The organism is Pseudomonas sp. GW823-FHT02C02 (assembly GCF_058797635.1).
This window is the reverse complement of sequence record NZ_JBXAJV010000009.1, coordinates 115,343-173,013: the sequence shown is the minus strand read 5'-3', so window position 1 is coordinate 173,013 and position 57,671 is coordinate 115,343. Positions and strand designations below refer to the sequence as shown.

Below are 57,671 nucleotides of genomic sequence, written 5' to 3'. Positions count from 1 at the left end.
TTATCTTCGCTCCTTTACAAAGAAATTTAATTTCAGGGAGTGATTTAATTATTTTTCCCAGACACTCATAGATGTCTAAGCCTTTGAATTCTTCGCTCCAACCATTTTCAAGTGTCAAGCGGATCACAGGTACCCGCTCGTCATAATCCAAGGTCGCAGTTTCGGGTTTTCCACCCACCACTATAGGTATTTTCTTAATTGTCATTTTTCAGATTCCTTGATGGATTCGGAATGGAATACCCAACATAACTACCATCTTTTTTCAGGGGCGTGGCACCGAGAATATTTTTGCTTTCTATTCCGTTAGGTATTGCAATTTCAGACTCATAACTATAAGGAATGTCGTCAGGATGTAATTCTTTGTTCACGTCGTGGCCATAGATTTTTTTCAGGGTGTACAAGTAACCCTTGGTAGTTCTGTACCTTGTGCCGAAATCGATGCCTACTTCCCGATCAGTCGATGTACTTACGAAATTGCTTGGTGGATTTCGGTTGTCCCATATATGGAGCAATAGATCGGTACTTTTGCCTAAGCTTAAAAAACCAGTGTCAAAGATTTCATCGGGACGACGAAGATCACCACGGTAAAGATAATCGATTTCTGCTTTCGGAGTCGGAAGAGTAGCCTCCCCCTCATCAACCTTCACCTTCCCCGCCGGATCCTCATCCCCAAACGAAGGCCTCTTGCACCCGTCCCCTCCAGGGCAATCATTCAACCCCAACGGATCAACCCACCCCGTTGGATTGCGCGTGTACTGATATCCGTTTAACCCACCCGCCAACTTACTCGGATCCGGCGTCAGATACCGTCCCAGATCCGGGTTGTAGTACCGGTGCCGGTTGTAATGCAGTCCCGTCTCCGCATCGTAATACTGCCCCTGGAACCTCAATGGCTGATCCAGAACCTGATGGGTATCGCGGTTCAGGCGAGTCAGGCGGCCATAGGCTGTGTATTGGGCGGCCCAGATAATGTCGCCGCTGTAGTCAGTGAGTTCTTGTGGTGAGCCGAGGTGGTCGAGTTGGTAGTAGAACGGGCAGGCCTGGTGCGGGCCTTTGCCGTCGAGCATGGCCAACGGGCGGAAGGTGCCGGGTTCGTAGACGTAGCTGCGGTAATGCTCGCGGCCACTTTCGGCAACGAGGTTGTCGCCCTGCCAGAAGTACTCGGTGATGTGGTCGTCGACGGTTTTACAGATGCGGCGGCCGAAGGCATCGTAGCGGTAGCTGGCGGTGTTGCCGTTCGGCAGGGTGACGCCGGTCAAGCGGTGCTGGCAGTCGTAGCGGTACTCGGTGACGAGTTTTTGGGCGGCGCCGCGGCGCTCGCGGATCAGGTTGCCGAAGGCGTCGTAGTCGAAATGGCGATCGCCATGCATCAGCAGGCGATTGCCTTTGAGGGTGGCTGGGCCTGGCCGGTCCTGCATCAACAGGTTGCCGGCGGGGTCATGGGCGAAACTTTCGGGCTGCTGGTCGCGGGAGTGGCGGACGCGGATCAGGCGGTCAAGCGGATCGTATTGATAGCTGCGTTGGCCATGACGGGTGTCGGCGATGTGTTCGAGATTGCCGTTGACGCTGTAGGTATAGTCGCGCCGATACAGCGGATGCTGGGGTTGGCTGATAGCGTGAGCTTTCAGGCGACCCTGTTCATCGTAGTCGTACCGGCTCGACAACATGCCTTGCTGACGTTGCAGTTCGCGGTCGGCTTTATATGTGTGGCTTGTAAGTCGTGTGCCGTTAAGGTCGATGGCTGTCAGCGCACCGCCCTTGGCGTGGTGATAGTCGAGTTGGCTGTTGTCCGGCAGACGCAGATGGTTGAGCTTGCCGCAAGCGTCATAGCCGTAGCGCAGCGTGCCCCAACCTTGATGTTCAGTGATCAGCCGATTGTGCTTGTCGTACGCGAACTCCAGCGGATGGTCGTGGCCGTCATCGACGCTGACCAATCGGCCGAGGCTGTCATAGCGATATTCGACGTTGACGCCATCGGGCAGGTTTTTGACCAGCAGGCGTCCGGCCGTATCCCGTTGGTAACTCGTAAACAGCTGCGAGCCGTCATCACCGAATTCGGTTTTTTCCAGCAGATGGCCGTTGAGGTCGTAGGCATACGCTGTGCGACGGCCGTCAAAGCCGGATTCCTGTCGGATCAGTCCGCCAGGTGTGTAGTCCAGTCGATAGCGTTCGCCGGATTCGTTTTCAATTTCCGTCAGGAGCAGCCGTGCGTTGTCGTAGCGATAACGCAGCTGCGTGCCGTCGGGATTGATTCGGCGGCTGACCAGATGCAGGTCATCGTCGTATTCAAAACGGGTGACTCGCCCCAGTTCATCGCGTTCGGCGGTGATTTTGCCGTAGGCGTTGTAACTGAAGGCGCGGCTGGCGCCTGTAGGAAGAACCGTCTGGATCAGTCGGCCAACGGCGTCCCATTGGTATTGAGTGACGGCACCATGTTCGTCCTGACGGGCAATCTGACGACCCGATACATCGTAGGAAAACCGCCGCTGACTGCCGTCTGGCAACGTCTCTTCGACCAGTTGCCCGATGGCATCCCACACGAACACATGACGGCTGGTGTCCGGGTAACGGATAGACAGCAGCCGTCCTTGAGCATCGTAGTGGTAGTGAGTGATGTGGCCATCGGGATCAATGGCCTCGGTGACATCCCCCTGAGCATTGCGCCGGTATTTCCACACCGCTTTACCGCGATATCGCGCATGCAGGGAACCGTAGCGATATTCGTAGGACGTTGGCTCGTCTTCCGGAGGAATCAGCGCGATCAGCCGCCCGATCTCGTCGTAGCGATACTGGGTGATCGCCCCTGATGGACTGCGCTCGGTTGTCAATCGGCCGTGGTCGTCGTAGGTGTTGAGATGCTCTGCGCCATCCGGCTCAACCCGGCGCACCAATCGCGCCTTATCGTCATGGACGTAAACTTCTTCGCTGCCATCGGCGTTTTTAACCAGCACTGCGCCGTCGTCATCCCAGGCATATCGCGTATCCATCTGCGAAAAAGTCGCCCAATGCCTGACACATCTGGCCGCCTTGCCAGACCTTTCCCACTCCCAGAAGAAACTGGCCCCACCGGCCAGTTGCCGCTGGAGAATCACGTGTTGGTCGTCGTAGTCGTACCGCTCGCTTTCGCCGGCAGCATTGGTCGCTTCGATCAGGCGGTGACGGGCGTCGTAGCGGTAGGCAATCAGCGTTTGCTCTGTACGCCAGGCGTCCATCAATCCGTCGGTGGGGTGAAACGACTGATACTCGACCGTAACGATGTGCCGGCGCTCGTAACGCAACAGCAGTGAACGTCCCGCGCCGTTATCGATGCGTTGAATGCGATCCTGACGGTCGCGGGTGATATGCAGCCGGTTGTCGTAGGCATCACTGATGGACGTCAGGCGACCATTTTCAAAGTGATAGAACCGTGGAGACTCACCCGCCAGCGCAACAATCAGCTCCTCGGGTTTGTTTCCGAGATAAATGGCCGAGCGGGACAGGCTGTTTTGAATCGCCGGACGCAAAATGCTGGGCAGTGGAAACGTCGTGCGACGGTTTTCATGGTCGGTCCAGACGACCTGTTCTGCGTCCAGCTCCAGGCGATGCGCCAGCGAATGACTCCAGCCCCAACCCAGCCCGCAATCCATTTCCACGGCGCTGGTTCGGTACAACCGGGTAAACGCGAAAGGCAGCAAGCCGTTAAGCGATCCATCGTCCAGTGTCAGCAATTCTTCGCCGGTGACCATCGACACCGGGCAACCGTTGGTGCAGGTCAGCGGCCCGCAATCGGCACTATCGCCGTTGGGATTTTTCGCTTGATCGGGAACGTCGTCACGGTGCTCTTGCCGGCCCAATCGGGTCATGGCTGCGGATTTGTCGCGAGCGATGGCGACTGGATTCTGCACTGTCAAAACCGGTGCAGTGCCCAGGTTGATCTGCAACGGCACGGCGGGTGCGGGGTTTAGCGGAGCATTTCGGACATTGACCGCAAGGGGTTTGAGTACGCCCGCGTGGGTCGTCAGATCGGACTGGGTGCCGAGCTCGGCCAACCTCAGGCTCGCGGCAGCCAGCCATTTGCGCGCGCGCTCGGATTTGATCTTGTCCAGCACCTTGGCGCTGATGCCGAGCTTCAACCCGGCAGGGCCTGTGAAGCGCGCCAGCAGGAAGCCGATCAATATGCCTGTGCGAATCTCTGCCACGACTTCGGCGATGAACTGCGGCGGCAACATCCTCAGCCAACTGGTGATCGCCGCCAGATGAATGAACATCAGCGGCTCATCACTCAACACCAGCAACAGGTTGGCGATGGATTCCGCTGAAGCCTCCAGCAGCGTTTCAAGTTCGGTTTCGGCCAGGTACTCAAGGAGTTTTTCACTGTTGGCTTGCAGGTCCGCGATCAGCGCGTAGATCTGCTTCACGTCATCCCACAACCCGTTCAGCGAATTCTCGAAACCGCGCCAGTCGGCCTGTTGCAGCTGGCCGTAACGCTTGATGAAACCGGCCTCGGCGAACTCGGCCCATGAGGGTTCGAATTCGGTCGTCCACTCGTTACGCAGCCAGCCTTCCAGACCGCTGATGACGCCTTGATAAGAGGCATAAAGCGCTTTGACATGCTCAGCGGAAACATTCGGGAAGAAGGTGATGCGATAACGCAGGCTGCGTTCGCACTCGCGGATTTCGAGGATGCCGCTAGGGCCGATCTCGTCATAAACCGGCTTGCCGAACGTACCGTCAGCGTTCAAAGGCTCAAGCATCACCGGGGTGTTGCCGATCGGCACGAACCGCGCAGCATCGAACATGTGCACGAGGGTCAGGGGACCCGCTGCCGGGCATGCGGCGACGGTCGAGCTGACAGGGGTGGTGGAGTTTTTCGGCGCGACCAGGCGAACGTCGTGCCCCACCTTGAACACCTGCTCGATATCCAGCGCCTTGCCGGTCCAGAAACTTTCGGCCCAGGCGTCGTAGTCATTGAGGCAAAGCCGGAAGTCAGCGAACAGCGCTTCGACATCCGGCCGCTCGGGGTCCATGGCGGCAACCACCAGCAGGCCGATGGCGTTATTCAAGGCCAGTACCTTGTCAGGTACGAACATTCGCAGTCCCTCGCGCAGATCAAGTTTGAGCGCGGGACTTTGCTTGGGATCAACGGGTAAAGAAGTCGGGAAAGGAGGCGTTTTATGTAGGGAAAATCGCTAAATGACGACGAGCACTTTTTGTATCTGTCAGGGATTGCCCGTTGCTCGATGACCGCCGCGCTCGCTATGCTGCTGAATCCTTTAATCGATCACGGACCCGGCCGCACCTGAGCCGCCTCTGGGATGTCATTAGAAAACGGATCAGATGCGATGAATGCACCGCTGAATGAATACGGCCCGATCAAGGCCGTGATTTTTGATATGGACGGCTTGCTGCTGGACACCGAGGGCATTTATACCGAGGTCACGTCCATGATTGCCGAGCGCTACGGTCGGGTCTTCGACTGGAGCATCAAACAGAACATCATCGGCCGTGGCGCGGGTGATCTGGCGCGGTACGTGGTCGAGGCTCTCGACCTGCCGATCACCGCCGAAGAGTTTCTGGTGATCCGCGAACCGCTGATGCGCGAGCGTTTTCCGCAAGCGCTGGCGATGCCTGGCGCCGAGGAACTGGTCAGGCACTTGAAAGCCAACAACATTCCGATCGCGGTCGGCACCAGTTCTTCGCGTCAGTCGTTCGGCCAGAAAACCACCTTGCACCGCGATTGGTTTGCGCTGTTCGACTTTGTCGTGACGGCCGATGACCCTGAAGTGGGCGCGGCCAAACCGGCGCCGGACATCTTCCTCACGGCGGCGCGGCGCCTGGGCGTTGCGCCCGAGGACTGCCTGGTGTTCGAAGACTCGCCGTTCGGTGTCACGGCGGCGAAAGCGGCGGGGATGACGGCGATTGCGATTCCCGACGCGGCGATGGCTGACGAAAAGTATGCGCATGCCGATGGCATTCTTCGTTCGTTGAAGGCGTTCAAGCCGAGTGCTTGTGGTTTGCCAGCCCTCGAATGGGCTTGAAGTAAAAAGTGTGGGGGCGAGCCTGCTCGCGAAAGCGGAAGGTCAGACGACATCAATGTCGCCTGACGCACCGTCTTCGCGAGCAGGCTCGCCCTCACATTGTGATTGCGTCTAGCGCATCAGGCGCCAAAACCACCGTCGATGGTCAGGCTCGCCCCTGTGATGTAACCGGCTTCCGGCCCGACCAGATAGGCCACAAAGCTGGCGATTTCCTCGGAAGTGCCGTAACGGCCCACCGCCATCAGCGGGATCAGGCTGTCAGCGAAGTCACCGTCGGCCGGGTTCATGTCGGTGTCGACCGGGCCCGGTTGCACGTTGTTGATGGTGATGCCGCGCGGGCCGAGGTCGCGGGCCAGGCCTTTGGTCAGACCTACCAGCGCTGATTTGCTCATGGCGTAAGGGCCGCCACCGGCGAAGGGCATGCGGTCGGCGTTGGTGCTGCCGATGTTGATGATGCGACCGCCTTCAGTCATGTGTTTGGCGGCGGCCTGGGTGGCGATGAACACGCTGCGCACGTTGATGGCCAGGGTCTGGTCGAAATCTTCGAGTTTGAAATCCTCCAGTGGCGCAACGGCCAGCACGCCGGCGTTGTTGACGAGGATGTCGAGGCGACCAAAAGTTTCTACGGTGGTGGTCACGGCGCGGCGAATGGCCTCGGCGTCAGCGCTGTCGGCCTTGATGGCGAGGGCTTTGCCGCCATTGCCGGTGATGCTGTCTTGCAAGGCTTCGGCTTTGGCCGTGGAGCTGACATAGGTGAAGGCAACGGTTGCGCCTTCAGCGGCCAGGCGTTTGACGATGGCGGCGCCGATGCCGCGGGACCCGCCTTGAATCAAAGCCACTTTGCCGCTGAGGTTCTGAGTAGTCATAACGATCTCCGAAGTCCCGAGGCGAGATGCCTCGGTTGATGGAGCCTAGTATTGATTGCGGATTACACGCTGTGTAGACGGCAATTACGATAGTCTGTGTAAACCAGAAGTTTATAGTGGCGCCTATGGAAACCTTCAGCAGTATCGAATGCTTCGTGCGCAGCGCCGAGGTTGGCAGCTTCGCCGAAGCCGCGCGACGCTTGAGCCTGACCCCGGCGGCGGTCGGCAAAAGTGTTGCCAAGCTTGAGGCCCGGCTGGGTGTGCGGCTGTTCCAGCGCAGCACGCGAAGCCTGACGCTGACCGAGGCAGGTCACCTGTTTCTCGGCGAAGTCAGTTCCAGCCTTCACACGATCCAGAATGCGGTGGCCAACCTCGCCAGCGCTGAGGGTCGGCCAGCGGGAACACTGAAAGTCAGCATGGGCACGGTGTTCGGGCGTTTATATGTGGTGCCCTTACTGGGCGAGTTTCTGCGGCGATTTCCGGCGATCAACCCGGATTGGCATTTCGACAACCGGCAGGTCGATCTGATCGCTCAGGGCTTCGATGCGGCGATTGGTGGGGGATTTGAGCTGCCGCAAGGCGTGGTGGCGCGCAAGCTGACGCCGGCGCATCGGGTGCTGGTGGCGTCGGCGGAGTATCTGGCGGCGCGGCCTGTGATCGTCGAGCCTGATCAACTCAAGGACCACGACGGCATCCTGATCCGCTCCCCACAGACCGGTCGGGTGCGTTCCTGGCAATTGACCAGTCGTACTCAGCAACACAACCCGCTGGCGCTGAAGGCGCGCATGACCATGAGCGATTCGGAAGCGGCGTGTGCGACGGCGGCGCAGGGGTTGGGCATTGCGTTGGTAAGCATGCCGTTTGCTGTGGGGTATCTGGAAGCCGGGACGTTACAACGGGTGTTGCCGGACTGGTATGTCGACGACGGCAACATTTCTATCTATTACGCGGAACACAAACTGCTGCCGGGCAAGACCCGGGCGTTTGTGGATTTCATTATTGAGCAGTTTGCGGAGCGGGGGTGGGTGCAGCGGTTCAGTGCGGTTTGAGCCTGGCTTGAGACCGAGTCGCTGCTTTCGCGAGCAGGGGATTTGTGAATGACACAGATCCAATGCGAGCCTGCTCGCGATGAACGATAACGCGGTCTACCGCCCGAACCGCCCCGGCCAACCAATAATGTTCTTCGGCCGTGGCGTCGCATACGTCCGCACCTTGGAAGTGGACAACCCTAATCGCACCAGCGATTCGGCAATGGTCACCGCCGCCGTCACGCCATCCACCACTGGAACCCCGGTGCGCTGGCGAATCTGTTCATCCAGCCCGGCCATGCCGCCGCAGCCCAGGCAAATCACTTCGGCCTTGTCTTCCTGCACCGCCAGTTCCGCCTGACGGACAATCGCCTCCAGCGCCCGTTGCGGATCGGATTCCAGTTCCAGCACCGCCAGACCACTGGCCCGCACCGACGCGCAGCGGTCCCACAGCCCCGACAGTTTTAGCCGGTCCTCGATCAGGGGCACGGTGCGGTCCAGGGTGGTGACCACCGAATAGGCATGGCCGAGGAACATCGCCGTACTGGCCGCTGCATCGGTGATGTCCACCACCGGCACGTTGAGCAATTCCTGCAAGCCTTCGCGACCGTGTTCGCCGTAGCCGGCCTGGATCACCGCATCGAAGGGCTGGTCGTAGGCCATGACCCGGTCCATTACGGCGATGGCGGCCAGATAACTTTCGAAATTGCCTTCGATGGAGTCGGCGCCGAAGTAGGGCGTCAGGCCGACGATTTCCGTTCCCGGCGCGGCCACCGCCTGGGCGGATCGGGCGATGGCCTGGGTGATGGATTCGGTGGTGTTGACGTTGACCACGAGAATTCGCATGAGTAGTCCTTATTGCAGGGCGGTTCTGCGGCCCGTCGCTGGCGGGCCGCGAGTGGATTAGTGGCAGACGTTGTCGACTGCGATGCTTTCACCGCTGACGTCGGCGTAATGGGGCTGTCGCTTGGCGATGATCAGGTAGAGCATTGCGCCAATCCCGGCGCCGATCAGCCACGAGAACGGTGAAACGAGGTGGAAGCCCGGCACCAGCGCCAGGACGATGGCAATCAATGCGGCAGGAATGAACGCCGCTACGGCGCGTAAATTGACCCCGCGGCTGTAGTAATAAGCGCCGTTGGGGTCTTCGCTGTACAACTGCGGCACGTTGACCTGGCCTTTTCGTACAAGCCAGTAGTCGACCATGATCACGCCGTACAACGGGCCTAGCAGGGCGCCGAGGCCGGACAGGAAATACACGATCACCAGTGGGCTGTTGTAGAGGTTCCACGGCAGGATCAGCACCGCGATGGTTGCGCTGATCAGCCCGGCGCGGCGGAAGGTCAGGTATTTAGGCGCCAGGTTACTGAGCACGAACGCCGGGGCGACGAAGTTGGCCATGATGTTCACCGCTACGGTGACGATCAGGAACGCCAGGCAGCCGAGCACCAGGAAGAAGGTGTTGGGGATCGAGGCGATGATTTCAGTCGGGCTTTCGATGATCCGGCCATTGATCTGAAATTGCGCACCACAAAGCAGGACGGTGATGGCCGCGAACACCAGAATATTCACCGGCAAGCCCCAGAAATTTCCGACCTTGATGGTTTTGCGGCACGGCGATGAACGGGCGAAGTCGCAGAAGTTGAGGATCAACGTCCCGTAGATCGCCAGCCACAATGCGCCGCCGGCAAAAATATTGCGCCACATCTCGCCACCGGTCAGCGGCTCGCGGATCGACCACGCGATGGTTGCGTCGGCTTGGGTGTACATCCAGGCGGCGAGCGCGGCGACGGTCAGCAGAATCACCGGCCCGGCGAACGCTTCATAGCGCCGTACCATTTCCATGCCGTAGGCGAGGATGCCCAGTTGCACCAGCCAGATCGCCACGAAACATACCCAGCCCAGGCTCGACAGGCCAAGGATCGAGTTGTGGTCGTAGTCGGCGAAGCCGGGATGCACCGCCGTCAGCAGCACGCGAAACACTACGGACGCCAGGTACGTCTGAATGCCGAACCAGGCGATGGCGATAATGGCGCGGATCAACGCAGGAATTTGCGCCCCGTGGATACCGAAACTGATCCGGCTGATGACAGGAAACGGCACGCCGGTCTTTTGTCCCATGTAGCCGGAAAGGTTCATGAAGCCATACACCAGCGCCGCGCCGATCCCCAGGGACAACAGAATCTGCCAGCCACCCAGACCCAGCGCATACAGGCCAATGGCGAAGGAATAGTTGGCGATGTTGTGAACGTCGTTGGTCCACAGGGCGAAGATGCTGTAGCGGCCCCAGCGTCGGCCTTCGGCCTTGGTCGGCGCCAGGTCCTTGTTGTGCAGGCGCGGGCTGAGCACCACGGGTTCTTGAACAGTTTGATCTTGAGCGGTGGGTGGAAAGGAGGGCAGATCCAGCGCGATGTTGTTATTGGAGAGGCTAGTACGCATTCCGGCAGGCTCCGAGCTTGGCGTCGCGATGACTGTGCATGAGCGTGAGCTCGACAAATCTTCGTCGCGGGCAAAAGCATCATTGGTTACGGGGCATCTGCAGCCTGTACGGGATAGGGCGCTTCAGGCTTGCGGATCTAAGTGTGTGTATGTTTTGAGTTGATTGTATACAAAACATGTATGCACTTAAGCCAGATCCATGCCAGCTACCGATCTATAAAAATAGGTTCTCATTTCGTTTTGTTGATGAATCACGATAAGTGACTGAAAAAAAGGCGATATAAATTGACCGGTTGAACAGGTATTTATTTTTTGTCGGAGGAGGTGGGAAAACTCGACTGGGGAAGTCAGGAAAAGAGGGTGTAACTTTTTGGGGCGCAGAAAACAAAAGTGCACACATAAATGGCACCTATGGTGACATTCGTGTGTACACATTTATAAAACAGAACACTAAGCCTGTGGGAGTGAGACCGGCTTGCCGGGGCATTCAACAGTATCGTTGACTGTTACACCGCTATCGCGAGCAGGCTCGCTCCCACAGGGGAATTCACCCGGCTCGTGCTCAGGCCTTGGACTTGCTGATGATATTCCCCGCATGCAGCCCGCATTCTTTCTGCGTCGCCTCTTCCCACCACCAACGGCCTTCACGTTCATGCTGGTTCGGCAGGACCGGGCGAGTGCAGGGTTCGCAGCCAATGCTGATGAAGCCGCGTTCGTGCAGGCTGTTGTACGGCAGTTCGAGCATGCGGATGTAACCCCAGATCTCTTCGCTGGTCATCTGCGCCAGCGGGTTGAATTTGTAGAGGGTGCGTTCCGGGGTGGAAAACGCGGTGTCGATTTCCATCACCGCAACAGCGCTGCGGGTACCCGGGCTCTGGTCCCGACGCTGGCCGGTGGCCCAGGCGCTCACGCCCGACAGTTTGCGACGCAGCGGTTCGATCTTGCGGATGCCGCAGCACTCGCCATGGCCATCCTTGTAGAAACTGAACAGGCCTTTTTCCTTCACGAACGGCTCCAGTTTCGTGTAGTCCGGGGACACCAGCTCAATGTCGATCTTGTAGTGCTCGCGCACCTGATCGATGAAGCGGTAGGTCTCCGGGTGCAAGCGACCGGTGTCGAGGCTGAACACTTTGACGTTCTTGTTCAGCTTCCAGGCCATGTCCACGAGCACCACGTCTTCGGCGCCGCTGAAAGATATCCACAGGTCATCGCCAAACTCGGCAAACGCAAGTTTCAGGATGTCCTGGGCGGATTTGTTGGCATAGGTCGTGGCGAGTTCCACAACATCGAACGATGGGCTCATCAGGGCGGCTTCCTACAGGTCGGTGGCGCTGGGCGCTCTATATGGGGCTGATGGTAACAAAATCCTGCGGCGGCGGGCGCGCCCTGTGCGTTGCGCGGGGCAGCCTGAGTCGCTAGAGTTCGGCAGTCTTTTACTCGCTCGACTCAATAATCAATACAAATGGGAGTGTCTTGTGGAAATTGCCTGTCTGGATCTCGAAGGTGTGCTGGTCCCGGAAATCTGGATCGCGTTCGCTGAAAAAACCGGTATTGAATCCCTGAGGGCGACCACCCGGGACATTCCCGACTACGACGTGCTGATGAAGCAGCGCCTGCGGATTCTCGACGAGCACGGCTTGAAACTCACTGACATCCAGGAAGTGATCGCGACGCTGAAGCCGCTGGACGGCGCCATCGAGTTCGTCAACTGGCTGCGTGAGCGGTTCCAGGTGGTGATTCTGTCGGACACGTTCTACGAGTTTTCCCAGCCGCTGATGCGTCAACTGGGCTTCCCGACTTTGCTGTGCCATCGCCTGATTACCGACGATTCGGGACGGGTGACGAGCTATCAGTTGCGTCAGAAAGATCCGAAGCGGCAGTCGGTTCTGTCGTTCAAGAGTCTTTACTATCGGGTCATTGCGGCAGGGGATTCCTACAACGACACCACCATGCTCGGTGAGGCGGATGCGGGGATTCTGTTTCATGCGCCGGATAATGTGATTCGCGAGTTTCCGCAGTTCCCTGCGGTGCATACCTTTGAGGACTTGAAGCAGGAGTTCATCAAGGCTTCGAATCGGGCCCTAAGTCTGTAAACCCTGCCTGTGGCGAGGGAGCAAGCTCCCTTGCCACAAAAGCCCGGAATCAAAGGTTTTGCAGGGTGTCGAGCAGAACCTTCACCTTGGTAATCGATTCCTGATACTCCGCCTGCCATTCCGAGTCCGCGACAATCCCGCCACCGCCCCAGCAGCACACTTGCCCATCCTTGACCAGCAAGCTGCGAATGGCGATGGAGCTGTCCATCTCGCCGCGCACGTCCAGGTACAGCAACGAGCCGCAGTACAACCCACGTCGGGTCGGCTCCAGCTCGTCGATGATCTGCATGGCACGAATCTTCGGTGCACCGGTAATCGATCCGCCCGGAAAACTGCCAGCGATCAGATCCAGCGCATCCCGGTCATCCGCCAGTTCGCCGGTCACGCTGCTCACCAGGTGATGCACATTCGGATAGCTTTCCAGGCTGAACAACTCCGGCACCCGCACCGAGCCGATGCGGCAAGTGCGACCGAGGTCGTTGCGCAGCAGGTCGACGATCATCAGGTTCTCGGCACGGTCCTTGGGACTGGCCAGCAGTTCGGCAGCGTTCGCGGCGTCTTCGGCAGCCGTCAGGCCACGCGGACGGGTGCCTTTGATCGGGCGGGTTTCCACATGACGTTCACTGACTTTGACGAAGCGCTCAGGCGACAGACTCAACACTGCACCGCCGTCGGGCAGGCTCTGGAAACCGGAAAACGGTGTCGGGCACGCGGCCCGCAGCGCGACATACGCGGCCCACGGATCACCTGCACATTGCGCACGAAAGCGCTGGGCGAAGTTCACCTGATAACAATCGCCCGCCTGGATGTACTGCTGAATGCGCTCAAGTGCGTGGCGATACTCGTCAGCGCTCAGGTCGGCCTTCATCGGGGCTTTCAAACTGAACGGCTCGATCGGCTCAACCGCAGGCTGACTGAACAAGGCGATCAAGCGCTGGCGCTCGCTGTCGATCAGTGTCGGGTGGAACACCAGTTGACTGGTAGCCAAATGGTGATCGCTGATCAATGCCCAGTCGTACAGCCCGAAACGCGCATCCGGCAATTGCAGGTCGTCCTGCGCCTGGCTCGGCAGGTGTTCAAGATGCCGTCCGAAGTCATAACTCAGATAACCGATCAGCCCGCCGGCGAATGGCAGCTCATCGGAGACTGCCGCTTCACCCAGTCGTGCCAGATGGTCGCGAAGGCGTTGCAGGAAATCGCTGCCACTTTCGTCAGGCAACACCGCTATTTGCTGCAGCGGCCAGGCGCTGAGCAGGTCATAACGCCCGCGATCAGCGGTGGGCCGGCCGCTGTCGAGCAGCACGGCACCGGGGGCATGGCGAATCGCCGCGAAGTACTCGGCGGGGTTGGCGCGATAGGGCAGCGGGTGTACGGAACAGGTCAACATGGGCGGGGCAGATCAGCCATCGAGGCGGGGGTGCGATTGTAGTCCTCTGCAGGATTTGCTCCTAGAGGGGATGTCGGGGATTGGCAGATTGGGGACAGGGTTGCGAGGTTTGGTGACTGTTAGTCAGTCTTCGCGGGCAAGCCTCGCTCCTACGGGTTTGTGCCGTTCGCCGAGAATGTGAACGACGCTAGATCTGTAGGAGCGAGGCTTGCCCGCGAAGGCAGCGACTCGGTTTCGGATCAGCCTTCGACGGCAGGAATATGTCCAAACATCTCCTGAACAAACTCGACCCGCTCCTGAACCGACTCAACAACCCCGCGCGCTTTCAGCTCTTCCAGCCGCGCTTCAACCGCATGGGTGCGCAGCGTCAGGCCGCAATCGTTGGCAATCTGGATGTTTAGCCCGGGCCGGGCATTGAGCTCAAGAATCAGCGGGCCTTTTTCCTGGTCGAGCACCATGTCGACACCGATGTAGCCCAGCCCGCACAGCTCATAACAGCCGGCAGCGAGTTTCATGAAACCGTCCCAGTAGGGCAGTTGCACGCCGTCCACCGCGTTGGTGGTGTCCGGATGTTTGGTGATGATGTTGTTCAGCCAGGTGCCGCGCAGCGTCTGCCCGGTGGCGAGATCGACGCCGACGCCGATGGCGCCCTGGTGCAGGTTGGCCTTGCCGCCGGACTGGCGCGTCGGCAGGCGCAACATCGCCATCACCGGATAGCCCATCAACACGATGATGCGAATGTCCGGGACGCCTTCGTAGCTGATGCTTTTGAAGATCTGGTCCGGGATCACGCGGTATTCGATCAGTGCGCGGTCACGGTGACCGCCCAGGGAATACAGGCCGGTGAGGATGCTGGAGACATGGTGCTCGATCTCCTCATGACTGATGATCTTGCCGGACACCGTGCGATAGCGGCCCTCGAAACGGTCGGCAACCACAATGATGCCGTCGCCGCCCGCGCCCTGGGCCGGTTTGATCACGAAGTCGGTGCGCCCGCCGATGATCTTGTCGAGGTTATCGATTTCCTTCTCGGTGGAGATCACGCCGTACAGTTCCGGCACATGAATGCCGGCGGCGATCGCGCGTTCCTTGGTGATGATCTTGTCATCGACAATCGGGTACAGGCTGCGCTTGTTGTACTTGAGCACGTAGTCCGCGTTACGCCGATTGATCCCCATGATGCCCCGGGCTTCCAGGGCCTTCCAGGTCTTCCAGAAGCCGAACATCAAGAGTCAGCCTTCTTGAGGAAAGCCTTGAAGCGCACCAGTTCAGTCAGGCGGTAACCGCGATAACGCCCCATCGCCAGCATGAAACCCACCAGGATCAGCAGGATCGCCGGGAAGGTGAACACGAAGTACACCAGCTCCGGCACGCTCATGATCAGGTGCGCCAGGGAGGCGGCAAACAGCGTACCGATCGCCACTTTCATCGCATGCCCGGAACCGCGTTCTTCCCAGGTAATCGACAGGCGTTCGATGGTCATGGTCAGAATCACCATCGGGAACAGCGCCACCGACAGCCCGCGTTCCAGGCCGAGTTTATGGCTGAACAGGCTGATCGCCGCGATCAGCACCACCACGAAGGTCAGCACCACCGACAGCCTCGGCAGCATCTGCAACTTCAAGTGTTCAAGGTAGGAGCGCAGTGACAGCCCGAGCGCCGTGATGACCGTAAACAGCACGATGCCGAAGCCAAGCTGGGTTTCGCGGAAGGCGAGGGCGATCAGCACCGGGGTAAAGGTGCCGAGGGTCTGCAGGCCGATCAGGTTGCGCAGGATCAGGATCACCAGCACGCCGATCGGGATCATCACCATGATCATGAAGGTCTGCTGGGTTTGCAGGGGCAAACCGTACAGCGAGTATTCGAGGAAGTTGGCGTCGGTGTTTTCGTCGGTCAGCTTGGCCAGTCGAATCGCGTTCATTTCGCTGTTGTTCAGGCTGAACGTCACGTTGGCTTTCTTGCCGCCATCGACGGTGATCAGGCTTTCGTCGCCGGTCCACCACTGCAGGCGGTCGGACGGCAGGCCTTGTTCGCCGGTTTCCGGGTTGAAGTACAGCCAGTCGGTGCCGTTGAAGCTGCGCAGCCAGAGTTCCGGCGTTTGCGGCTGATCGGCCACCAGACGGATGGTGTGGACCTTTTCCACCGGCACGTGGGCGATGGACAGGACCAACTCGACGATTTTCGCCTTGTGCCCGGGGGAAGGATCGCCGCCCAGCAACAGCTTCACGTTGTCATCGTTGAGATTGTTGACACGCTTGATGGCTTCGCCGATGAAGGTTTCGACGTCGGCCGAGTGTTGTCGGATCGGCGCGAGCAGGGCTTCGGCGGCGATTTTTTCCGCACCTTCGACGGCGATGCTGTCGCGGAAGGTCGGGCCCTTGACCTTGGATTTTTCGCCGGTGTAGCGCTTGGTCAGCACCAGGCGGTAATAAAGGGTCTGATTGCCCTTGGCCCGGCGCGCCGACCAGGTCACCTTGCGGTTGCCGTCGACACGGTTTACGGCGACGCCGTAGTTATTGGAAATGAAACTCTCATTGAGGCTGACGTAGTCGCGGCTCAGCGGCGGCACGAACATCTGGATCTTGACCGGGTCTTTGGCACTGGCGACGAACTCGACCTTGGCGTCGATGTTCCACAAGTCGTCGGTGGCGTCCTCGGTCACGGGAATGCCGAGCACGAAAATCTGATAGGCCGTAACTGAAATGCCCAGCACCACCAGGATGGCGATCAGCAGTTTCAGATGGAGGGTAAGAGCGCGCATTGGAATTACTCTGCGGTATGTGCGTCGGTGGCGCAGGCGGGTTTGCCAGCAGCGTATTTAAGACTGGGGTCGACCAGCGCGTCGAAGCGTTTCAGCGCTTCGGAGCCGATCAAGAGCGGGTATTGGAAGGCGCTACGGTCGGTTAGGTTCACTTCGATACTGCGTAAAGCCGAACCCATGCAGATATCCAGCTCGATCACCGGACGGGCGGTGTACTTCTTGCCCTCTTCCGGGTCGTAGTCGCCGGCACGACGCTTGATCTTGCTGACGCGGGCCAGTGGCCGTTCGATGGGGTGCGAATGCGCTGCGTCGATGGCCAGATAGAAGCGCACCCAAGACTCGCCATTGCGTTTGAAACGTTTGATGTCGCGGGCACTCAGGGACGCTGTTTTCGCCCCGGTGTCGAGTTTGGCGGCGACTTCCAGGTTGATGCCGTCCAGGGAAGCATACTCGTTGAGGCCGTACACGGTCTTTTCCCCCGCCACGGCGAAACCGGGCAGGCAAAGAAGATAAAGGAATGTCGGGAGGGGCTTGAGTCTCATAAATCCTGGTGCGCAGCGGTCCGTACTTCAATTCAAGGCCCTGGCATCGCTGCGCAAGCTCCCTCGTATGCCTATCAACTATTTATGACAAGCCGTGCAGATGTCACAGACAAATGCGGGCGGCATTCTAGCACGGTGGGTTTATGGCGCCAGCGCTGGCGGGGGGCTATAAACAGAAGGGCTGCTTTGTTGTGGTGCAGTCGGTTATTAGACGATTGTCGACAATACCTATTTATCCTTTGACTGTTGCGGCTGTTTTCGCTAGTTTTTGCGGCATTGGCTTTCAAGGTGTCGACAATATGCTGGATCAACTCGATCCCCCGGTGGTTACGCAAGACGAGTCGGAGACGCTTTCCGAAAACGTCTTCCGCCGCATTCAGGCGGCCATCGTCAAAGGCGAGATCGCCCCGGGCAGCAAGATCTCCGAGCCGGAGCTGGCGCGCACCTACGGCATCAGCCGCGGGCCGTTGCGCGAGGCGATCCATCGACTGGAAGGCCAGCGCCTGCTGGTCCGCGTACCGCACGTCGGGGCGCGGGTGGTTTCGCTTAGCCATGCCGAGCTGCTGGAGCTCTACGAGATTCGCGAATCCCTCGAAGGCATGGCCTGTCGGCTGGCGGCCGAACGCATGACCGTCGAAGAAATCGACGAACTGCGCCGGGTCCTCGAAACCCACGAGCGCGATGAGGCGTTTCAGGCCGGCGTTGGCTATTACCAGCAGGAAGGCGACTTCGATTTCCACTACCGGATCATCCAGGGCAGCGGCAACCGCACCCTGACGCAGATGCTGTGCGGCGAGCTCTACCAACTGGTGCGCATGTACCGCATCCAGTTTTCCACCACGCCCAATCGCCCGCACCAGGCCTTTGCCGAGCACCACCGAATTCTCGACGCCATCGCCGACCGTGACGGTGAGCTCGCCGAGTTGTTGATGCGCCGTCACATCGGCGCCTCCAAACGCAATATCGCCCGTCACTACCAGGACGGCGCTAACCAGACAGCCACTGAACGAGGTGAGTCATGAGTTCCAACAAGAGCACTCCAGGCCAGCGTTTCCGCGATGCGGTCGCCAGCGAACATCCGCTGCAAGTGGTCGGCGCGATCAACGCCAACCACGCGCTGCTGGCCAAGCGCGCCGGTTTCAAGGCCATTTACCTGTCGGGTGGCGGGGTGGCTGCCGGCTCCCTCGGCGTGCCGGACCTGGGCATCACCGGCCTGGATGACGTGCTGACCGACGTGCGTCGCATTACCGACGTGTGCGACCTGCCGCTGCTGGTGGACGTGGACACCGGTTTCGGTTCCTCGGCGTTCAACGTCGCGCGCACCGTCAAGTCGATGATCAAGTTCGGCGCGGCGGCGATCCATATTGAAGACCAGGTCGGCGCCAAGCGCTGCGGTCACCGTCCGAATAAAGAGATCGTGTCGCTGCAGGAAATGGTCGACCGGATCAAGGCCGCCGTCGATGCGCGTACCGATGACAGCTTCGTGATCATGGCTCGCACCGACGCCCTGGCAGTGGAAGGTCTGGAATCCGCGCTGGATCGCGCCGCCGCCTGCATCGAAGCCGGCGCCGACATGATCTTCCCGGAAGCCATCACCGAACTGGACATGTACAAGCTGTTCGCCAACCGCGTGAAAGCGCCGATCCTGGCTAACATCACCGAATTCGGCGCGACGCCGCTGTACACCACCGAGCAACTTGCCGCTGCCGATGTGTCGCTGGTGCTGTACCCGCTGTCCGCTTTCCGCGCGATGAACAAGGCGGCGGAAAACGTCTACACCGCAATCCGTCGCGACGGCACGCAACAGAACGTGATCGACACCATGCAGACCCGCATGGAGCTTTACGATCGAATCGACTACCACACCTTCGAGCAGAAGCTCGATGCGTTGTTTGCCGCGAAGAAGTAACGAAAGCCCTGTAGGAGCGAAGCTTGCTCTGGGCGGCGATCCGACGAAGACGCACTGACATTCACATTAATGTCGTCTGATACAGCGCTTTCGCGAGCAAGCATCGCTCCTACAAGTTTCCCTGACAAATTCAAGAAAAACTGGAGACAGCAATGGCCGAAGCAAAAGTACTCAGTGGCGCCGGGCTCCGTGGCCAGGTTGCCGGGCAAACCGCTCTGTCCACCGTGGGCCAATCGGGCGCAGGCCTGACCTATCGCGGCTACGACGTTCGCGAACTGGCGGCCGACGCGCAATTCGAAGAAGTGGCTTATCTGCTGCTTTACGGTGAATTGCCGACCAAGGCACAACTCGCCGCTTACATCAGCAAACTGGGCAAGCTGCGCGACCTGCCGCAAGCACTCAAAGAAGTGCTGGAACGCATTCCTGCCGACGCCCACCCGATGGACGTGATGCGTACCGGTTGCTCGTTCCTGGGCAACATCGAGCCGGAGAAAGACTTCTCCGAACAACACGACGTGACCGACCGCCTGCTGGCCGCGTTCCCGGCGATCATGTGCTACTGGTATCGCTTCAGCCATGACGGCAAGCGCATCAGCTGCGTGAGCGACGAACAATCCATCGGCGGCCACTTCCTGCACTTGCTGCACGGCAAGAAACCGAGCGATTTGCACGTCAAAGTGATGAACGTTTCGCTGATCCTCTACGCGGAACACGAGTTCAACGCCTCGACGTTCACCGCACGGGTGTGCGCCTCGACGCTGTCGGACATGTATTCCTGCGTCACCGCGGCCATCGGTTCGTTGCGCGGCCCTCTGCACGGCGGCGCCAACGAAGCAGCGATGGAAATGATCGAGCGCTTCTCGTCGCCTGAAGAGGCCGTCGAGGGCACCCTCGGCATGCTGGCGCGCAAGGACAAGATCATGGGCTTCGGCCACGCGATCTATAAAGACAACGATCCGCGTAACGAAGTGATCAAGGGCTGGTCGAAAAAACTCGCTGAAGAAGTGGGCGACACCGTGCTGTTCCAAGTTTCCGAAGCCATCGACGCGACCATGTGGGAACAGAAGAAACTGTTCCCGAACGCCGACTTCTACCATGCGTCGACGTACCACTTCATGGGCATCCCGACCAAGTTGTTCACACCGATCTTCGTTTGCTCGCGCCTGACCGGCTGGGCGGCGCACGTGTTCGAACAACGCGCCAACAACCGCATCATCCGCCCGAGCGCCGAGTATGTCGGCGTCGAACAGCGCAAGTTCGTGCCAATCGAACAACGCTGAATGGTGAAGGCCGGCACCGGGATCTGAACTCTACGCAGATCCCTGTAGGAGCGAGCCTGCTCGCGATGACGGACTGACATTCAAAATGGATGTCGACTGATTGACCGCTATCGCGAGCAGGCTCACTCCTACAGTGGATGGTGTGCATTTCAGGTGCTGTGCCAGGCCCCACCTTTTGAAACTACCGTGACCGAGTCCTGACGATGAACACTGAATTCCGTAAACCGCTGCCTGGCAGCCATCTGGATTACTTCGACGTCCGCGCGGCTGTCGAGGCCATCCAGCCTGGCGCCTACGACACTCTGCCGTACACCTCACGCGTGCTGGCGGAAAACCTGGTACGTCGCTGCGACCCGGCCACGCTCACCGAATCCCTGAAGCAATTCATCGAGCGCAAACGCGACCTCGACTTCCCGTGGTTCCCGGCTCGCGTGGTGTGCCACGACATCCTCGGCCAGACCGCGCTGGTCGACCTCGCCGGCCTGCGTGACGCCATCGCCCTGCAAGGTGGTGACCCGGCGCAAGTGAACCCGGTGGTGCCGACGCAGTTGATCGTCGACCATTCCCTGGCCGTCGAGCGCGGAGGCTTCGACCCGGAGGCGTTCGAGAAGAATCGCGCCATCGAAGACCGTCGCAACGAAGACCGTTTCCACTTCATCAACTGGACCAAAAAGGCCTTCAAGAACGTTGATGTGATTCCACCGGGCAACGGCATCATGCACCAGATCAACCTGGAGAAAATGTCTCCGGTGATCCAGGTACGTGACGGCGTGGCGTTCCCCGACACTTGCGTCGGCACCGACAGCCACACCCCGCACGTCGATGCACTGGGCGTGATCGCCATCGGTGTCGGTGGTCTGGAAGCCGAGAGCGTGATGCTCGGCCGTGCGTCGTGGATGCGTCTGCCGGAAAGCGTCGGCGTTGAGCTGACCGGCAAGCTGCAACCGGGCATCACTGCCACTGACATGGTGCTGGCGTTGACCGAGTTCCTGCGCAAGCAAAAAGTGGTCGGCGCATGGCTGGAATTCTTCGGCGAAGGCGCCGCCGCGCTGACCCTCGGCGACCGCGCCACCATCTCCAACATGGCCCCGGAATACGGCGCAACGGCGGCGATGTTCTACATCGACCAGCAAACCATCGACTACCTCAAACTCACCGGCCGTGAAGACGAGCAGGTGCAATTGGTCGAGAATTACGCCAAGCAAACCGGCCTGTGGGCTGACAGCCTGAAAGGCGCGCAATACGAGCGCGGCCTGACGTTCGACTTGTCCACCGTCGTGCGCAACATGGCCGGCCCGAGCAACCCGCACGCCCGCGTCGCCACCTCGGATCTCGCCGCCCAAGGCATCTCCGGTCAGTGGGACGACGTTCCTGGCCAGATGCCGGATGGCGCGGTGATCATCGCCGCCATCACCAGCTGCACCAACACCAGTAACCCGCGCAACGTGATTGCCGCCGGCCTGCTGGCGCGCAACGCCAACAAGCTCGGCCTGACCCGCAAGCCGTGGGTCAAATCGTCCCTGGCGCCGGGTTCGAAAACCGTGGCGCTGTACCTGGACGAAGCCGGCCTGACGACTGAGCTGGAGCAACTTGGTTTCGGCGTCGTGGCGTTCGCTTGCACCACGTGTAACGGCATGTCCGGCGCGCTGGATCCGGTGATCCAGCAAGAGATCATCGACCGCGACCTGTACGCCACCGCCGTGCTCTCCGGTAACCGCAACTTCGACGGCCGGATTCACCCGTACGCCAAGAACGCGTTCCTTGCTTCGCCGCCGTTGGTGGTCGCTTACGCCATCGCCGGGACCATCCGTTTCGACATCGAAAAAGATGTGCTGGGCCTGGACGCCGAAGGCAAGGAAATCCGCCTGAAAGACATCTGGCCGAGCGACGAAGAAATCGACGCCGTGGTCAAGGCGTCGGTCAAACCGGAGCAGTTCCGTCAGGTCTACATTCCAATGTTCGCCATCCATGAAGACACCGGCCCGAAAGTCACGCCGCTGTACGACTGGCGCGAGATGAGCACTTACATCCGTCGTCCGCCGTACTGGGAAGGCGCGTTGGCCGGCGCACGTCCGCTCAAGGGCATGCGCCCATTGGCGGTGCTGCCGGATAACATCACCACCGATCACCTGTCGCCGTCGAACGCGATCATGCTGGACAGCGCGGCGGGTGAATACCTGGCGAAAATGGGCTTGCCGGAAGAGGACTTCAACTCTTACGCGACTCACCGTGGCGACCACCTGACCGCGCAGCGCGCCACCTTTGCCAACCCGAAACTGTTCAATGAAATGGTTCAGGAAAACGGCAAGGTCAAGCAGGGTTCTCTCGCTCGCGTCGAGCCGGAAGGCAAAGTGATGCGCATGTGGGAAGCCATCGAAACCTACATGGAACGCAAGCAGCCGCTGATCATCATTGCCGGTGCCGATTACGGTCAGGGTTCGTCCCGCGACTGGGCGGCCAAGGGCGTGCGTCTGGCGGGTGTCGAGGCGATTGCCGCTGAAGGTTTCGAGCGCATCCACCGCACCAACCTGGTGGGCATGGGCGTGTTGCCGCTGGAGTTCAAGCCGGGCACCGACCGTCACACACTGGCCATCGACGGCAGCGAAACCTACGACGTGATCGGTGAGCGCACGCCGCGTGCCGAACTGACGCTGGTGATCAACCGCAAGAACGGCGAACGCGTCGAAGTGCCGGTGACCTGCCGCCTCGACACCGCTGAAGAAGTGTCGATCTACGAGGCCGGCGGCGTGTTGCAGCGTTTCGCTCAGGACTTCCTCGAAGAATCGGCGGTTGCCGTTTAACACGATGAGTTCGGGCGGGACCCTGCGGTCCCGCTCGATCCTAAAAGGACCATCATGGCTCACGCACCTCAGATCAAAATCCCCGCCACCTACATGCGCGGCGGCACTAGCAAAGGCGTGTTTTTCAGCCTCAAAGACCTGCCCGAAGCGGCACAGATTCCCGGCCCGGCGCGCGATGCCTTGTTGCTGCGCGTGATCGGCAGCCCCGACCCCTACGACAAGCAAATCGACGGTATGGGCGGCGCGACGTCCAGCACCAGCAAAACCGTGATCCTGTCGAAAAGCACCAAGGCTGATCACGACGTCGATTACCTGTTCGGTCAGGTCTCGATCGACAAGCCTTTCGTCGACTGGAGCGGTAATTGCGGCAACCTGTCGGCAGCGGTCGGTTCGTTCGCCATCAGCAATGGTTTGGTGGACGCCAGCCGCATTCCGCAGAACGGCATCGCCGTGGTGCGCGTATGGCAGGCCAATATCGGCAAGACCATCATCGCCCACGTGCCGATCACTAACGGTGAAGTGCAGGAAACCGGCGATTTCGAACTCGACGGCGTGACCTTTCCCGCCGCTGAAGTGCAGGTCGAATTCATGGACCCTGCCGCGGAAGAAGAGGGTGGCGGCGGTTCGATGTTCCCCACCGGCAATCTGGTGGATGACCTGGAAGTGCCCGGCGTCGGGACCTTCAAGGCAACCATGATCAATGCCGGCATCCCGACGATTTTCGTCAATGCCGAAGACATTGGCTACACCGGCACCGAGTTGCAGGGGGCGATCAATGGCGATCCGAAAGCGCTGCTGATGTTCGAGACGATCCGTGCTTATGGCGCGTTGCGCATGGGCCTGATCAAGGACCTGGACGAAGCGGCCAAGCGTCAGCACACACCTAAGGTGGCCTTTGTGGCAAAGCCGGCGGACTACGTGTCGTCCAGCGGCAAAGCCATTGCGGCAGGGGATGTCGACCTGCTGGTACGTGCGTTGTCGATGGGTAAATTGCACCACGCGATGATGGGCACGGCGGCCGTTGCCATCGGCACGGCGGCGGCGATTACCGGCACCTTGGTCAACCTCGCGGCGGGTGGAATCGAACGCAATGCCGTGCGCTTCGGGCATCCTTCCGGCACCTTGCGGGTGGGCGCTGAAGCTAGCCTGGTGAACGGTGAATGGAAAGTGAACAAGGCCATCATGAGCCGCAGTGCGCGGGTGTTGATGGAAGGTTACGTCCGCGTGCCGGGTGATTCCTTCTAACAACATCTAACGCCTGTAGGAGCCAGGCTTGCCGGCGAAGGCGCCCTCAAGATCGCCTTCGCCGGCAAGCCTGGCTCCTACAGGTCCGATTTCAACAATAAGAATGTTGTAACCCATCGAGATTGATCCCTGAACCGAGGTCCCATCAACGAACCACTTCAAGAGTGAATCGAACATGAGCGCCAACGTCGACCTGAACAACCGCCCCGACTACGACACCGTCCTGCAGGACATTGCCGATTACATCCTCAACTTCAAAATCGAGTCCAAGGAAGCGCTCGACACTGCCCGCAACTGCCTGATCGACACCCTCGGCTGCGGCCTGCTGGCCCTGCGCTTCCCCGAATGCACCAAACACCTGGGCCCTATCGTGGAAGGCACCATCGTCCCGTTCGGTGCACGCGTGCCAGGCACCCCATTCCGGCTCGATCCCGTCAAGGCGGCCTGGGACATCGGCTGCATCGTGCGCTGGCTCGACTACAACGACACCTGGCTCGCCGCCGAATGGGGCCATCCGTCCGATAACCTCGGCGGTATTCTCGCAGTGGCCGATCACCTGTCGCAAAAGCGCCTGGCCAATGGCGATGCGCCGCTGACCGTTCGCGCAGTGCTCGAAGCCATGATCATGGCCCACGAGATTCAAGGCGTGATCGCACTGGAAAACTCCTTCAATCGGGTAGGGCTCGATCACGTCATCCTGGTGAAAGTCGCCTCGACCGCCGTCACCGCCAAACTCATGGGCGCCAATCGCGAGCAGTTGCTGTCAGCGTTGTCCCACGCCTTCGCCGACGGCCAGGCGCTGCGCACGTATCGGCATGCGCCGAATGCCGGGTCGCGCAAGTCCTGGGCGGCGGGCGATGCGTCCAGTCGCGGTGTGCGCCTGGCGGACATGGCGATGCGTGGCGAGATGGGCATTCCCGGCGTGCTGACGGCGAAGCAGTGGGGCTTTTACGATGTATTGTTCAGCCACACCAACAACGATCTGGCGCTCAAGCCCGAAGACAAACGCGCCTTCAGCTTCTCCCGCCCATACGGCACCTACGTGATGGAAAACGTGCTGTTCAAAATCAGTTTCCCCGCTGAATTCCACGCACAAACCGCCTGCGAAGCGGCAGTGACGCTTCATCCACAGGTTAGAAATCGTCTGCATGAGATCGACAAAATCGTCATCACCACCCACGAGTCGGCGATCCGGATCATTTCCAAGGTGGGCCCGCTGGCCAACGCTGCCGACCGCGACCACTGCATTCAGTACATGACGGCGGTGCCGCTGGCTTTCGGCAATTTGGTCGCCGAGCAGTACGAAGACAGTTTCCACGCGGCGCACCCGATCATTGATGTATTGCGCGAGAAAATGGTCATCGTCGAAGACCCGCAGTACACCCGCGAGTACCTGGAGGCGGACAAGCGTTCCATCGCCAACGCGATCCAGGTGTTTTTCAAGGACGGCTCCAGCACCGAGAAGGTCGTGGTGGAATATCCGATCGGGCATCGCCGTCGCCGCACCGATGGCATTCCGTTGCTGGAGGACAAGTTCAAGGCCAACCTGGCGACGCGCTTCACCGCCCAGCGCAGTGCAGAGATTTTTGCGTTGTGCAAGGATCAGGCTGCGCTGGAGGCAACCCCGGTCAATCGCTTCGTCGACCTGTTCGTGATCTGACACGAATTCCTGCAAAAGACAGCGGTGCGGCGATCCGACTTGCCGGCGAAGGCGTACTTGAAGACGCCTTCGCCGGCAGCCTTGGCTCCTGCAGGGGCGGCCGGCGTCAACCCTTGAGCCATTTTTCGACGGGTAATTTGGTGATGGCAAACCCGGTCAGCAACACCGCCGAATACCCCATCAATTCCCGGGTCAGACTGTGCCCCTCATACCACGCGCCAATCACCACCGCGAACACCGGAAAAATAATAAACACGAACGACAGAGTGATCGGACTCAAGCGTTTGAGCAGCAAAAAGTAAACGATAAACCCGCCCACCGAGGCCACAAGTCCCAGATACAGCAAGGCGCCCCACGAGCGCGCAGTGATGTCTTCGAACACCGGAGCCTCAACGCTCAATCCCGCCACAAACAGCATCAAACCGGCCAGGCCGATGGGCAGCGTGTTGTAAGTAATCACACTGATCGCACTGCCTTGCTTCTTGGTGATGACGTAACACAGCGCATGCATGACCGCCGCCGCCAGAATCGCCAGTACCCCGAACAATTCGGCATGGTCCAGGTGCAGCCCCTGGCTGCGGATAATCATGAACAGACTGCCAAAACCGATGGCGATGCCAATCACTTGCGAAGGGTAAATTTTCTGCCGCAGAAACACGGCGGAAAACAGCAGGATGAACACCGGCATGCAGCTGAACAGCAGCGCGGTCAGGCCGGACGACACGTGCATCTCGCCATAGTTGAGCAAGTAATACGGCAGGCTGAAATACGACAGGGTGACGAACACGAAAAACCAGCGGCTTTGCCGGGGAAACAGCAGCGGCTCGCGACGCAGCAGGGCGAAGCTCAAAAACAGCGGAAAGGCAATCAGAAAACGCAGCCCGGCGGCGGTCAGCGGGGGCACACTTTCGACGGCAATCTTGATGCCCAGCCACGTCGTGCCCCAACTCAGGCAAACGATCAGGAACAGCACGCTGGTGACCCCTCCGGCCAGCCACGGTTTTCGGATACTGGAAAAGGCGCTGAGGGCCGTGGACATGATCGTGCTCCTTCGTCGTCGAAATTGACCCGGTTACCAAATAGGTCTATCCCTGATTGAACCTGTTTTCAGCACGCTATTCGGGATGAAAATGACTGTCAAAGTAAGTATTGCCACCGTGTCAATCTTGCGCGAAGGCCTGGCTCAGGGGCGCGGCGTGAAGTACAAGCGCCTCGCCGAAGCCCTGGAAAAGAGTATCGGCGAAGGTTTGATCGAACCCGGCAGCAAGCTGCCACCCCATCGTCTGTTAGCGGACAGCCTGGGAGTGACCATCGGCACCATCAGCCGTGCCTATGGCGAACTGGAACGGGTAGGGTTGGTCGTGGCTCGTGTAGGAGATGGCACCTATGTGCGTCAGCGCGGGATGGAGCGGGTGCGGGATGGCGGCTTTCGCAATGTCAGCGACGACCCACAGCCTTACTTCGATATGAGTCGGAATCAGCCGATTCCGGGGCAGGAAGGCGCTTTTCTGAGTCAAAGCCTGCAGGCCTTGGCCAGCGATCCATACACCTTGCAACTGCTTAGCGGTTATACGGCCGATGCCGGGTTACCGCGCCATCGTGCGGCAGGTGCCCATTGGCTGCGGCATCAGGCCTTCGTACCGAGCGCCGAGCAGGTTATTTGCGTCAATGGCGGCCAGCACGGCTTGCTCTGCGTGTTGATGGCGCTGCTCAAGCCCGGCGACACTCTGGTCACCGAGCAGTTGACTTACCCCGGGCTGATCAGTGTCGCCCGCATGCTCGGCATCAAGCTGATCGGTGTCGGGATGGATGACGAAGGATTGTTGCCCGAGTCTTTGTCGGAGGTTTGCCAGCATCATCGGGTATCGGCGGTGTACTGCACGCCGACCCTCCAGAATCCTACGGCGGCGGTGATGTCCGTCCCACGACGTGAGGCGATTGCCGAGGTCTGTCGCCAACATAATCTGCTGATCATCGAGGACGAAGCCCACGCCGTGCTCGCGCAGCAGCGTCCGTTGCCCTTGAGCCACTTTGCCCCGGAGCGTTCGGTGTTGATCGGCAGTCTGAGCAAAGCGGTTTCGGCGGGTTTACGGGCGGGTTATCTGCATGCGCCGCAACCGTTGATCGGACGTTTGAGCGCGGCGGTGCGCGGGACGTGCTGGATGGCGAGTCCGCTGTCGATGGAGCTGGCGACGGCGTGGATCGAAAACGGTATCGCCGAGCAGTTGCTGGGGCAGCAGATTGCTGAAATCAGTCGCCGCAAGCGTTTGGTCAGCCCAATGTTAGAAGAGGTCGGGTACAAGACTCATCCCCACAGCCCACACTTCTGGATCGAAGTGCCCGAGCCGTGGCGAGCATCGCAGATTGCGGCGGAGCTCAAGCAGAACAATTACCTGGTGGCCACCGCGGAAGCGTTTGCGGTCGGGCATGCCGCAGTGCCGCAATTCATTCGGGCGAGTGTGTGTCATTCAGCGGGGGATGATCGGTTGTTGCTGCAGGGGTTTGAAGCATTGGCGAGGGCATTGGCGGAGACCGTGTAATCGTTTTTCGCGAGCAGGCTCGCTCCCACAGTGGATCTCTGTCGTACACAAACTTTGTGTCCACTGGAGATCAACTGTGGGAGCGAGCCTGCTCGCGAAAGCGCTATAACGGGCGCCGCAGAACTATTTGAACCGCCGCTCCACCCCTTTCTCCACCAGGATTTTCGCCGAAATCTCTTCCACCGAAAAATGCGTGGAATTGATGTTCGGAATGTTCTCCCGGCGGAACAGGTTCTCCACCTCGCGCACTTCAAACTCGCACTGGGCGTAGCTCGAATAGCGGCTGTTGGGCTTGCGCTCGTTGCGGATCGCGGTGAGACGATCCGGGTCGATGGTCAGGCCGAACAGCTTGTGCTGGTGGGCGCGCAGGGCGGTGGGCAGTTGCAGGCGTTCCATGTCGTCTTCGGTCAGCGGGTAGTTGGCCGCGCGGATGCCGAATTGCATCGCCATGTACAGGCACGTCGGTGTCTTACCACAACGCGACACGCCCACTAGGATGAGGTCGGCCTTGTCGTAATAATGCGTGCGCGCGCCGTCGTCATTGTCGAGGGCGAAGTTCACCGCCTCGATCCGCTCCATGTAATTGGAGTTGGTGCCGATGGAGTGGGATTTGCCGACGGTGTAGGAAGAATGCTCGGTCAGTTCCTGTTCAAGCGGCGCCAGGAAGGTCGAGAAAATGTCGATCATGAAACCATTGGACGTGGCGAGGATCTCACGGATGTCCTGATTGACGATGGTGTCAAAGATAATCGGCCGGAAACCGTCGGTTTCGGCGGCTTTGTTGATTTGTTGTACCATGGCCCGCGCTTTATCCACGTTGTCGATGTACGGACGCGTGAATTTGCTGAAGGTAATGTTTTCGAACTGCGCCAGGAGGCTTTGGCCGAGGGTTTCGGCTGTGATGCCGGTGCCGTCGGAAATAAAGAAAGCAGATCGTTTCATTTGCACCTTGGGCCTTAAGCTAGTGACGAATCTTGGATATGATAGGCGCGATTTGCCGGCCGCCAGTGGCCCGCATTCTCACTTATTTTCCAGGTCCAGGCCATACAGCTGGCAAACGCTCCCCCGAGCGCCCGGCTTCTGAGCTTTTCCAACACAGTTAGTGGAGAGATCACCTTGGTAGAGTACGTAGTTTCCCTCGATAAGCTCGGCGTCCATGATGTAGAGCACGTAGGGGGCAAGAACGCATCCCTGGGCGAGATGATCAGTAACCTCGCAGGTGCCGGTGTATCGGTGCCCGGTGGCTTCGCCACGACAGCTCAGGCTTATCGTGATTTTCTGGAACTGAGCGGCCTGAACGATCAGATCCACGCCGCCCTCGACGCCCTGGACGTCGACGATGTCAACGCCCTGGCCAAGACTGGCGCCCAGATCCGTCAATGGATCATGGAAGCCGAATTCCCCGAGAAACTCAACGCCGAGATCCGCACTGCGTTCGCCACGCTGTCGGCCGGCAACCCTGACATGGCCGTGGCCGTGCGTTCTTCCGCTACCGCCGAAGACCTGCCGGACGCTTCCTTCGCCGGTCAGCAGGAAACCTTCCTGAACATCCGTGGTGTCGAAAACGTTATTCGCGCCGCCAAAGAGGTGTTCGCCTCCCTGTTCAACGACCGCGCGATTTCCTACCGCGTCCACCAGGGCTTCGACCACAAACTGGTTGCCCTGTCGGCTGGCGTGCAGCGCATGGTCCGCTCCGAAACCGGCACCGCCGGCGTGATGTTCACCCTCGATACCGAATCGGGCTTCCGTGACGTGGTGTTCATCACCGGCGCCTACGGCCTGGGTGAAACCGTCGTACAAGGCGCGGTGAACCCGGATGAGTTCTATGTCCACAAAGGCACGCTGGCCGCCGGTCGTCCGGCCATCCTGCGTCGCAACCTGGGCAGCAAGGCCATCAAGATGATCTACGGCGAAGTCGCCACGGCCGGCAAGTCGGTCAAGACTATCGACGTGGACAAGGCTGATCGCGCCCGTTTCTGCCTGACCGACGCTGAAGTCAGCGAACTGGCCAAGCAAGCGATGATCATCGAGAAGCACTACAAGTGCCCGATGGACATCGAATGGGCCAAAGACGGCGACGACGGTAAGCTCTACATCGTTCAGGCCCGTCCTGAAACCGTGAAGAGCCGCACTCAGGCCAACGTCATGGAACGTTACCTGTTGAAAGAAACCGGCACCGTGCTGGTTGAAGGTCGCGCCATCGGCCAGCGCATCGGCGCCGGCAAGGTCCGCATCATCAAGGACGTGTCCGAGATGGACAAGGTCCAGCCAGGCGACGTTCTGGTCTCCGACATGACCGACCCGGACTGGGAACCGGTCATGAAGCGCGCCAGCGCCATCGTCACCAATCGTGGCGGCCGTACTTGCCACGCGGCGATCATCGCACGCGAGCTGGGCATCCCGGCCGTGGTCGGTTGCGGCAACGCCACCCAGCTGTTGCAAGACGGCCAGGGCGTGACTGTTTCCTGCGCTGAAGGCGACACCGGTTACATCTTCGAAGGCGAACTGGGCTTCGACATCAAGAAAAACTCCGTCGATGCCATGCCTGATCTGCCGTTCAAGATCATGATGAACGTCGGTAACCCGGACCGTGCATTCGACTTCGCGCAACTGCCGAACGCCGGTGTGGGTCTGGCCCGTCTGGAATTCATCATCAACCGCATGATCGGCGTGCACCCCAAGGCGCTGCTGAACTACGCCGGGCTGCCGCAGGACATCAAGGACAGCGTCGACAAGCGCATTGCCGGTTACGACGATCCGGTCGGTTTCTATGTCGAGAAACTGGTTGAAGGCATCAGCACTCTGGCCGCTGCGTTCACGCCGAAAAAGGTCATCGTGCGTCTGTCGGACTTCAAGTCCAACGAATACGCCAACCTGATCGGCGGCAAGCTCTACGAGCCGGAAGAAGAAAACCCGATGCTGGGTTTCCGTGGCGCCTCGCGTTACATAAGCGAATCGTTCCGCGACTGCTTCGAACTCGAATGCCGTGCCCTCAAGCGCGTGCGCAACGAGATGGGCCTGACCAACGTCGAAATCATGGTGCCCTTCGTCCGTACCCTCGGCGAAGCCAGCCAGGTCATCGATCTGTTGGCGGAGAACGGTCTGAAGCGTGGCGAAAATGGTCTGCGCATCATCATGATGTGCGAGCTGCCGTCCAACGCCATCCTCGCTGAAGAGTTCCTCGAGTTCTTCGACGGCTTCTCCATCGGCTCCAACGACCTGACCCAGCTGACCCTGGGCCTGGACCGTGACTCCGGGATCATCGCGCACCTGTTCGACGAGCGTAATCCGGCGGTCAAGAAGCTGCTGGCCAACGCGATTCAGGCCTGCAACAAGGCTGGCAAGTACATCGGCATTTGCGGTCAGGGCCCTTCGGACCACCCTGATCTGGCCAAGTGGCTGATGGAGCAGGGCATCGAAAGCGTTTCGCTGAACCCCGATTCCGTGCTGGAAACCTGGTTCTTCCTGGCTGAAGGTCAGGCTTCGGCTTGATGGTGTGAGTGAAGCCCCGGCCGCTTTAGTGGCTGGGGCTTTAAGATTCAAGTAGGGCGGGCTCCTCTGGAAGCCGCCCTTTTTTGTGCAAGAGCATTATGCAAAGCAGCAGCAACCTATTTCCTGTCGCCCTGATCAGCGCCGAGCGTCGCGGCGATCTGAGCGAAGATGTCTATCGTTTGAAACCTGGCAACAGCCCTGACGGCACCGTCGAACTGGCTGTGACGCGTCTTGGCATGGCTGATGAATCGTCCGTGCGTGGCGTGCCGGTGATTTTGTTGCACGGCAGCTTTTCCAATCGCCGGTTCTGGTTCTCGCCGAAAGGACTTGGGCTGGGCGCTTACCTGACGCGTCTGGGATTCGATGTCTGGATTCCCGAAATGCGCGGTCACGGCCTGTCCCAGCGTAATCAGAACTACCGCAAGAACCGTGTTGCCGACTACGCCCGTTACGATCTGCCGGCCATTGGCGCGTTCGTGCGCGAGCAGAGCGGTCAGGTCCCGCACTGGATCGGTCACTCGCTGGGCGGCATCACATTGGCGGCGGCACTGGGTGGGGAATACATCGGCGAGCCTGTCGTGGCGTCGGCGGCGTTCTTCGGCACGCAGGTCAGTCGCACCTACTGGCCGTTGAAAATTCCACCGGTGGAGTGGAGCGGGCGCTTCATTCTCAAGCGTTTCGCCCAACTGTCCGGTTCGCGGCTCAAGCGTGGCCCGGAGGACGAGCCGATTGGCCTGGCCCTGGAAAGCATGCGCTGGTATGGCCTGTTCGGGCGCTTCGGCGATGCGCAGAAGGACTGGTGGGCGGGATTGGCCGACGTTCAAATACCGGTGCTGGCCGTGAGTGCCGCTGGCGATCACCAGGATCCGGCATGGGCGTGCCGCAAGTTGTTCGATCAAATGGGTTCCGAACACAAGCAATTCATCAACCTTGGCCGCGAGCAGGGCTTTGGCGATAATTTCGGTCACGTGGAAATGCTCGTCAGCAAAGCCGCCCAAACCGAAGTCTGGCCGTTGGTAGCGCGCTGGCTGGCTGATCAGCAAACGCCTTTACTGGGAGAAAAGCCGGATTTGACCACGGCAATCTGAGCCTGATGCTCTAACAAGGGCATTTCGCTCTGTTCGGCTTGAGGCTAAGATATGACGCATTGAGCTGTTCCGGTCACTTTGCGACACACTCGATTGTCTTCCTCTCTACAGGAGTTTCTCGATGAACCATTACCTCACGCCTGACCTGTGCGACGCCTACCCGGAGCTGGTGCAGGTGCTGGAACCGATGTTCAGCAATTTCGGCGGCCGTGATTCTTTCGGCGGCGAAATCGTGACCATCAAGTGCTTCGAAGACAACTCGCTGGTCAAGGAACAAGCCGAGCTCAAGGGCAATGGCAAGGTGCTGGTGGTCGACGGTGGCGGTTCCCTGCGTCGTGCCCTGCTGGGCGACATGATCGCCGAGAAAGCCGCGAACAACGGCTGGGAAGGGCTGGTGATCTATGGTTGCATCCGTGACGTCGACGTCATTGCGCAAACCGACCTGGGGGTTCAGGCACTGGCGAGCCATCCCATGAAGACCGATAAGCGTGGTATCGGCGATCTCAACGTGGCGGTGACCTTTGCGGGCGTGACCTTCCATCCAGGCCATTACATCTACGCGGACAACAACGGCGTGATCATCTCGCCAAGCCCGCTGAAGATGCCTGAATAAAGCGCAAGACCAACAAAGGGGTGAGGATGTTCGAGGAAGAAAACGCGCAGTGGGGGCTGGTGCATGCCCTGGTGCTGGATGGTAAAGGCGGTGCGCGTTCGATAGCCCGGACTGAACTCGATGACTTGCAGCTACAGGCCCATGAAAGCCTGTGGCTGCACTGGGATCGCAGTCACCCGCAAACCCAGACCTGGCTGCGCAAATCCAGCGGTCTGAGTGAATTCAGCTGTGACCTGCTGCTCGAAGAGAACACCCGTCCGCGCCTTCTGCCGCTGCCGGACTCCGAACTGCTGCTGTTTCTGCGCGGGGTCAACCTGAACCCGGGCGCAGAACCGGAAGACATGGTCTCGGTGCGTATCTTCGCCTCAGCCCAGCGTGTGATTTCCCTTCGCCTGCGTCCATTGCGCGCCACTGATGAGTTGCTGGTGACGCTGGCCGAAGGCAAAGGGCCGAGAACCGCCTCCGAACTCATCCTTTATATGGCTCAGTACCTCACCCACAAGGTGCAGGATCTGGTCAGTTGCCTCTCGGAAGTGGTCGATGAGGAAGAAGAAAAGCTGGATGCCGACGAACGGTATACACCCGAGCACGGCGCCATTTTGCAGATCCGTCGACGGGCTGCTGCACTGAAACGTTTCCTTGCTCCGCAGCGGGAAATTTTCGGACAGCTGACGCGGATAAAACTGCCCTGGTTCGTCGAAGACGATGGCGATTACTGGAACGAATTGAACAACAGCCTGACCCGATATCTTGAGGAGCTGGAATTGACCCGGGAGCGGGTGGGGCTGGTCCTCGAGGCTGAAGACCGACGTTTGAGCGTGCGCATGAATCGCACGATGTACCGCTTCGGGATCATCACCGGGATCTTTTTGCCGATGAGTTTTCTGACCGGTCTTCTGGGCATCAACGTCGGTGGAATTCCATTCTCCGCCAGCCCTTATGGGTTCCTGATCGCGTGCCTGATGATGGTTTCGGTAGCGCTCGGACAGTGGTGGTTATTTAGACGTTTGCGCTGGGTGTGACGATGAGCCATGTGACCCGGGCAAATTTGACCGCGTCTTTCACAGACATCACGAGAGGTGCGTATGCACGATCCGTTTGAACAGTCTTTGCGCGACATGCTGAACGCCTCGCCGTCCACCCGTGACGACGATGCGTGCCTTGGGCGTGTCCTGAAAACCGCCAACCGCCAAGTCGGCGCTGGCGATCTGTTCAGCCTGCTGGGCCGCTGGTTGCCCGCGCTGATGATTGCCCTCAATAACGGCTCGGCCCACGTCTCGCCGGTATCCCGCCACCGTAAACCTACCGTTCGCACCGCTGATAAGGCTGATTGAATATGGAACTTGATCTCTGGACACAGAGCCTCGTCACTGCAATGACTGCGTTATGGACCAAGGTGGCCAATTTCATCCCGAACCTGTTCGGCGCGCTGGTTGTGCTGCTGTTGGGTTTCGTCGTTGCGAAACTTTTGGATACTTTGCTGTCGAAGTTGCTCGCCAAGCTGGGCCTTGATCGCCTGATGGGCGGCACCGGTCTGACCAAATTGCTGTCCCGGGCCGGCTTGCAAGTGCCGATCTCGACCCTGATCGGAAAGATTGTCTATTGGTTCGTTCTGCTGATTTTTCTGGTTTCTGCCGCAGAGTCCCTTGGACTTGAGCGAGTTTCGGCTACGCTTGACATGCTTGCGCTGTATTTGCCAAAAGTATTTGGCGCCGCGCTGGTGCTGCTGGTGGGTGTTTTGCTGGCGCAACTGGCCAATGGGCTGGTGCGTGGTGCCGCAGAGGGCGTAGGGCTGGATTACGCTGCGGGCCTGGGGCGAATTGCCCAGGGGCTGGTAATTATCATCAGTATTTCGGTCGCGATCAGCCAGTTGGAGGTCAAGACTGACCTGCTCAACCACGTGATTGTGATCGTTTTGATTACCGTTGGTCTGGCAGTTGCGCTGGCCATGGGGTTGGGAAGCCGGGAAATTGCCGGTCAGATTCTTGCGGGAATCTATGTGCGTGAGTTGTATCAGGTTGGGCAACAAGTGCGTGTTGGCGAGGTCGAAGGTCAGATCGAAGAGATCGGCACGGTTAAAACCACATTGCTGACCGATGAGGGTGAGCTAGTCTCTCTCTCCAATCGGATCCTCCTGGAGCAGCATGTGAGTAGCCGCTAACCCGGCAAACCCTGCTAATGTATGCCGCCGCAAAGTGCCCTGTAAGGGCTGCGGCGGACATTGACCTGACTGTCGGCCCGACTTGTTTTGAATAAAGCTCAATCGCTCTCCACGCGCTACGACCCCCGCGAGCTCTCTGATGAGGAGTTGGTCGCGCGCTCGCATACCGAGCTGTTTCACGTAACACGCGCCTATGAAGAACTGATGCGGCGTTACCAACGAACATTATTTAACGTCTGCGCACGATATCTGGGGAACGATCGCGACGCGGACGATGTCTGTCAGGAAGTGATGTTGAAGGTGTTGTATGGCCTGAAGAACTTCGAGGGAAAATCGAAGTTCAAAACGTGGCTCTACAGCATCACGTACAACGAATGCATCACACAGTATCGGAAGGAACGGCGAAAGCGTCGCTTGATGGACGCTTTGAGTCTGGACCCCCTCGAGGAAGCGTCTGAAGAAAAGACGCCGAAACCCGAGGATAAGGGTGGACTTGATCGCTGGCTGGTGTATGTGAACCCGATTGACCGTGAAATTCTGGTGCTACGATTTGTCGCAGAGCTGGAGTTTCAGGAGATCGCAGACATCATGCACATGGGTTTGAGTGCAACAAAAATGCGGTACAAACGCGCTCTAGACAAATTGCGTGAGAAATTTGCAGGCATTGCTGAAACTTAGTTCGGCGCAAATATCTCTTACGTGTAGGCAAGTTCTGATAGACTTGCCGCCGAGTTGTCCCCCGGTTTGCGGGACTGCTTCACAATCACCAGATGGGGATTTAACGGATGAAACTGAAAAACACCTTGGGCTTGGCCATTGGTTCTTTGATTGCCGCCACTTCGTTCGGCGCTCTGGCACAAGGCCAAGGCGCAGTTGAAATCGAAGGCTTCGCTAAGAAAGAACAATTCGACAGCGCTCGTAACTTCAAGAACAACGGCAACCTGTTCGGCGGCTCGATCGGTTACTTCTTGACCGACGACGTTGAACTGCGTCTGGGCTACGACGAAGTGCACAACGTTCGTTCCGACGACGGTCGTAACATCAAGGGCGCTAACACCGCTCTGGACGCTCTGTACCACTTCAACAACCCAGGTGACATGCTGCGTCCTTACGTCTCTGCCGGTTTCTCGGACCAGAGCATTGGTCAGAATGGCAGCAACGGTCGTAACCGTTCCACCTTCGCCAACGTTGGCGGCGGTGCCAAGCTGTACTTCACTGACAACTTCTATGCCCGTGCTGGCGTTGAAGCTCAGTACAACATCGACCAAGGCGACACCGAGTGGGCTCCAAGCGTCGGTATCGGTGTGAACTTCGGTGGCGGCTCCAAGCCTGCTGCTGCTCCAGTTCCAGCACCAGCTGAAGTCTGCTCCGACAGCGACAACGATGGCGTTTGCGACAACGTTGACAAGTGCCCGGACACCCCAGCCAACGTAACTGTTGACGCTGATGGCTGCCCAGCAGTTGCTGAAGTTGTTCGTGTTGAACTGGACGTGAAATTCGACTTCGACAAGTCGGTAGTCAAGCCTAACAGCTACGGCGACATCAAAAACCTCGCTGATTTCATGAAACAGTACCCATCCACCACCACTACTGTTGAAGGTCACACTGACTCCGTCGGTCCTGACGCTTACAACCAGAAACTGTCCGAGCGTCGTGCAAACGCCGTTAAGCAAGTTCTGACCAACCAGTACGGTGTTGAATCGACCCGCGTTCAGTCTGTTGGCTACGGCGAATCCCGCCCAGTTGCTGACAACAAAACTGAAGCTGGCCGCGCTGTAAACCGTCGCGTAGAAGCGCAGGTTGAAGCTCAAGCTAAGTAATTAGCCCGCAGCTCTGAGAAAAGCCCGGCTTAGGCCGGGCTTTTCTTTGTCTGCGATTTGGTGAGGGGCGAGCCGTCAGGCGCGTTGATATCCAGCATTGATGTCGACGGACAAGTCCGCTTCGCTAGCAGACTCGTTCCCACAGTAAAGCGCAGAGCGGGCTGCTACCGCGCCAATGACCAGGATCGCCGGGCTTTTCAATTCGAATGCTGAGGCATCCTGTTCCATGGCCGTCAAATTGCTCCGACATTCCCGTTGGTGCGCCAGGGACGCGTTTTCAATCATCGCCACCGGCATATCCGCCGCCATCCCCCCGGCCAGCAGCTGCTCGCGGATCTCGCTCAGCTTCGCCACGCCCATATAAATCACCAGCGTCGTGCCGCCCTGGGCCAGGGCCTGCCAGTTCAGGCTGCTGCCGTCCTGAGTGTGGGCGGTGACCAGCGTCACGCCACGGGCAACGCCTCTGAGGGTCAGCGGAATATCGCATTGCGTCGCACCCGCCAGCCCGGCAGTGATGCCATTGACCAGTTCGACTTCAACGCCGTGCTCGCGCAACCACTGTGCCTCTTCACCGCCGCGACCGAAGATGCACGGATCGCCGCCCTTGAGCCGTACCACGCATTTGCCGTGGCGGGCATAACGCAGCATCAGGCGATGAATGAAGGCTTGAGGCGTGGAACGACAGCCGCCGCGTTTGCCCACAGGAATGATCCGCGCGCCGGGGCAATGCTCCAGCACCGCGTCATTGACCAGATCGTCGATCAGCACAACATCTGCTTCTCTCAACGCCCGAACAGCCTTGAGGGTCAGCAATTCAGGGTCGCCGGGACCTGCACCCACCAGCCAGACTTTTGCGCTCATCGTATTTTCCTCACGCGATAACGGCGATCGGCTGCGCAGTGGCAGCCAGTAGACGCTTGATTTCAGGTACACAGGAGCCGCATTGCGTGCCGCAGCCCAATTCTTGTTTCAGGCCCTGCAAGTCCAGGCCACGGCTGATGCCGGCGCAGACCGCGCGTTGACTGACGTTCTTGCAGTTGCAAAGGGTTTTGGTGCCCGCTGCCGCCGTGCCCGCGTTACCCGGCTGCGCGCTCAGTGGTGCCAGCAGCCAACGGCGCAGTTGTTCGTCGACGCGTCCCTCAAGCCAGAGGTTTTGCAGCCAGTGTTGGGCGAGTGTTTCGCCGGCCAGGCGAATCGCGGTGATCCGACCGTTCTCGATCCGCACGCGTTTGCCGATGGAGCGTCGTGGGTCGTCGTAGGCCAGTACGGGACCGTCGTTGAGCGCCAGGCACTGATCGATGTCACGCAGCAGTTGCGGATCAGGCGCGGTGGCGCTGGCAGCGCGTATCAGCAGCGCAGGGCGTTCACGGCCGACCAGGCTGAGGCTGGCGTAGGAAAACGCCTCGCAGAGCGGTCGTAGCGTCTCAAAATGTTGTTGAACATTGCCTTCGACCAGGGCGAACAGCTGCCACGGCAACTGCACCGGCTCAAGTCGCACGCCGCTGTGTTTGAGTTCCGGTTGTTTTGACAGCGGATCAAAAGCGGGCAGGGTGAGGGTGTTCACGCCGCCCTTGAGGAAACGGTCACCAAAATGCATGGGCAGAAAGGCCTGGCCAGGCTGCACGCTGTCGTCGCTGGCGACCGGCACGATTACCGCGCCGCGCCGACTTTTCAGGCTGATCAGATCGCCGGGTTGCAGACGATGCCGACGCATTTCATCCGGATGCAGGCTCAACACGGCCTCGCTGACATGCCCGAACAGCTGCGCGGCGGTGCCGGTGCGGCTCATGCCGTGCCATTGATCGCGCAAGCGACCGGTGATCATCGTCAGCGGGAAGTGTGCGTCGCGTTGTTCCCTGGCCGCGCGATACGGATCGGCCACAAACTGAGCACGTCCGCTGGCGGTCGGGAAAATACCGTCGAGATACAGGCGTGCAGTGCCTTCGCTGGCGCCAGAGGGGAAAGGCCATTGCTGTGGGCCGAGGCGGTCGATCAGCGCATGACTGATGCCGGACAAGTCCAGATCACGCCCGCGGGTCAGGTGTTTGTATTCGTCGAAGACCTGCGCCGGCGTTTCAAAGGCAAACAGGCTGTTTTGCCCGGGGCGCAGCTGTTTTTCCAGGCGTTGTGCGAAATCCACCGTGATCGCCCAGTCGGAACGCGCTTCACCCGGTGCGACGATGGCCCGGCGAACGTGGGAAATGCGCCGTTCGGAGTTGGTCACCGTACCGTCCTTTTCGCCCCAACTGGCGGCAGGCAACAGCAGGTCGGCGAACGCGGCGGTTTCGGTGGTGCGAAAGGCTTCCTGCAACACCACGAACGGGCAGGCCTCCAGGGCAGCGCGCACGGCGGTCTGGTCCGGCAACGATTGGGCCGGGTTGGTGCAGGCGATCCACAGGGCTTTGATTTTTCCGCTGCGAACCTGCTCAAACAACTCGATTGCGGTAAGCCCGGCATTTTCCGGAAGTTGATCAACGCCCCAATAGGCCGCCACTTCCGCGCGATGCTCGGCATTGGCCGCTTCGCGATGGCCCGGCAGCAGGTTCGACAGGCTGCCGGTTTCCCGTCCACCCATGGCATTTGGCTGACCGGTCAGGGAGAACGGTCCTGCGCCGGGAAGGCCGATTTGCCCGGTGGCCAGGTGCAGATTGATCAGTGCGCTGTTTTTGGCGCTACCGGCGGTGGACTGGTTCAATCCCATGCACCACAGCGACAGAAAACTCGTGGAGGTGCCGACCCATCTGGCGCATTCCTGTAATTGCTCGACCTCGATCCCACACAGCTGCGACACCATTGACGGCGTGTAATCGCGTACAAGATTGGTCAGTTCGGCCAAACCTTCGGTATGAGCCTGGATGAAATCGCGGTCGACCCAGTCTTCGCACAGCAGCAGGTGCAAAATCCCATGGAACAAGGCGACATCGGTCCCGGGAAGAATCGCCAGGTGCAGGTCGGCCAAATCGCAGGTGTCGGTACGACGGGGGTCAATGACGATGACTTTCATCTGCGGGCGGCGGGACCGGGCTTCTTCCAGGCGACGAAACAGTACCGGGTGGGCGTAGGCCATGTTGCTGCCGACGATCATCACGCAGTCGCTCAGTTCCAGGTCTTCGTAGCTGCATGGCGGCGCATCGGCCCCGAGGCTGCGCTTATAGCCGACCACTGCGGATGACATGCAAAGCCGCGAATTGCTGTCGATGTTGTTGGTGCCCACCAGCGCTCGCGCCAGTTTGTTGAAAGCGTAATAGTCCTCGGTCAGCAACTGCCCGGAAATGTAGAACGCCACGCTGTCCGGGCCGTGTTCGGCGATGGATCGGGCAAAGACATTGGCCGCGTGGTCGAGGGCGGTGTCCCAGTCGGTGCGGCTGCGGGCCAGGCCTTTGCCCAGGCGCAGTTCGGGGTACAACGCTCGCGCAGTCAAGTCGCCCGTCAGGTGCAAGGTCGAACCCTTGCTGCACAGCTTGCCGAAGTTCGCCGGGTGGCTCGGATCGCCGCTGACGCCGAGAATGCGCTCGCCGTCATGCTCGATCAGCACGCCGCAGCCGACCCCACAGTAGCAACAGGTGGAAGCGGTAATCTGGTTCATCAGCGTGCTTCCCTGCCGGAGTGTCCTGCGTCGCCGATGGCCTGCTCCATGAACGAAGCGTCGCCGAACATCAGGTGATCGCGGATCTCGTCGATGTCGTGATTTTCACGAATCTGTCGGAAATACCACCCGCCATCGGCCGTGTCGCCGTACAGACAGGCGCCGACCAGCACGTCATCCTTGATCACCAGTTTTTTGTAGACCCCACCGATCGGGTCGGAGAGGGTGATGGTTTCGGTACCTTCGCCGCCCATGAAGTCGCCGGCGGAGAACAGGTCGATGCCTGTGACTTTCAATTTGGTCGAGGTCACCGAGCCTTTGTAGGTGGCGAAGCCCAGTTGCGCGAGGTGGTTGGCGCAGACCTTGGCTTGCTCGAACAGCGGCGCGACCAGGCCGTAGGCGGTTCCGCGGTGGCTGGCGCATTCGCCGATGGCGTAGATCCGTGGGTCATAGGTTTGCAGGGTGTCATTGACCAGAATCCCGCGATGGCAGGGGATGCCGGATTTTTCCGCCAGTTCGGTGCTTGGGCGGATGCCGGCGGCCATGACCACCAGGTCGGCGGGGATGATGTCGCCATTCTTGAATTCAACCGAGCCGACCCGGCCGTTGCCGGCATCGTGCAGGGCCTGGGTCTGTTCGCTCAGACGAAAATGCAGGCCGCGGGCTTCAAGGGCGGTTTGCAGGAGTTGGCCACTGGTTTTGTCCAGCTGCCGCTCCAGCAGCCACTCGCCGATGTGCACCACGGTGACGTGCATGCCGCGCAGCATCAGACCGTTTGCAGCTTCCAGGCCGAGCAGACCGCCACCGATCACCACGGCGTGCTTGTGGGTTTTCGCGGTGTTGATCATGGCCTGGGTGTCGGCGATGTCGCGATAGCCGATCACACCCTGCAAAGCGTTGCCGGGGATCGGCAGGATGAACGGGGTCGAGCCGGTCGCGATCAGCAGGCGATCGTATTCCGCTTCGGTGCCGTCGTCGGCGATCACGCGGCGTTTGATCCGGTCGATCTCCACTACTTTGCGGTTGAGCAGCAACTTGATGTTGTTGTCCAGGTACCAGTCGAGATCGTTCAGTACGATCTCTTCGAAGGTCTGTTCACCGGCCAGTACCGGGGACAGCAGGATGCGGTTGTAGTTGGTATGGGGTTCGGCGCCGAAGACCGTGATGTCGTACAGCTCGTTGCTCAACTTGAGCAGTTCTTCCAGGGTACGAACCCCGGCCATGCCGTTGCCGATCATCACCAGTTTTAGTTTTTTCATCAGGTTCTCCGGGGAGCTCGGACCCGCCTCATCAGGGCTGTCAGGTCTTGCTCGACATATTTTGCGCAAACAAAAAAAGGCGTCCCGCTAGTTGCCTAGCGAGGACGCCTTTGTCCTGGTCCCGTTCTCTCGGGAAGCACACCCTTCATCGTTGAAGGCTGGGCTTTATGTCTGTTGGGAGAGGTAATGCAGTGGTTGTGCCAAGTCGTCAGAACCCGGGTTTAGAGCGGGAAATAACAGTTTTGAGTCAAAGCGTCCGATTTATTGCACCGAATCAAAGCGCGTTGCCCATTAATGGAGCGAGTTGCTGATGGGGCTGGCGGGGCTGTCAGTCCGCCATCGCGAGCAGGCTCGCTCCCACAATGGTCTCCCGGACACTGGAGATCCCCTGTGGGAGCGAGCCTGCTCGCGATGGGCGCGACGCGGAATCAGCCATGAAACAGCAAAACCAGCAGCACCAGATTCACTACCAACATCACCAGCGCCAGCGTCCGCCAGACCTTCAACGGCTCGCGCTCCAGCAGCGGTCTGGGCCGCACACTCAAACTGCGTCGCTCTCCCTGCTCCAGCAACAGCAACCATTCTTCCGCCGTTTCAAACCGTTGACCCGGATCCGCCGCGACCGCGCGCTCCAGGCTTTGCGCGATCCAGTCCGGCAGGTCGGGGCGGTAACGGCTGGGGCTGACGGGCACGCCAAAGCGTGGACGCTGGAAGGCTTCGATTTCGCCGTAGGGATAATGCCCGGTCAGCAGCAAATACAGGGTGACACCGACTGCGTACAGATCCTGTTGCGGTGTCGGTGCCTCACCGGCAAAGGCTTCCGGCGCGATATAGCTCGGCGTGCCGGGCAAGGTCGTGGGTTGATCTTCTGACAGACCAGGGCAGTAGGCGAGGCCGAAATCCAGCAAGCGCAATTCACCGTCGTCGCCCAGCAACAGGTTCTCCGGTTTGATGTCGCGATGAAGAATCTGCCGGCGATGCAGCATGCCGACGGCCTTGAGCAGACGTTCGGCCAGATCCTGCCATTGCGCCAGCGGCAGCGCGGCAACCCGTTCGTGCAACTGCGCCAGAGTGGAGCCGGAATACTCGCGCATCACGTAATACAAATGCTGACGCTGACTGGCGGCATGAACTTCAGGGAAATGCCGTCCGGCCACGCGCTTGAGAAACCATTCCTCCGACAGCAAAGCCTGACCGGCGAGATGATCGTCGCGCAGTGCGCCGGGCAAGGTTTTCAGCAGCCAGGGGTGTTGTTGGCTGTCGCGAACCCGATAAAGCAGCGACTGCTGGCTCTGGCCGAGCATCCCTTCGACCTGCCAGCCCTCGAACATCTGGCCCGGTTTCAATGCGGGTGGCAGTGGCCATTGCTGCAGATGAATCAGCGCATCGCCAATGCTCGTCTCACCGAGGGCATCGACTCGCACCAACAGGGCGCTGGCATTGTCCTGACTGCCCGCCAGGTGCGCTGCGCTGACCAGGGTTTGCGCCGCGCTGTGCAGGTCCGGTTGGTCGCGCAGAATCGCCGCAATGGCGGTGTCGCCCAGCACCGCCCAGATGCCGTCACTGAGCAGCACAAAGCTCTCATCGAGGCGAAGTTCACCGTCAAGAAAATCCAGGACCAGATGCTGATCGAGCCCCAGCGCTCGCTTGAGCACATGCTGCATGCCCGGCTGGTCCCAGACGTGATCTTCGCTGACCCGCTGCAAGGTGTCGGCGTGCCAGCGGTACACCCGGCAATCGCCGACATGGGCCAAGGTAAAACGCCTGCCGCGCATGACCAAAGCACTGACAGTGGTGAGCAATGGTTGCCCACCGCCATTGGCCTGCAACCAGCGATTTTGCGCCAGCAGCAGGCGATCCAGCGCTTGCGCGACACCCCAGGTTTCCGGGGTGGCGTAATAGTCCAGCGCCAGGGCCTGCAAAGTCGAACGGGCGGCGAGACCGCCGTCGGCGCACTGGCTGACCCCGTCGGCGATGGCAAACAGGTAACCCTTGCTTGCCGCCAGCGCCGGGGCCGGAGTGACCAGGCGCAGGGCGTCCTGATTTTCCTCGCGAGGGCCGATGGCGCTCGCTTCGGCAAAACTCAATTGCAGGCTCATTGCAGTCTCAGACCCGGGCAGCGGTCACAGCGGCCGAACCCCAGGTGGTTCTCCAGCGACGTTTCACCCCGTGCAGGCCGAACCAGGCGAGCACGCCAAGGCTGGCGAACAACCACAGGGCCATTTGATAACTGCCAGTGCTTTGCTTGATCGCGCCCATGCCCGCTGCCAGTGCGAAACCGCCGATGCCGCCGGCCATGCCGATCAAGCCGGTCATTACACCGATTTCCCGACGAAAACGTTGCGGGACCAATTGGAAGACCGCGCCGTTACCCGCACCCAAACCGAGCATGGTGCAGACGAAAAGTGCCAGCGCTGCATAGGAACTCGGCAGGTTGAAACCCACCGCCGCGATGCAGATCGCTGCGACTGTGTACATCCCCAGCAACGTGCGAATCCCGCCGAATCGGTCGGCCAGCGCGCCGCCTAATGGGCGCATCAGGCTGCCACCGAACACGCAGGCTGCGGTGTAGTAGCCGGCGGTGACCGGGCTCAGGCCGTATTGGTCGTTGAAATAGCCGGGCAGGGCGCTGGCCAGGCCGATGAAGCCACCGAAGGTCACGCTGTAGAAAAACATGAACCACCAACTGTCGCGGTCGCCCAAGGCCTTGAAGTAGTCGGACATGGACTTGGCTTTCGGCCGTTCAGGGGCGTTTTTGGCCAGCCAGGCGAACACGATGATGGTCAGGATCAGCGGGATCAGGGCGAAGCCGAACACGTTGCTCCAGCCGAAGGCGGCCGCCAGCACCGGGGCGATCAATGCGGCAAGCACGGTGCCCGAGTTGCCGGCGCCGGCGATGCCCATGGCCTTGCCCTGATGCTGCGGCGGATACCATTGCGAGGCCAGCGGCAGGGCGACGGCGAAGGATGCGCCGGCCACACCGAGAAACAAGCCCAATAGCAGCGCTTGTTCGTAACTGTGGATGCCGTGTTTCCAGGCAACGAACAGGGCGCAGATGACAATCACCTGGCCGATCAGGCCAGCGGTCTTGGGTGACAGGCGATCAGCCAGCAAGCCCATCAAAAAGCGCAGTATGGCCCCGGCCAGAATCGGTGTGGCCACCACCAGCCCGCGTTGCTGGGTGGTCAGTTGCAGGTCGGTGGCGATCTGCACCGCCAGTGGGCCGAGCAGGTACCAGACCATGAAACTCAGGTCGAAATAGAGGAAGGCCGCGAACAATGTCGGGGTATGGCCAGATTTCCAGAAGCTTGAATTCATCGCGCACCTCAGCTGTAGGGAGTCTCGAGAAGGAGTCAGAAGCTTGCAGGTGGGGCGCCGCCTCGGCCGCACCACCGGCCCCGATCTCTGGGGCCAAAACGAAAAAACGCCGCCACCCGATTCGCCGTGGGCAAATGAGGTGAGCGACGTCTTTGTCGTAGGTGGGGCAACCGCCGTTGGTTACCTGTATGGATTACTTAGCCAGATCTGTGCCAACACCTTGATGACGCGTTGCGGCCATTCACGGGCAAGCCTCGCTCCTACAGGTTTTGTGGTGAGTTCAGATGTCGTGGGCACCTGTAGGAGCGAGGCTTGCCCGCGAAGGCGTCTTCACAGACTTCGCAAGGCTTCAGCCGAGCAGTTCACTCATGGCAATAATCTGCTCCGCCACCTGAATCAGTTTCTGCTGCCGGCTCATGGCCTGGCGGCGCATGAGGGTGTAAGCCTCTTCCTCGTTGCAGTCCTTCATCTTCATCAACAGCCCCTTGGCCAGCTCGATGCGCTTGCGCTCGGCCAGTTGCTGGTCGCGGGCGTTGAGCTGGGCGCGCAGGGCCTGGTCGCTTTCAAAGCGCGCCATGGCCACGTCGAGAATCGGCTGCAAGCGTTGTGCGTGAATGCCTTCGACGATGTAGGCACTGACCCCGGACTTGATTGCCTGGCGCATCACATCGGGGTCATGTTCATCGGTAAACATCACAATCGGTCGCGGTTGGTCGCGGCTCACGAGCACCACTTGCTCCATCACATCGCGGCTGGGTGACTCGGTATCGATCAAAATCACATCCGGACGCACCGTTTCGACGCGCGCGGGCAGGTCGATGGTCAGGCCGGATTCGTCGATCACCTCGAACCCGGCTTCGGTCAGGGCTGCTTTCAGGCGACCGACTTTCTTCGCGGTGTCGTTGATCAGCAGGATACGCAACATATTCGCAATCTCCTGTCAGCGGCTGGCGATTCGGTGCGAGCTTTCGCTCATTGCGTGCAGCTTGAAACTGCGGGCATAGCCGGTCGGGTCGGAGCCGTCCCAGACTTTGCCGTCGATCAATTGGCTGCTGCGCATGTCCTCACCCTCGGCGGCAACACCGACTGCGCTGGCGGCCTCACGATACAAGTCTAGTTGCTGGACCTCACGGGCCACGCCGAGGTAATCCGGGTCGTCGCGCAACAAGCCCCAGCGGCGGAACTGGGTCATGAACCACATACCATCGGACAAGTACGGCACGTTGACCTCACCGCCCGCATGGAAACGCAGCGCGTGCGGGTCCTGCCAGCGATTGCCGAGGCCATCGGCGTAGTCGCCAAGCAAGCGCGGTTCGATGCAATCGAGCGGTGCATCAAGGTATTCGGGCGCGCTCAACAGCTTCGCGGTGCTGCGGCGGTTCTCGCTGCCGTCTTCAATGAAGCGGCTGGCTTCGAGGATCGCCATCACCAACGCCCGGGCGGTGTTGGGGTACTGCTCGACAAAGGCGCGAGTGCAGCCGAGGACTTTTTCCGGGTGATCGGGCCAGATGGTCTGGGTCGTTGCCATGGTGAACCCCAGATTCTGCTTCACCGCGCTGGCGGACCACGGTTCGCCGACGCAGAAGCCGTCGATGCGTCCGGCTTGCAGGTGCGCGACCATCTGTGGTGGTGGCACCACCACGCTGTCGACGTCCTGCAACGGATGAATGCCCTGACTCGCGAGCCAGTAATACAGCCACATGGCGTGGGTGCCTGTCGGAAATGTCTGGGCGAAGGTCAGTTTTGGGCGACTTTGGTGCACGTGCCGGTCCAGTGCTTCAGGACTGGTCACCCCCAAGGCCTGCAAGCCATGAGAAAGGTTGATGCTCTGGCCGTTCTGGTTCAGGCCCATGAGCACCGCCATGTCGGTCGGCGCCACGCCGCCGATGCCCAGGTGCACGGCGTAGATCAGGCCGTACAGGCTGTGGGCGGCGTCGAGTTCGCCGCTGACCAGTTTGTCCCGCAGGTTGGCCCAGGACGACTGGCGCTTGAGGTTCAGGGTCAGGCCGTAAGGCTGCGCGAAACCCTGCGTGGCCGCGACCACCACCGAGGCGCAGTCACTCAGGGCCATGAAGCCGAGGTTGATCTCAGTCTTTTCCGGGGCATCACTGCCATTGACCCAGGCCAGTGGGCCCGCTGTGGTTTCATTCATGGTTAAACACCTTCCAAAAAAAAGCGTCGTACCGGGCTGCTTGCCAGGGCAAGGCCAAGTGACGACGCCTTTGTCTTTCGACTCATCCCGCCGTTGGCATGAGTGCTGATGTCAGTGAGGGTGCAAGGCATATGCCATCGTCCGCTGATTTTGTTGCGCGCCTCGCTTGCGGCACCGATGCCCGGCTATAATCGCCGCCTCATTTCGCCGCCATTCGAGTCAAAACCGCCCATGTACACCCTGGCCCGTCAGCTGTTGTTCAAACTTTCCCCGGAAACCTCCCACGATCTGTCCCTGGACCTGATCGGCGCGGGCGGGCGTTTGGGCCTCAACAGTCTGCTGTGCAAGGCGCCGGCGAAAATGCCGGTCAGCGTCATGGGCCTGGAGTTTCCGAACCCGGTCGGTTTGGCGGCCGGTCTGGACAAGAACGGTGCGGCCATCGACGGGTTTGCCCAGCTGGGTTTCGGCTTTGTCGAAATCGGTACCATCACCCCGCGTCCGCAGCCGGGTAACCCCAAGCCACGGATTTTCCGTCTGCCGGAGGCCGAGGCGATCATCAACCGCATGGGGTTCAACAACCTCGGCGTCGATCACCTGCTGGCACGCGTGGCGGCGGCCAAGTACAAGGGCGTGCTGGGCATCAACATCGGCAAGAACTTCGATACGCCGGTTGAGCGCGCGGTCGACGATTACCTGATCTGCCTGGACAAGGTCTACGCCCACGCCAGTTACGTGACGGTCAACGTCAGCTCGCCGAACACCCCGGGCCTGCGCAGCCTGCAATTCGGCGATTCGCTCAAGCAATTGCTGGCTGATCTGGCGACCCGTCGCGCGGAACTGGCCCTGCGCCACGGCAAACATGTACCGCTGGCGATCAAGATCGCGCCGGACATGACCGATGAAGAAACCGCTCAGGTCGCGCAAGCGCTGATCGAAACCGGGATGGACGCAGTGATTGCCACCAACACCACCCTGAGCCGTGTGGGCGTTGAAGGCATGGAGCATGGTGATGAGGCGGGCGGTCTGTCCGGCGCACCGGTTCGCGACAAGAGCACCCACACCGTGAAGGTACTGGCGGCGGAACTGGCGGGTCGCTTGCCAATCATCGCCGTGGGCGGCATCACCGAAGGCAAGCATGCGGCTGAGAAAATCACTGCGGGTGCTAGCCTGGTGCAGCTCTATTCCGGCTTCATCTACAAAGGCCCGGCGCTGATTCGCGAGTCCGTCGACGCCATCGCGGCGCTGCGCTGAAGGGCTGAGCAGGTCCTGGCGCTGAGGTTTTCTGTGGCGAGGGAGCTTGCTCCCGCTCGGCTGCGAAGCAGTCGTAAACCCCGCAACCGCGTTTTACCTGACACTCCGAGTTGTGACTGGTTCTGGGGCCGCTTCGCAGCCCAGCGGGAGCAAGCTCCCTCGCCACAAAAGCAGTGTTCAGATTCCAGGTAATTGGCGGGCATAAAAAAGGGCTCCTCGAAGGAGCCCCTGGGCCGGAGCCCGCCGCCCGGATGGGGCGTGCGTGGTAAGTCGTTACGTAATCAGATTGTCGTGTCGGAGTGTTGTGCCCTGTGTTAGCCGACGGCGTGAAGTTCGTTGAGTCTGTGGATTCCCGCAGTGCCGGTCATACCGTCCCAGTTGTCGCCGCGTCCTTCTCGCCAGCCGTTAATCCAGGCTTGGCGTACCGACGGTAGAGTAAATGGGCAAAGCTCACGGGATTTGCCACCAACGCCATATTGATATCCGCGCAAAAATGCTCTTTCCAACGGATCACGCTTAAGTCTTCTCATAGGGTGTTGCCCTCACTTGTTGACTGTATTTATCGCGTCGACCTCAATTGAGGTCTGGCAGAAAAAAACTCCTGCCGTTGGGGCTCGCTGCCGGCGTCGCGAGCCAAGGTGTTGACGTCGTTGCGGCGTCAACCTGTGTTGAGTTCTAACCAATGCGTCACATCGAGGGAATGATCGTTTTGTCATAAGAACGTAACCATAAAGATGCAACGGCCATAAGTAACTCGATGTTTGTCCCGTGTTTCTTGGTCAAAGCCCTGTATGATCGGCCCCCCACAGAATGATGGAGTTAATCCTTTGTGAGAATGGATCCTGTTAAGCAGGACGATTATTCGACGAAGGGTCGACTTATGACATTTTGTTGCATCAACTTTTTTATCTGCCTGTGCATCTAAGCTCTTCTAACCTGAGCAGCACAGGTGGGACGGCACACCTTCGTGCCACGCGGGCGCTCTTTTAGAAAAGCGCCTGATTGAAAACCGGGCCGGCAATGCGTTGCCGGTTCACTTAGCTAAAGGCTCTGAGATTCCAATGTCCGATCAATTCGAAATCTTCCTCACTTGTCCCAAAGGCCTTGAAGGCCTGCTGATCGAGGAAGCCGTCGGGCTTGGCCTTGAAGAAGCACGTGAGCACACCTCTGCCGTGCGCGGTATGGCCACCATGGAAACCGCTTATCGCCTGTGCCTGTGGTCGCGTCTGGCGAACCGGGTGCTGCTGGTGCTCAAGCGTTTCCCGATGAAGGACGCCGAAGACCTGTACCACGGCGTACTCGACATCGAGTGGCAAGACCACATGCTCAATGACGGCACCCTGGCCGTCGAGTTCAGCGGCCACGGCTCGGGCATCGACAATACGCACTTCGGCGCCCTGAAAGTCAAAGACGCCATCGTCGACAAACTGCGCACTCCGCAGGGCGATCGTCCGTCCATCGACAAGCTCAACCCGGACCTGCGCATTCACCTGCGCCTGGACCGTGGCGAAGCGATTCTCTCCCTCGACCTCTCCGGTCACAGCCTGCACCAGCGCGGTTATCGTTTGCAGCAGGGCGCGGCGCCGCTGAAGGAAAACCTCGCGGCCGCGATCCTGATCCGTTCCGGCTGGCCACGCATTGCGGCCGAAGGCGGCGCACTGGCTGACCCGATGTGCGGTGTCGGTACGTTCCTCGTCGAAGCGGCGATGATCGCCGCCGACATGGCGCCGAACCTGCGTCGCGAACAGTGGGGCTTCACCGCCTGGCTCGGCCACGTGCCGGCGCTGTGGAAAAAGCTCCACGAAGAAGCCACCGAACGCGCCGCCGCCGGCCTGGCCAAGCCACCGCTGTGGATTCGCGGTTACGAAGCCGATCCGCGCCTGATTCAACCGGGCCGCAACAACGTCGAACGTGCGGGCCTTAGCGAGTGGATCAAGATCTACCAGGGCGAAGTCGGCACGTTCGAGCCACGTCCGGACCAGAACCAGAAAGGTCTGGTGATCTGCAACCCGCCATATGGCGAGCGTCTGGGCGACGAGGCGAGCCTGCTCTACCTCTACCAGAACCTTGGCGAGCGTCTGCGTCAGGCCTGCCTGAACTGGGAAGCGGCGGTGTTCACCGGCGCGCCGGACCTGGGCAAGCGCATGGGCATCCGCAGCCACAAACAGTATTCATTCTGGAACGGCGCCTTGCCGTGCAAGTTGCTGCTGATCAAAGTCACGCCGGACCAGTTCGTCACCGGCGAGCGTCGCACCCCGGAACAGCGTCAGGTCGAGCGCGAACAAGTTCAAGCCGAAGTCGAAGTCGCCGACAACGACGTAGCACCGGGCAAATACGAGAAGTACAACAAGAACGGCAACCCGATCAAACCGGCCCCGGTAGTGATCGAGCAACCGCGCTTGAGCGAAGGCGGGCAGATGTTCGCCAACCGCCTGCAAAAGAACCTCAAGGCGTTGGGCAAGTGGGTCAAGCGCGAGGGCATTGATTGCTACCGCGTCTACGATGCCGACATGCCGGAATATTCCATGGCCATCGACCTGTATCACGATTGGGTCCACGTCCAGGAATACGCTGCGCCGAAGTCCATCGACCCGGAAAAAGCCTCGGCGCGCATGTTCGATGCCCTGGCGGCGATTCCGCAGGCCCTGAACATCGACAAGAGCCGCGTGGTGGTCAAGCGCCGCGAGCGTCAGAGCGGCACCAAGCAATACGAACGCCAAGCGGCCCAGGGCAAGTTTGTCGAGGTTAACGAAGGCGGCGTGAAGCTGCTGGTCAACCTCACCGACTACCTCGACACCGGACTGTTCCTCGACCACCGCCCAATGCGTATGCGCATCCAGAAAGAGGCGGCCGGCAAGCGCTTCCTCAACCTGTATTGCTACACCGCGACCGCCAGCGTTCACGCGGCCAAGGGCGGCGCGCGCAGCACTACCAGCGTCGACCTGTCGAAAACCTACCTGGACTGGGCGCGTCGCAACCTGTCACTGAACGGTTTCTCCGACAAGAACCGTCTGGAGCAGGGTGACGTGATGGCGTGGCTCGATGCCTGCCGTGACGAGTACGACCTGATCTTCATCGACCCGCCGACGTTCTCCAACTCCAAGCGCATGGAAGGGATCTTCGACGTGCAGCGCGACCAGGTGCAGTTGATCGACCTGGCCATGGCGCGCCTGGCGCCGGGCGGCGTGTTGTACTTCTCCAACAACTTCCGCAAGTTCACGCTCGAGGAAAACCTCAGCGCGCGTTATGCCGTTGAAGAAATCACCGCCCAGACCATCGATCCGGATTTCGCCCGTAATGGCAAGATCCACCGAGCCTGGAAAATCACGGCTCGTTGACACTTGCAGGGATTGGATCCACAGAGCCTTGATTTTAAAGGCTCTTGGCTTCTTTCTGTGCTGGTCAAATTGATGGCTAATAGCTATAACTCAACGCATGGCCAATGGGCTTTCCCGCACCTGGCGTTTTGAGTTGCGTTTATGTCGTTGCACGCCGTGCGCCCCAAGATCCTGGGTTTTATCAGTGAAGATGTCTCGGCCTGGCTGGTCGCGCTGCTGGTATTGCTCGTCGGTGGGGTTCTCACTGGATTGCTGGCCTGGTCGACGCTGAATCTGTATCACCATCAATTACGGCAACGTTTCCAGCTGCTCGCCAGCGAACGTTACAGCCGCATCGAAGAACGTTTCGAAGATCAGGAGCAGCGCCTCGACGGCCTGCGCCGGTTCTTCGCCAATTCCGAGTCAGTCTCCCGCGCGGAGTTCGACGGTTACACCCAACCGCTGCTGCACCGCACGCAGGCGTATTCATTCGCGGCGCGGGTCACCCGTGCCGAGCGGGCGGCGTTCGAGCGCAAGGTGCGTGAAGAAGACGGTTTGAGCGACTTCACTCTGCGTGAGCTCAATGCCAAGGGCCAGCTGCAATTGGCTGCCGAGCGGGATGAATACGTGGCGGTGCGCTACAGCCAGACCCGAAGCCGACTCGGCTCGCCGCTGGGGTACGACTTGTTTGCCCAGCCGTTACGCCGCGCCACCCTTGATCGGGCGGACAAACTGGGCAGCATGGCCGTCTCGCAGCCGATGCATCTGGTCGGCATCGAGCCGGCGTATGCGCGTGGCGTGCTGCTGGTGGCGCCGGTGAAGCGTCAGCGCGATGCGGCGACGGCGGACATGAAACCCTACGGATATGTCATGGCCGTGATCAGCATGCGCCAGTTGCTGGCGGACGGGTTGCCGGAGGCCAGTTATGACTATCTCTCGGTACGCATCCTCGATCTGTCCACCGACGATCAGCATGAAGTGCTTTACGAGTCCTCTAACCCGCCTGCGCCCAGTGAATTGTCCGCGACACGCCTGTTGCGTATGGCCGACCACGATTATCAAGTCGATATCCTGCCCAGCGAAGCCTTTCTGAAAGCCAACCATTCCTCGGTGACCAGCCTGGTGGTGCTCGGTGGCTTGCTCAGTGTGCTGCTCAGTGCGTTGCTCTACGTGCTGGTCAGCCAACGCCAGCGCGCACTGAAAATGGTCGAGCAGCGCACCCAGGAGCTGCACGCCCGCGAGCAGGAATTGCGCGGCACTCACGGCCAGTTGCGCGGCGTGCTGGATGCTGCGACGCAAGTGGCGATCATCGCCACCGACCTGCGAGGTGTCATCAACACCTTCAACGCCGGGGCCGAGCAAATGCTGGGTTACTCCAGCGCTGAAGTGGTGGGGCGCATGACCCTGGAAAACCTTCACTTTCCCCGAGAGCTGGTCGCACGCTCGGCGGAATTGAGTGCGCGCTATGGCAAGCTAATTCCGACCTGCCAGGCGATGTTGGTCGAAGGTGGAGAAGAGGGCGGTCATGAAGCGCGGGAGTGGACGCTGGTCCGTCAGGACGGCAGCCATTTGACCGTGAACATGCTCGCGACCCCGGTGCTCGACGAGCAAGGCCTGTGGGTCGGGCATCTGGCGATCTGCATCGACATCACCGAACGCAAGCGTGTCCACGAGGCCCTGGCCGCCCGAGACCTGTTGCTGAAAAAGCTCAGCGCCCATGTGCCCGGTGGCATTTATCAATTCAAGATGGAATTCGACGGCCGTTTCAGTGTGATCTACGCCAGCGACGGGATTCGCGAGATCTATGAACTCGAGCCGGACGTTTTGCTGCTCAACGCCGAAGCGATTTTCACGCGGATTCATCCCCAGGACACAACCCGCGTTCGCGACTCGATACGCGCATCGGCGAATACGCTCAGCCCGTGGCGCGAGGAGTACCGGGTACAACTGCCGCAGCGCGGTCTGCGCTGGGTTCGCGGCGAGGCGACCCCGGAGGAACTGCCGGGCGGCGGCGTGCTCTGGCATGGCTACATCTCGGACATTTCCGACCTGAAGCGGGTGGAAGAAGAACTGCGGGCGCTGTCGATCACCGACTCCCTGACCGGAATTCACAACCGCCGTTACTTTCAAGAGCGCCTGACCACCGAAATGGCCCGGGTCGAGCGCGGGGGTGGCGAGTTGTCGGTGATCATGCTCGACATCGACCACTTCAAGCGCATCAATGACCAGCATGGCCACGCCGTGGGTGATCGGGTGTTGCAGGCCGTGTGCGAGCGCATCGGCCATCGTCTGCGACGTACCGACGTGTTCTGCCGCCTGGGTGGCGAGGAGTTCATGGTGCTGTGCCCGGACATCGGCGGCGAACAGGCCCACGTGCTGGCCTTGCAACTGTGGCAAGCCTTGCGCAGTTCACCGATCGAAGGCGTCGGGGTCGTGACCGCGAGTTTCGGGATCGCCAGTTGGCGAGTCGGGGAGGGCGCGGATGCGCTGTTGCTGCGGGCGGATTCTGGGGTTTATGCGGCGAAGCAGGCGGGACGGGATCGCGTTGAAGCAGAGATGAACTAAGCCTTCATGCTGACCCCTGTGGGCGTGAGCCTGCTCGCGATGGCGGTCTGTCAGTCACATCATTGCTGGATGTGCCGCCGTCATCGCGAGCAGGCTCGTTCCTGCATTGGATCTGTGGTGTCGTGTAGATCGGGTCAGAGCACCGAAGCCGTTTCCGGCACTTTCGGCTGGCGATACAGGTCCAGCAGCACCTGATCCAGCACCGACGATGCGCCAAACGGGGCCTTGTCGTTGAGGATCGCCACCACCGCCCAGGTGTTGCCGTTGACGTCACGGCTGTAACCGGAGATCGCGCGCACGGTGTTCAGGGTGCCGGTCTTGACGTGAGCTTCGCCGCGCATTGCCGTGGTTTTCAGGCGTTTACGCATGGTGCCGTCGGTGCCAGCAATCGGCATCGAGCTGATGAACTCGGCGGAGTAGGGACTGCGCCACGCAGCTTGCAGCATCGCCGCCATTTCACGAGCGCTCACGCGTTCGGCGCGAGACAGGCCGGAGCCGTTCTCCATCACCAGGTGCGGCGCGGTGATGCCTTTCTTCGCCAGCCACTGACGCACCACACGCTGGGCAGCCCTGGCGTCGTCACCGTCGGCGTCGGTGCGGAATTTCTGGCCCAGGCTCAGGAACAACTGCTGAGCCATGGTGTTGTTGCTGTATTTGTTGATGTCGCGAATGATTTCCGCCAGATCCGGCGAGTAGGCCCGGGCCAGCACCTTGGCGTTGCTCGGCGTTGGCGCCAGACGGTCCCTGCCCTGGATGCTGCCACCCAGTTCTTTCCAGATCGCCCGCACGGCACCCGCGGTATAGGTGGCGTGGTCAAGCAGCGACAGATAAGTCTGCGAGCTGCAGCCTTCGCCCAACTGACCGCCGACCGTCACAGTCACGCTGCCATCGGCCTGGGTCACCGGGTTGTAACGCACGCCACCGGTACATTGCTTGGAATTGACTGCTTTGACCTGGTTTTCAACTTTGATGCTGGCAATCGGCGGTTCCACCGACACCAGGACCCGGCCATTGTCGTTGCGTGCCACGAAGCGCAAGGCCTTGAGGTTGACCATCAGCGAATCAGGCTTGACCAGGAACGGCTTGTTGTCGTCATTGCCATCGTCGTTGAATTCCGGCAGTTGCGGTTGCACGAAGAAGCCACGATCCAACACCAGGTCGCCGGTGATTTGCGTCACGCCGTTGGCGCGCAAATCACGCATCAGCAGCCAGAGCTTTTCCATGTTCAGTTTCGGATCGCCGCCACCCTTGAGGTAGAGGTTGCCGTTGAGGATGCCGCCGCTGAGGGTGCCGTCGGTGTAGAACTCGGTTTTCCACTGATGGTTCGGGCCGAGCATTTCCAGCGCCGCATAGGTGGTTACCAGCTTCATGGTCGAAGCCGGGTTGACCGAAACGTCAGCGTTGTAAATGGTCGGTGTACCAGGACCGTTCAGCGGGATCATCACCAGCGACAGGGCGTTGTCCGGAAGCTTGCTGGCCTTCAGGGCCTTTTCTACGTTGGGTGACAGACCGGTGTTGATGGTGGCGGCGGAAACGGAGAAGGCCAGAGGAAGAAGGAAACCGGCCAGTAACAAGGGACGCAAAGATTTGATCATGTGAAATTGAACCCTGCATTCGAGGGGAAAAAAGGCGAGGGCATGAAGATAAATTCCCTCAGTGGTCATGAAAGTGTCGGCATTATGCCCCAAGGTGCAACGGCTTGTGCCTTGCCGTGGCCTTCTAATCCGCAATTTTTTTACCGACGGTCAGCGACGCGCCCCAGAGAGTCGGGCAATTAGCGGCTTAAACTGCTAAAGTGCCGCCCGTTATTACTTATGAGGATTGTTCCAATGGCGACTAACCGTTCCCAGCGTCTGCGCAAAAAACTGTGCGTCGATGAATTTCAAGTTTTGCTGATTAGCAAAAAATAGTTCGAATGTTGTCAAAAACGCTTTGTCACTTTTTTCTCTGAATCCCCCGCTCTTCCGCTCTCCCTTCAAGCATCAAGCCGCTTTCAGCCGATCACTCCTTCGGGGGTGTGCCACGGTAGTCCTATCACCACCGCAACATTCCAACCTGCAGCCCTCCCGCCATCCGTTTACCTCAATTTGAGGAGATGGAAGATGCTCGAAAGCTAATTGAGATTTGCCGCGATTTCTCCGAATTTGATAGTGAATGGAGTCATCAAGCCGATAGGGGGCGACCCCCGGATACTAAATGCAGGGTTTCAGATGTGGGGCGGTAATGGAGAAGCGGTAAATGCCAGGCATGCTGTGAGAAGAATAGGATCGTCCTCGTGCTTGATCACGGACAGTAAGGGGGGGCGAATAGGGGAGAGAGTTCGGGGGGACTTAAATTGACGATTAGAGTTCTTATCTTCAGAAACAAAAAGGGCCATCACGATGGATGACCCTTTGAACATCAAGCTACCGGATTGATCGGCTTTTCCGGGTACCACACGTCCAGCAGCGGGCTGACTTCAACGCTGGTCAGCTCGGTGCG

The 57,671-nt window shown here is 59.9% G+C and carries 42 protein-coding genes and 1 pseudogene (2 of these 43 running past the window's edge); 21 read left to right on the top strand and 22 right to left on the bottom strand.

Translation table 11 applies throughout. The features are described 5' to 3' along the window. Both AC1ROI_RS18020 and AC1ROI_RS18015 read right to left on the bottom strand, forming a co-directional pair. Positions 1-205, bottom strand: the 5' portion of a protein-coding gene (locus AC1ROI_RS18020; protein ID WP_102595493.1) for a hypothetical protein. The gene continues 197 nt to the left of window position 1, outside the view; only the first 205 of its 402 coding nucleotides appear in the window; it begins with the start codon at positions 203-205; its stop codon lies off the left edge, out of view. After that, positions 195-5,069, bottom strand: a complete 4,875-nt coding sequence (locus tag AC1ROI_RS18015; protein ID WP_102595492.1) for an RHS repeat-associated core domain-containing protein — start codon at positions 5,067-5,069, stop codon at positions 195-197. Before AC1ROI_RS18015 ends, AC1ROI_RS18020 begins: the two co-directional genes overlap by 11 nt. Positions 5,070-5,321: 252 nt before the next feature. Here AC1ROI_RS18015 and AC1ROI_RS18010 point away from each other — a divergent pair, with 252 nt between their 5' ends. Continuing rightward, positions 5,322-6,017, top strand: coding sequence for an HAD-IA family hydrolase (locus tag AC1ROI_RS18010; protein WP_010456572.1), 696 nt, complete (start codon positions 5,322-5,324; stop codon positions 6,015-6,017). A gap of 119 nt (positions 6,018-6,136) precedes the next feature. Here the strand turns inward: AC1ROI_RS18010 and AC1ROI_RS18005 are convergent, their stop codons facing one another. Further along, positions 6,137-6,883: a 3-oxoacyl-ACP reductase family protein gene (locus AC1ROI_RS18005; protein ID WP_083376053.1), complete on the bottom strand. Its 747-nt coding sequence runs from the start codon at positions 6,881-6,883 to the stop codon at positions 6,137-6,139. A gap of 125 nt (positions 6,884-7,008) precedes the next feature. Between AC1ROI_RS18005 and AC1ROI_RS18000 the strand changes: the two genes are divergently transcribed. Beyond that, complete coding sequence (locus AC1ROI_RS18000; RefSeq protein ID WP_010456568.1) at positions 7,009-7,932, top strand: LysR family transcriptional regulator; 924 nt, start codon at positions 7,009-7,011, stop codon at positions 7,930-7,932. A gap of 96 nt (positions 7,933-8,028) precedes the next feature. On the opposite strand, the gene AC1ROI_RS17995 is transcribed toward AC1ROI_RS18000, so the two are convergent. The 3 genes from AC1ROI_RS17995 to AC1ROI_RS17985 all read right to left on the bottom strand — a co-directional run bounded on the left by AC1ROI_RS17995 (position 8,029) and on the right by AC1ROI_RS17985 (position 11,653). Then, positions 8,029-8,757 (bottom strand): aspartate/glutamate racemase family protein, encoded by a 729-nt coding sequence (locus AC1ROI_RS17995; protein WP_010456567.1) that lies wholly within the window; start codon positions 8,755-8,757, stop codon positions 8,029-8,031. A gap of 57 nt (positions 8,758-8,814) precedes the next feature. Further along, positions 8,815-10,350, bottom strand: coding sequence for an NCS1 family nucleobase:cation symporter-1 (locus AC1ROI_RS17990; protein ID WP_077748186.1), 1,536 nt, complete (start codon positions 10,348-10,350; stop codon positions 8,815-8,817). A 562-nt stretch (positions 10,351-10,912) separates the two neighbouring features. Then, a complete protein-coding gene (locus AC1ROI_RS17985) occupies positions 10,913-11,653 on the bottom strand; it encodes a phosphoadenylyl-sulfate reductase (RefSeq protein ID WP_010456562.1) in 741 nt (246 codons plus the stop codon). Between the two features lie 172 nt (positions 11,654-11,825). Here AC1ROI_RS17985 and thrH point away from each other — a divergent pair, with 172 nt between their 5' ends. Then, positions 11,826-12,443, top strand: a complete 618-nt coding sequence (thrH, locus tag AC1ROI_RS17980) for a bifunctional phosphoserine phosphatase/homoserine phosphotransferase ThrH (protein ID WP_010456561.1) — start codon at positions 11,826-11,828, stop codon at positions 12,441-12,443. Positions 12,444-12,492: 49 nt separating this feature from the next. Here the strand turns inward: thrH and pabB are convergent, their stop codons facing one another. From pabB to rloA, 4 genes are all read right to left on the bottom strand, one after another. Further along, positions 12,493-13,830 carry an aminodeoxychorismate synthase component I gene (pabB, locus tag AC1ROI_RS17975; protein ID WP_102595491.1) on the bottom strand — a complete coding sequence of 446 codons (1,338 nt, stop codon included), beginning with the start codon at positions 13,828-13,830 and terminating at the stop codon, positions 12,493-12,495. Between the two features lie 239 nt (positions 13,831-14,069). After that, positions 14,070-15,056: an alpha-L-glutamate ligase-like protein gene (locus tag AC1ROI_RS17970; RefSeq protein ID WP_010456557.1), complete on the bottom strand. Its 987-nt coding sequence runs from the start codon at positions 15,054-15,056 to the stop codon at positions 14,070-14,072. Beyond that, entirely contained in the window at positions 15,056-16,591 is a 1,536-nt protein-coding gene (gene rloB, locus AC1ROI_RS17965) for an osmotic stress tolerance membrane protein RloB (protein ID WP_010456555.1), read from the bottom strand. Before rloB ends, AC1ROI_RS17970 begins: the two co-directional genes overlap by 1 nt. Before the next feature lie 5 nt (positions 16,592-16,596). After that, on the bottom strand, positions 16,597-17,133 hold the full coding sequence (gene rloA / locus AC1ROI_RS17960) for a retropepsin-like aspartic peptidase RloA (protein WP_010456553.1): 537 nt from the start codon (positions 17,131-17,133) through the stop codon (positions 16,597-16,599). Between the two features lie 299 nt (positions 17,134-17,432). Here rloA and AC1ROI_RS17955 point away from each other — a divergent pair, with 299 nt between their 5' ends. From AC1ROI_RS17955 to prpD, 6 genes are all read left to right on the top strand, one after another. Further along, entirely contained in the window at positions 17,433-18,155 is a 723-nt protein-coding gene (locus AC1ROI_RS17955) for a GntR family transcriptional regulator (RefSeq protein WP_010456551.1), read from the top strand. Then, the gene (gene prpB, locus AC1ROI_RS17950; RefSeq protein ID WP_010456549.1) at positions 18,152-19,042 is read left to right on the top strand and encodes a methylisocitrate lyase; all 891 of its coding nucleotides are present in this window, start codon (positions 18,152-18,154) and stop codon (positions 19,040-19,042) included. The genes AC1ROI_RS17955 and prpB overlap by 4 nt, the downstream gene beginning before the upstream one ends. Positions 19,043-19,194: 152 nt before the next feature. Next, positions 19,195-20,322, top strand: a complete 1,128-nt coding sequence (gene prpC, locus AC1ROI_RS17945) for a bifunctional 2-methylcitrate synthase/citrate synthase (RefSeq protein ID WP_102595490.1) — start codon at positions 19,195-19,197, stop codon at positions 20,320-20,322. 203 nt (positions 20,323-20,525) lie between these two features. Next, a complete protein-coding gene (gene acnD, locus AC1ROI_RS17940; RefSeq protein ID WP_010456544.1) occupies positions 20,526-23,123 on the top strand; it encodes a Fe/S-dependent 2-methylisocitrate dehydratase AcnD in 2,598 nt (865 codons plus the stop codon). 54 nt (positions 23,124-23,177) lie between these two features. Further along, entirely contained in the window at positions 23,178-24,368 is a 1,191-nt protein-coding gene (gene prpF / locus AC1ROI_RS17935) for a 2-methylaconitate cis-trans isomerase PrpF (protein ID WP_010456542.1), read from the top strand. Between the two features lie 175 nt (positions 24,369-24,543). Beyond that, positions 24,544-26,028 carry a 2-methylcitrate dehydratase gene (prpD, locus tag AC1ROI_RS17930; RefSeq protein ID WP_102594103.1) on the top strand — a complete coding sequence of 495 codons (1,485 nt, stop codon included), beginning with the start codon at positions 24,544-24,546 and terminating at the stop codon, positions 26,026-26,028. A gap of 106 nt (positions 26,029-26,134) precedes the next feature. Here prpD and AC1ROI_RS17925 read toward each other — a convergent pair whose 3' ends face one another. Continuing rightward, positions 26,135-27,022 (bottom strand): DMT family transporter, encoded by an 888-nt coding sequence (locus AC1ROI_RS17925; protein ID WP_172962147.1) that lies wholly within the window; start codon positions 27,020-27,022, stop codon positions 26,135-26,137. 136 nt (positions 27,023-27,158) lie between these two features. Here AC1ROI_RS17925 and AC1ROI_RS17920 point away from each other — a divergent pair, with 136 nt between their 5' ends. Continuing rightward, the gene (locus AC1ROI_RS17920; RefSeq protein ID WP_102594104.1) at positions 27,159-28,568 is read left to right on the top strand and encodes an aminotransferase-like domain-containing protein; all 1,410 of its coding nucleotides are present in this window, start codon (positions 27,159-27,161) and stop codon (positions 28,566-28,568) included. 123 nt (positions 28,569-28,691) lie between these two features. On the opposite strand, the gene ppsR is transcribed toward AC1ROI_RS17920, so the two are convergent. Beyond that, positions 28,692-29,510, bottom strand: coding sequence for a posphoenolpyruvate synthetase regulatory kinase/phosphorylase PpsR (ppsR, locus tag AC1ROI_RS17915; RefSeq protein ID WP_077748193.1), 819 nt, complete (start codon positions 29,508-29,510; stop codon positions 28,692-28,694). 174 nt (positions 29,511-29,684) lie between these two features. Between ppsR and ppsA the strand changes: the two genes are divergently transcribed. The 8 genes from ppsA (at position 29,685) to AC1ROI_RS17875 (ending at position 37,742) form a co-directional block, all read left to right on the top strand. Then, entirely contained in the window at positions 29,685-32,060 is a 2,376-nt protein-coding gene (ppsA, locus tag AC1ROI_RS17910; RefSeq protein WP_010456532.1) for a phosphoenolpyruvate synthase, read from the top strand. 98 nt (positions 32,061-32,158) lie between these two features. Further along, positions 32,159-33,148, top strand: a complete 990-nt coding sequence (locus AC1ROI_RS17905; protein ID WP_102594101.1) for an alpha/beta fold hydrolase — start codon at positions 32,159-32,161, stop codon at positions 33,146-33,148. 121 nt (positions 33,149-33,269) lie between these two features. Then, a complete protein-coding gene (gene rraA, locus AC1ROI_RS17900; RefSeq protein WP_010456528.1) occupies positions 33,270-33,761 on the top strand; it encodes a ribonuclease E activity regulator RraA in 492 nt (163 codons plus the stop codon). A gap of 26 nt (positions 33,762-33,787) precedes the next feature. Then, positions 33,788-34,783, top strand: coding sequence for a zinc transporter ZntB (locus AC1ROI_RS17895; RefSeq protein WP_010456526.1), 996 nt, complete (start codon positions 33,788-33,790; stop codon positions 34,781-34,783). A 63-nt stretch (positions 34,784-34,846) separates the two neighbouring features. Next, on the top strand, positions 34,847-35,095 hold the full coding sequence (locus AC1ROI_RS17890) for a hypothetical protein (protein WP_007944521.1): 249 nt from the start codon (positions 34,847-34,849) through the stop codon (positions 35,093-35,095). Positions 35,096-35,097: 2 nt separating this feature from the next. After that, positions 35,098-35,922, top strand: a complete 825-nt coding sequence (locus AC1ROI_RS17885; RefSeq protein ID WP_008027407.1) for a mechanosensitive ion channel family protein — start codon at positions 35,098-35,100, stop codon at positions 35,920-35,922. Positions 35,923-36,009: 87 nt separating this feature from the next. Next, positions 36,010-36,600: an RNA polymerase sigma factor SigX gene (gene sigX / locus AC1ROI_RS17880; protein WP_010456518.1), complete on the top strand. Its 591-nt coding sequence runs from the start codon at positions 36,010-36,012 to the stop codon at positions 36,598-36,600. Positions 36,601-36,707: 107 nt separating this feature from the next. Next, complete coding sequence (locus AC1ROI_RS17875) at positions 36,708-37,742, top strand: OmpA family protein (protein WP_102594100.1); 1,035 nt, start codon at positions 36,708-36,710, stop codon at positions 37,740-37,742. Positions 37,743-37,817: 75 nt separating this feature from the next. Here AC1ROI_RS17875 and cobA read toward each other — a convergent pair whose 3' ends face one another. The 7 genes and pseudogenes from cobA to AC1ROI_RS17840 all read right to left on the bottom strand — a co-directional run bounded on the left by cobA (position 37,818) and on the right by AC1ROI_RS17840 (position 48,057). Beyond that, on the bottom strand, positions 37,818-38,603 hold the full coding sequence (gene cobA / locus AC1ROI_RS17870; protein ID WP_010456514.1) for a uroporphyrinogen-III C-methyltransferase: 786 nt from the start codon (positions 38,601-38,603) through the stop codon (positions 37,818-37,820). 10 nt (positions 38,604-38,613) lie between these two features. Further along, positions 38,614-41,331: a nitrate reductase gene (locus tag AC1ROI_RS17865; protein WP_102594099.1), complete on the bottom strand. Its 2,718-nt coding sequence runs from the start codon at positions 41,329-41,331 to the stop codon at positions 38,614-38,616. A gap of 2 nt (positions 41,332-41,333) precedes the next feature. Then, positions 41,334-42,587 (bottom strand): annotated as a pseudogene (locus AC1ROI_RS17860) (NAD(P)/FAD-dependent oxidoreductase); the annotation flags it as partial. Between the two features lie 428 nt (positions 42,588-43,015). Beyond that, positions 43,016-44,686 (bottom strand): bifunctional protein-serine/threonine kinase/phosphatase, encoded by a 1,671-nt coding sequence (locus tag AC1ROI_RS17855; protein ID WP_102594098.1) that lies wholly within the window; start codon positions 44,684-44,686, stop codon positions 43,016-43,018. 7 nt (positions 44,687-44,693) lie between these two features. Further along, positions 44,694-45,905, bottom strand: coding sequence for a nitrate/nitrite transporter (locus AC1ROI_RS17850; protein WP_077748200.1), 1,212 nt, complete (start codon positions 45,903-45,905; stop codon positions 44,694-44,696). 349 nt (positions 45,906-46,254) lie between these two features. Further along, positions 46,255-46,830, bottom strand: a complete 576-nt coding sequence (locus tag AC1ROI_RS17845; RefSeq protein WP_008146285.1) for an ANTAR domain-containing response regulator — start codon at positions 46,828-46,830, stop codon at positions 46,255-46,257. 15 nt (positions 46,831-46,845) lie between these two features. Continuing rightward, on the bottom strand, positions 46,846-48,057 hold the full coding sequence (locus tag AC1ROI_RS17840; RefSeq protein WP_010456499.1) for a CmpA/NrtA family ABC transporter substrate-binding protein: 1,212 nt from the start codon (positions 48,055-48,057) through the stop codon (positions 46,846-46,848). A gap of 231 nt (positions 48,058-48,288) precedes the next feature. On the opposite strand from AC1ROI_RS17840, the gene AC1ROI_RS17835 reads away from it, so the two are divergent. After that, positions 48,289-49,308: a quinone-dependent dihydroorotate dehydrogenase gene (locus tag AC1ROI_RS17835; protein ID WP_010456498.1), complete on the top strand. Its 1,020-nt coding sequence runs from the start codon at positions 48,289-48,291 to the stop codon at positions 49,306-49,308. Between the two features lie 314 nt (positions 49,309-49,622). On the opposite strand, the gene rmf is transcribed toward AC1ROI_RS17835, so the two are convergent. Continuing rightward, positions 49,623-49,838 (bottom strand): ribosome modulation factor, encoded by a 216-nt coding sequence (rmf, locus tag AC1ROI_RS17830; RefSeq protein ID WP_003223300.1) that lies wholly within the window; start codon positions 49,836-49,838, stop codon positions 49,623-49,625. Between the two features lie 531 nt (positions 49,839-50,369). Here rmf and rlmKL point away from each other — a divergent pair. Together rlmKL and AC1ROI_RS17820 are read left to right on the top strand one after the other, a co-directional pair. Then, positions 50,370-52,646 (top strand): bifunctional 23S rRNA (guanine(2069)-N(7))-methyltransferase RlmK/23S rRNA (guanine(2445)-N(2))-methyltransferase RlmL, encoded by a 2,277-nt coding sequence (rlmKL, locus tag AC1ROI_RS17825; protein WP_010456487.1) that lies wholly within the window; start codon positions 50,370-50,372, stop codon positions 52,644-52,646. 141 nt (positions 52,647-52,787) lie between these two features. Beyond that, on the top strand, positions 52,788-55,190 hold the full coding sequence (locus tag AC1ROI_RS17820) for a sensor domain-containing diguanylate cyclase (RefSeq protein WP_102594097.1): 2,403 nt from the start codon (positions 52,788-52,790) through the stop codon (positions 55,188-55,190). 134 nt (positions 55,191-55,324) lie between these two features. Here the strand turns inward: AC1ROI_RS17820 and dacB are convergent, their stop codons facing one another. Beyond that, complete coding sequence (gene dacB, locus AC1ROI_RS17815) at positions 55,325-56,785, bottom strand: D-alanyl-D-alanine carboxypeptidase/D-alanyl-D-alanine endopeptidase (RefSeq protein ID WP_010456483.1); 1,461 nt, start codon at positions 56,783-56,785, stop codon at positions 55,325-55,327. A gap of 805 nt (positions 56,786-57,590) precedes the next feature. After that, positions 57,591-57,671: the 3' end of a YggL family protein gene (locus tag AC1ROI_RS17810; RefSeq protein ID WP_007971486.1), read on the bottom strand. It continues 264 nt past the right edge of the window; the window shows 81 of its 345 coding nt (coding positions 265-345); its start codon lies off the right edge, out of view; its stop codon occupies positions 57,591-57,593.

Bases quoted from the DNA above. Each gene is read 5' to 3' on its own strand.
- AC1ROI_RS18015 (WP_102595492.1), bottom strand. From the start codon at position 5,069: ATGTTCGTACCTGACAAGGTACTGGCCTTGAATAACGCCATCGGCCTG.
- AC1ROI_RS18010 (WP_010456572.1), top strand. From the start codon at position 5,322: ATGAATGCACCGCTGAATGAATACGGCCCGATCAAGGCCGTGATTTTT.
- AC1ROI_RS18005 (WP_083376053.1), bottom strand. From the start codon at position 6,883: ATGACTACTCAGAACCTCAGCGGCAAAGTGGCTTTGATTCAAGGCGGG.
- AC1ROI_RS18000 (WP_010456568.1), top strand. From the start codon at position 7,009: ATGGAAACCTTCAGCAGTATCGAATGCTTCGTGCGCAGCGCCGAGGTT.
- AC1ROI_RS17995 (WP_010456567.1), bottom strand. From the start codon at position 8,757: ATGCGAATTCTCGTGGTCAACGTCAACACCACCGAATCCATCACCCAG.
- AC1ROI_RS17990 (WP_077748186.1), bottom strand. From the start codon at position 10,350: ATGCGTACTAGCCTCTCCAATAACAACATCGCGCTGGATCTGCCCTCC.
- AC1ROI_RS17985 (WP_010456562.1), bottom strand. From the start codon at position 11,653: ATGAGCCCATCGTTCGATGTTGTGGAACTCGCCACGACCTATGCCAAC.
- pabB (WP_102595491.1), bottom strand. From the start codon at position 13,830: ATGTTGACCTGTTCCGTACACCCGCTGCCCTATCGCGCCAACCCCGCC.
- AC1ROI_RS17970 (WP_010456557.1), bottom strand. From the start codon at position 15,056: ATGTTCGGCTTCTGGAAGACCTGGAAGGCCCTGGAAGCCCGGGGCATC.
- rloB (WP_010456555.1), bottom strand. From the start codon at position 16,591: ATGCGCGCTCTTACCCTCCATCTGAAACTGCTGATCGCCATCCTGGTG.
- rloA (WP_010456553.1), bottom strand. From the start codon at position 17,133: ATGAGACTCAAGCCCCTCCCGACATTCCTTTATCTTCTTTGCCTGCCC.
- AC1ROI_RS17955 (WP_010456551.1), top strand. From the start codon at position 17,433: ATGCTGGATCAACTCGATCCCCCGGTGGTTACGCAAGACGAGTCGGAG.
- prpB (WP_010456549.1), top strand. From the start codon at position 18,152: ATGAGTTCCAACAAGAGCACTCCAGGCCAGCGTTTCCGCGATGCGGTC.
- prpC (WP_102595490.1), top strand. From the start codon at position 19,195: ATGGCCGAAGCAAAAGTACTCAGTGGCGCCGGGCTCCGTGGCCAGGTT.
- acnD (WP_010456544.1), top strand. From the start codon at position 20,526: ATGAACACTGAATTCCGTAAACCGCTGCCTGGCAGCCATCTGGATTAC.
- prpF (WP_010456542.1), top strand. From the start codon at position 23,178: ATGGCTCACGCACCTCAGATCAAAATCCCCGCCACCTACATGCGCGGC.
- prpD (WP_102594103.1), top strand. From the start codon at position 24,544: ATGAGCGCCAACGTCGACCTGAACAACCGCCCCGACTACGACACCGTC.
- AC1ROI_RS17920 (WP_102594104.1), top strand. From the start codon at position 27,159: ATGACTGTCAAAGTAAGTATTGCCACCGTGTCAATCTTGCGCGAAGGC.
- ppsR (WP_077748193.1), bottom strand. From the start codon at position 29,510: ATGAAACGATCTGCTTTCTTTATTTCCGACGGCACCGGCATCACAGCC.
- AC1ROI_RS17905 (WP_102594101.1), top strand. From the start codon at position 32,159: ATGCAAAGCAGCAGCAACCTATTTCCTGTCGCCCTGATCAGCGCCGAG.
- rraA (WP_010456528.1), top strand. From the start codon at position 33,270: ATGAACCATTACCTCACGCCTGACCTGTGCGACGCCTACCCGGAGCTG.
- AC1ROI_RS17895 (WP_010456526.1), top strand. From the start codon at position 33,788: ATGTTCGAGGAAGAAAACGCGCAGTGGGGGCTGGTGCATGCCCTGGTG.
- AC1ROI_RS17890 (WP_007944521.1), top strand. From the start codon at position 34,847: ATGCACGATCCGTTTGAACAGTCTTTGCGCGACATGCTGAACGCCTCG.
- AC1ROI_RS17885 (WP_008027407.1), top strand. From the start codon at position 35,098: ATGGAACTTGATCTCTGGACACAGAGCCTCGTCACTGCAATGACTGCG.
- AC1ROI_RS17875 (WP_102594100.1), top strand. From the start codon at position 36,708: ATGAAACTGAAAAACACCTTGGGCTTGGCCATTGGTTCTTTGATTGCC.
- cobA (WP_010456514.1), bottom strand. From the start codon at position 38,603: ATGAGCGCAAAAGTCTGGCTGGTGGGTGCAGGTCCCGGCGACCCTGAA.
- AC1ROI_RS17855 (WP_102594098.1), bottom strand. From the start codon at position 44,686: ATGAGCCTGCAATTGAGTTTTGCCGAAGCGAGCGCCATCGGCCCTCGC.
- AC1ROI_RS17850 (WP_077748200.1), bottom strand. From the start codon at position 45,905: ATGAATTCAAGCTTCTGGAAATCTGGCCATACCCCGACATTGTTCGCG.
- AC1ROI_RS17845 (WP_008146285.1), bottom strand. From the start codon at position 46,830: ATGTTGCGTATCCTGCTGATCAACGACACCGCGAAGAAAGTCGGTCGC.
- AC1ROI_RS17840 (WP_010456499.1), bottom strand. From the start codon at position 48,057: ATGAATGAAACCACAGCGGGCCCACTGGCCTGGGTCAATGGCAGTGAT.
- AC1ROI_RS17835 (WP_010456498.1), top strand. From the start codon at position 48,289: ATGTACACCCTGGCCCGTCAGCTGTTGTTCAAACTTTCCCCGGAAACC.
- rmf (WP_003223300.1), bottom strand. From the start codon at position 49,838: ATGAGAAGACTTAAGCGTGATCCGTTGGAAAGAGCATTTTTGCGCGGA.
- rlmKL (WP_010456487.1), top strand. From the start codon at position 50,370: ATGTCCGATCAATTCGAAATCTTCCTCACTTGTCCCAAAGGCCTTGAA.
- AC1ROI_RS17820 (WP_102594097.1), top strand. From the start codon at position 52,788: ATGTCGTTGCACGCCGTGCGCCCCAAGATCCTGGGTTTTATCAGTGAA.
- dacB (WP_010456483.1), bottom strand. From the start codon at position 56,785: ATGATCAAATCTTTGCGTCCCTTGTTACTGGCCGGTTTCCTTCTTCCT.